This window comes from Bradyrhizobium hipponense (assembly GCF_008123965.1).
GTDB lineage: Bacteria > Pseudomonadota > Alphaproteobacteria > Rhizobiales > Xanthobacteraceae > Bradyrhizobium > Bradyrhizobium hipponense.
In genome coordinates this window covers 1-56,285 of sequence record NZ_VSTH01000106.1, presented here as the reverse complement: position 1 = coordinate 56,285, position 56,285 = coordinate 1, and the positions used below count along the sequence as shown (strand labels likewise).

The window sequence follows — 56,285 nt, the reverse complement described above, 5'->3', positions numbered from 1 at the left end:
TGACGTGGTGGTGGATCGGATGCTGTTTGCCAACTGGACGCAATCCGAAGCCGAGCAGGTGACGGCGAATTATCTGAGCTGGGCGTCGCGCAAGGGGATCCGGCCCGCCGGCATATGGGCCGGGAACGATCCGATGGCGCTGGGAGCACTCAAGGCCATCGCGGCCGCAGGCCTCGCGCCGGGCCAGGACATTCAGGTCGTCGGCCTCAACTGGTCGGAAGACGCGCTGCGCGAGATCAGGGCAGGCCGTCTGCTTTTGACCGACGGTGGGCACTTCCTGCTCGGCGGCTGGTCCATCGTGCTGTTGCGCGACTATGCCGATGGCTGCGATTTCGCGGCCAGTTCGTCTCACGTCGAGGTCAAGACGTCCGCAATCACGCGCGATAATCTCGTTTCGGTCGACGACCTCATCAAGACCCGCGCCTTCGATCGGATCGACTTCGCCCGTTTCAGGGCGAAGGCCGGCGCATGCGGCCGCTATGATTTCTCGGTTGATGCGCTCATCTCATCGCTATTGGTCCCGGATGGCGCCGGTGATTGATGTGGATGGTGACGGGATGACCGATCCGGATAGCACGGGGCAGGCGGCGCCTTCGCGCTCGCGCCCGGTCGTCCGCGCGATGATCTGGGCAACCGTGCCGGTATTGCTGCTGGTGCAGTTGCTGGCTTCGGCCGGTGTCGAGGTCTCGAGCTTCTGGTCACAGATCAGGCAGCTCGACGCCCGCATTGTCCGCATCGCCGACAGCCGCGCCGAACTCATCGCCGAGCCGCTCTGGAAGATGCGTTACGAGCAGGTCACCAGCGTGCTCAACGAGATCATGCACGACGAGACGATCGCCGCGGCGACCGTCTATGACGACACCGGCGTTGCGATTGCCCGCGTGGCGGCACGGCCGGCGGGGCAGGCCGTCACGGAGGTCTCGCGTCCGATCAACTACAGCAACGGCAATATGGCGGTTCAGGCCGGCCGCATCGCGATCGCCTACTCCCACGCGACGCTGTACGCGGACACGGGCAGCCGGCTGGTGCTGCTCCTCGTCGTCGGCCTGCTCGGAACGCTTGCGACCGTCGTTGCGATGCGGATCTCGGCCAACATCTTCATCGGCAGGCCGCTGGCCGTCATGATGTCGGCGATCCAGCGCAGCAAGCAGGACGGCCGCGCCTATCCGGCGGACATCAGATCGTCGAACGAGTTTGGCCAGCTCGCGCGCGCCTTCAACGCCATGCAGCACACGACTTCAGGCGCGCTCGACCGGCTCGGGCACATGGCCTCGCATGATCCGCTCACGGGGCTGCCCAATCGCCGGTCCCTGACCGAGCGGCTGGCAGTCGAGCGGCGGGACACGGGTTCATCCGACGCCCTGGTCGCGTTCTGCTTCATCGATCTCGACGACTTCAAGGGCATCAACGACACTTTCGGTCATGATGCCGGCGACAAGTTCCTGGTTTGCATTTCCGAACGGCTTCGCGGCGCAGTCGAAGCAGGAGATTGGGTCGCAAGGCTCGGCGGCGACGAATTCGTGGTCATTCGGCCCGAGGTCAGCGACGAGGATGCCGCGCAGGCCTTTGCAAAGCGATTACTGGATGCGATCTCTGAGCCGATCAGGCTGCACGACAAGCAGGTCGCGCCGCGCGCCAGCATCGGCGTTGCCGTGCGCCGCGCCGACGATCCCGAGCTTTCGCATTTGCCGGCGCTCGCCGACATCGCGCTCTACCATGTCAAGAGCAGGGCGCCCGGCACCGTCGCCGTGCTCGACGAAGTGCTCCAGCGCGACTACCGCCGTCGTCGGGATCTCGAGCTTGCCATTCCCACCGGCTTTTCCGAGCGGCAGTTCGAGGTCTGGTATCAGAGCCAGGTCGATCTCGACACCCAGGACGTCGTCGGCCTGGAGGCGCTGATCCGCTGGCGCCACCCCGAGCATGGTGTGATCGGTCCCGGCGAATTCCTGCCCCTGATCGAGCGCAGCGGCCACAATGCGCGGCTGACGCGCTACGTGCTGACCGACGCCTGCAGCGCGCTGCAACGGTTGGCCGCCGCGGGCAAGGCGGACATCAGAATCGCGATCAATCTGCCGCCGTCCGAGCTTGCGGACCATTCGCTCGCCGCCGAGCTGCGCGAGACCTGCGCGCGTTTCGGTGTCCCGGCCTCGTCGCTCGAACTCGAGATCACCGAGGGTTCGCTGATCAACAATATCGCCAGCGCGTCCGAGACGCTGCAACGCCTCCGGCGTCTTGGCGCCACGATCGCGCTCGACGATTTCGGCACCGGCTACAGCTCGCTTGCCCATCTTCGCCGCTTTCCGCTCGACAAGGTCAAGATCGACAAGGCCTTCATTCGCGAGATCCCGCAAAGCGCCGAGGACAAGGCGATCGTTGGCGTGATCGCATCGCTCGCGGACACGCTCGGGCTCACGCTGGTCGCCGAAGGCATCGAACAGGCTGAGCAGGCGCAGGCCATGCGCGAGATGGGCGTCAAGTTCGGGCAGGGCTTTCTCTATCACAGGCCGCAGCCGATCGACGCTGTGCTGCAACGGCTTGCGGGGCAAGCGGTGTCCGGGAAGACCGGGACGAGCCGCCTCGTCGCCGACAGCCGGTCGATCGCGCCCGAATTCGCTGCCTGAGTGCGGCTATGGCTGCGTCGCGTTCCAGAGCATCGAGAGTCCGGCCGTGATCATGATGGCGTCCATCACCCGGCGGAACATCTCCGGCTTCAGGTGCAGCACGAAGCGCTTTGCGATGAAAGCGCCCGCCATCAGCGAGGAGCCAGCGATCAGGCCCTTGATGAAGACATCCTGCGTCAGCGCGCCGAAACGTTCGAAGGTCACGGACTTTGCGAAATAGAGGCCGAGCGAGGCGGCAGCCTCGGTTGCGAGGAATGCGCCCTTGCTCAGGCCATAGAAAAGGAACAGCGGAACGCTGAGCGGGCCGGTCGAAACGACGATGCCGGTGAGATAGCCGATGATTGCGCCGCCGATTGCCAGATGCCAGAGATTGGCCTTGAGGTCGTGGCGCGCCAGCCAGTGCCGCACCGGCACCATCGCGATCAGGAAGATGCCGATGGCGAGATCGACCGCGTGGGAAGGCAGCGCCAGCAGCGTGCGCGCGCCGAGCACGGCGGCCGGAATTCCCGTCACCGAATAGGCCGCGCAGGCCCGCCAATCGACCTCGCGCCACCAGGCAAGAATGCGCGAGAAATTCGCCATGACGGAGGCCACGGCCATGATCGGCACGGCTTCCTTCGGCCCATAGGCATAGACCAGCACCGGCATCAGCATGATCGACGATCCGGTGCCGACAATGCCTGAGATAGTGCCGGCGACGAGGCCGACGGTGAGAACGAACAGGAAGGCCAAGGGAGTAGGGGGCAAGTGTTCGATGATAGTATCGTGGCGGTGTTTTGCCCGACAAGTCAAACCGCACTCGCGGACATGCGTAAGGCATTGATTCGACTACGGTCGTCTACTGTGCATGGGGTTGTTTTTCATATTTTGGATTGTCGGCTGGCCGGAGGCCGCAGCGCATTTGAGCGCGCAGGGCGGCGGCGCGCACTGCTGACAGCATGTTGGCAGCAGCCACCGGCTACGACCACCGCCTGACAAAAGTGGAGGGTGCGTGTCATGCCGATTGAGGCAAGTTGTCATTGCGGTGAGACGGTGTTCGAGGTGACGGAGGCGCCGGCGAGCGTGACGCGCTGTACCTGTTCGCTCTGCGCCAAGCGGGGCGCGCTGTGGGCCTATTACAAGCCGACGCAGTTCCGCCTGCTGTCGCCGCCAGAGAACGTCGCGACCTATCTCTGGGGCAGCCGCACCGTCAAACATCATTTCTGTGCACGCTGCGGCTGCGGCACCTATTCGGAGTCGCCGGACTGGTCGACCGGCAAGCCCGATTTTGACAATCCCAAAATCGGCGTCAACGCGCGCCTGTTCGACGATTTCGATCTGGATGCGGTGCCGGTGAATGTGATCGACGGCAAGAATTTGTGGTGAGCGCTGTCACCGCAGCACCACCCACGCCGGCGCGTGATCGCTGGCGCCGTCCTCGCCGCGGATCGTCTTGTCGACGCCGGCTTTGGCCAGGCGCGAGACGAGGGCAGGGCTGAGCAGGAGATGATCCAGCCGCAGGCCCGCATCGCGCGGCCAACGGTTTCGCTTGTAGTCCCAGAAGGTGTAGATTCGCTTGTCCGGATTGAGGTCACGGATCGCGTCGCACCAGCCTTGCGCGACGAGCGAGGCATAGGCTGCGCGGCTCTTTGGCTGGATCAGGGCATCTTTGTCCCACGACCGGGTTGGATAGATGTCGATCGCGGTCGGCGCGACGTTGTAGTCGCCGGCGAGCACCACGGGCAGATCCTGCTTGATGAAGGTTTTGGCGTGGCGCTTGAGACGCGCGAACCAGTCGAGCTTGTCGTCGAATTTCGGCCCCGGCTGCGGGTTGCCATTGGGCAGATAGATACTGGTGACGATGATGCCGCGCACCGCGGCCTCGATGTAACGTGCTTCCTGATCGCCAGGCTTTCCCGGCAACCGATCGCGCGTCAGCACGGGCTCGGCGTTACGCGCGAGGATGGCGACGCCGTTCCAGGTCTTTTGTCCACGCCACACTGCGCCGTAGCCGGCCTTCTCGATCGCCGCCGCCGGAAATTCGCCATCACTTGCCTTCAACTCTTGAAGCGCGACGACATCGGGCTTTGCTGCGCGCATCCATGCCAGCAGATTGGGCAGGCGGCGGTTGATGTTGTTGATGTTGAATGTCGCAATCTTCATGTAGAGCTGATCGCCTCGCACGTTCCGACACCGGAGAGACAATGTCCAAGTTGAACTATGCCGCTATTGCATTTGCCGTCGCATTCTCCGGAGCCGCTTTTGCACAATCGGCCGATCCGCGCGGCGCGTGCAAGACGGACTACGACAAATTCTGCGCCGGCCTCGCACCGGGCGGCGGCATCCTCGCCTGCCTCAACGGCAAGCGCGATCAGCTCAGCGCGACCTGCAAGGCGGCACTGGACAGCAGGAAAAAGAAGTAAGCGGTGAGCTCCTAGCTCGGCAGCGGCGGCGGGCTTGCCGGCTGCTCGACCGGCGGGGAAGATGACTGCTCGGCGGCCTGCGCGGCAACCGGCCGCTCTAACGGCTCCACCACATTGCCACCCTTGTAGATGCGGGCGTAGCGACGGCCGAGGCTGGTCAGCACCTCGTAGCCGATCGTGCCGAAGTGATGCGCTAGCTCGTCGACGGTGATGCCGTCGCCGAGCAGCGTCACCAAATGGCCGCGCCGTGCCGCGTTCGGCGGCAGATCCGTGATGTCGATCGCGATCAGGTCCATGGAAACGCGGCCCGCGACGGGGCAGCGCCTGCCCGCGACGATCACCTCGGCGCCGCGGGTGCCGTCATTGGAGCTGGCGGCGCGGAAATAGCCGTCGGCATAACCGACCGCGATGATCGCGAGCTTGGTCGGCCGCCGCGCCGTCCAGGTCCCACCATAGCCGACGCTCTCGCCGCGCTCGACATTGCGGATCTGCACGATCCGCGCCTTCAGGTCCACGACCGGCTGCATCGGATTGTCAGCCTCCGGCGTCGGGTTGACGCCGTAGAGCGCGGCGCCGGGCCGTACGAGATCGAACTGGAACGGCGCACCGAGGAAAATGCCGGAGGAATTGGCGAGGGTCGCCGGTACGCCGGAAAATTCGCTGACGATGCCGCGGAAGGCCGCGAGCTGCTTGGCGTTGACGGGGCTGTTGAGCTGCTCGGCCGAGACCAGATGGCTCATCACCAGGTTGATGCCGTGATCGCCGGCATTGATGCGGGGGATGATCGCCTGCGCTTCCGCAAGCGTCAGCCCGAGCCGGTTCATGCCGGTGTCGATGTGGATCGCAGCGCCCCCGGACCATCCGGTGCGGCGGCAGAACACGTCCCACTCGGCGAGCTCGTTGAGATCGCCGATCACCGGGCGGCAGTTGATTTTCGCGTAATGCTCGCCGGTGTTCTGGAAGTAGCCGCCGAGCACATAGATCGCGGCCTCCGGCGCTGCTGCGCGTGCCGTACGGGCCTCCTCGATGGTGGCGACAAAGAACGTCTTGCAGCCGGCCTTGTCCAGCGCGCGTGCGACCTGCTCGGTGCCGCAGCCATAGGCGTTGGCCTTGATCACCGCCGAGCATTCGGCAGGCACTGCCGTCTTCTCGAGCTTGCGCCAGTTGGCGATGATGGCGTCGAGATCGACGGTGAGCACGCCGCCATAGGCTGCGAGCCCGGCAGCCTGATTGGCCTCCGCGGAGAGAAGGCCGGTTTGCGGAATCATTTTCGGATCGGACGCCATTGTCATGGCGTCGTTTTACGCAAGAGGGCCGCGTGGTTCAACCCAGGGAACTGGCAAGAAACCTAATACAGAATCCTAGTACTCGTGACGATCCGGCAGTTGGCCGTCATGCGCGAGGTCGCCGAAGCGGGTGACCGAGGCGTCGAAGTGCAGCTCCACCGTGCCAGTCGGGCCGTGGCGCTGCTTGCCGATGATGACTTCGGCCCGGCCGACCGTGCGCTCCATGTCGGACTGCCATTTGGCGTGCTCCTCGGTGCCGGGACGCGGCTCCTTCATGGCGAGGTAATATTCCTCGCGGAACACGAACAGCACGACGTCGGCGTCCTGCTCGATCGAGCCGGATTCACGCAGGTCCGAGAGCTGCGGCCGCTTGTCCTCGCGGGATTCGACCTGACGCGAGAGCTGCGACAGCGCGATGATGGGGACGCTGAGCTCCTTCGCCAGCGCCTTCAGGCTGGTCGTGATCTCCGTGATTTCCTGAACGCGGCTGTCGTTGGAGCGCTTGCCCGAGCCGGACAACAGCTGGATGTAGTCGATGACGATAAGGTCGAGGCCCTTTTGCCGCTTCAGCCGGCGCGCGCGGGCCATGAGCTGCGCGATCGACAGGCCGCCCGTCTCGTCGACATAGAAGGGCAGCGATTGCAGCTCGATCGAAACCTGGCGGATCTTCTCGAAATCCGCCTCCGAGATGCCGCCGCGGCGGATGTGGGAGGAGGGAATGCCGGTGCGCTCCGCCACGATACGCGTAGCGAGCTGGTCGGCCGACATTTCGCAGGAGAAGAAGCCGATGACACCGCCATTGGCGGCTTTCATGGTGCCGTCGGCCTGGAGTTCCGGAACATAAGCCTGCGCGACATTGTAGGCGATATTGGTCGCAAGCGAGGTCTTGCCCATGCCGGGACGGCCCGCCACGATGATGAGGTCGGAGTGCTGCAAGCCGCCCATCTTGGTGTCGAGGTCGCGCAACCCCGTCGAGATGCCGGACAGCTTGCCGTCGCGCTGGAATGCTTTCGCCGCAAGATCGACCGCGACCGTCAGGGCCTGCGAGAACTTCTGGAAGCCGCCGTCATAGCGGCCGGACTCGGCAAGCTCGTAGAGGCGGCGCTCGGCGTCCTCGATCTGCGCCCGCGGCGCGAAGTCGACCGGCGCGTCATAGGCGACATTGACCATGTCCTCGCCGATGCCGATCAGGTCGCGCCGTAGCGCCAGGTCGTAGATGGTGCGGCCGTAGTCCTGGGCGTTGATGATCGTGGTCGCTTCGGCGGCGAGGCGCGCCAGATACTGCCCGATGGTCATGCCGCCGACGTCGGTATCGGCAGGCAGAAAGGTTTTCAGCGTGACGGGTGTCGCGATCTTGCCCATCCGGATCAGGCTGCTGGCGGTCTCGAAGATCGTCTGGTGCAGCGGCTCGAAATAGTGCTTCGGCTCCAGGAAGTCGGAGACGCGGTAGAAGGCGTCGTTGTTGACCAGGATCGCGCCCAAGAGGCTCTGTTCCGCCTCGATATTATGCGGCGCACTCCGGTAGGCCGGAGTTCCGGCATCGGGCGCGAGTTTGAGGACGTTCGAATCAGTCAGGGCCATGGTCAGACGTGCTTAACAATTTTTTGGGCGGATGCGGGGCGGCGATAAAGCGCCGACTGCGGCGGAAGCGGAAGCGAAAGCTCACCGCTATCAACCGCTCAGTTAAAATGGTGGATGACTAGTGGTCGCAGCATGCGCGGCGCTTGACGGATTTTCGTGGAATTCGCCGGGCTGCACTGGCCGCCGCGCCGCCACGGAAAAATCCTGATCAAGTGAACCTTACGTGTCGGCGCGTCGACCTACCAGAAGCGGGCGCAACTCGGGCGCGCTGGTGGCTTCCGGCTCGGGTTCAGACCAGCAGGAGATAGACCAGCGCAATCAGAGCCGCGCCGACGCCGGTGGCGATCAGCGCGTAATCGGTGCGGAGGTCGTCCTGCACGTCGAATGAGGTTTGGGTCTCTTTGCTCATGGCGTCGGTCTAAGCCAGGGCCGACCAGACTTATGTGAAACAGATCACATCTCTCCGGATTCTTTCGGGGTTTGCGACCGGAACAGCCAGGCGGGCAGAGGGTTGTTCCCGGACACCCGCCGTCAGGCGAGACGAGGTAAGGCGATGCGGCCAGAACGGCAGCGCCAGATTTGGCGTAGCGAGGCGGGCAGCCGGCTTTGGCTGTCGGGGCTGATCGCCGCCATGGAGCAGGCCGCGCGGCCCGAAATCCGGCGCGAGCCCGTCGGAACTGAAACCCTCGCGCGGCTGCAGGCGCATCTGGCCGTCCCCGCCGCCTCCAAGCTTTTTCCGGTCTCGCGTCTGCGTCATTAGGACCTATAGGACCTATTCACCCGCCAGTTTCAGCCTGGGCTTGGCGTCGCCCTCAATGGCGCGCAGCCGGGTCTCTTCACGCTCAATGTAGTCGCGCGTCATCGGGACCACGCCCTGGCGCCTCGTGAGCTGGATCTGGAAGTTCATCATGCCCTGTTTGCGAAACGTCATCTCGCTGGCCGCAAGATAGAACTCCCACATCAGCGCGAAACGCTCGTCGTAGAGCTGCACAGCCTCCTCGCGCCGCGCCATGAACCGATCCCGCCAGGCCTTCAACGTCTCGGCATAGTGCAGTCGCAGGATCTCGATGTCGCAGATCAGCAGCCCCGCACGCTCGATCGCCGGGAGCACCTCCGACAGCGCGGGGATGTAGCCGCCAGGGAAGATGTATTTTGCGATCCAGGGATTGGTCGAATCCGGCCCCTGTGAGCGGCCGATCGAGTGCAGCAGCATGACGCCGTCCTCGGCCAGGAGTTCGGCGCAGCGCTTGAAGAAGGCGTCGTAGAAGCTGGCGCCGACATGTTCGAACATCCCGACCGAGACGATGCGGTCGAACCGCCCGTCGACGTCGCGATAATCCTGGAGCAGGAATTTGGCCGATCCGGCCAGCCCCTTTTCGGCGGCTCGCGCGTTGGCGACCTGCAACTGCTCGGTCGACAGCGTGACGCCAGTGACGTCGCCGCCCGTAATCTCGGCGAGATAGAGGCCGAGGCCACCCCAGCCCGAGCCGATATCGAGCACACGGTGGCCGGGTCTGACGAGGAGCTTTGCGGCGATGTGGCGCTTCTTGGCGAGTTGTGCGTCGTCAAGCGAGGTCACCGGCGTCTCGAAATAGGCGCAGCTATATTGCTTGTCGGCGTCGAGGAAGAGCGAATAGAGCCGGCCGTCGAGGTCGTAGTGGTGCGCAACATTTCTGCGGGAGCGCGAGCGCGGATTGAATTGCTTCAGGTGCCGCGTCAGATAACGAAGGTGCCACCAGGGCTTTGCCCACTGCGGCAATAGGTCGGGTTGATCGAGCAGGATCGCGAGGGCATCAGCTATGGTGCCGCGCTGGATGACGAACTCGCCGTCCATGTAGGCTTCGCCAAGCCCCAGCTCGGGATTGACGAGGATCTTGCGTTGCGCATCCGCGGTAGCGAAGCGGACTTCCACCGGCTCTCCGGAACCGTCGCCAATGGTGAACTTCCAACCGCTCGCGCAGGTCACCGTCATCGATCCGCGGCGGATGAACTGAGACAGGCATTTAAGCAACAAACGGTCCATGGACTCCTTCCTCTCGAGCGAACCCGAAAGATGCGACTAATCCGGCCTCCACATCTGACGCCAAGGCGCCCGGTCGGTTCCTATGCGTTTGCATCTAAATCTATGCACTGTGCGTTTTCCCGCCACTGCGTTGTGTTCAAAGCCGATATTCGAAAATGGGTAATCACATCCTTGCGCGATGAGCCTGCTTCCATTCGCGGCTCAATCCGCTAAAAGGTGACCCGCCGCCGCACCCGATGCCGGCTGCACCCCTCGGATTTCATGGAGATAATGGGAATGTCGAGCCGAGCGCTCAGCCTCGCAACGGTAATGCTTCTGATTGGCTTCGGCGCGACCGATGCCGTTCTTGCGCAGGCGACGAACCTCGAGGCCGGCAAGGCTCCATCCCAGCTTTTCGCGCAGACCTGCAATGCTTGCCACAAGAGCCCCAGGGGGCTGTTGAAGACGGTAGCGCCGGGTTCGCTGCCCGGTTTCCTGCGTCAGCACTACACGACCAGCTCCGACATGGCCGGAGTGCTTGCCTCCTACCTCGTCTCCAACGGCGCCACCGACACGCGTTACCAGGCCAAGGACGGCAAAGACAAAAAGGACGCCGCCAAGGAGAAGGAAGCTGCAACCAATCCGGCACAGTCTCCTGAACATCAGAGCCGTCGCTCGCGGTCCCAGGAGGCTGCCAAGCCGGAGGGCGAGGGTGCAGCTCCGGCGCCCGAAGGTCGCCAGAAGCGCGTGGCGCGGCCGAGCGAGGAGGGCGCAAAGGATGGCGCCAAGCCAGAAGGCCAGGCCACCAACGAACAATCGCCAGAAGGCCGCAAGGCCAAACGGCTGAGCAAGCGCAGCAAGCCGGAGACCGAAGAAGCGCCGAAGACGGATACCGCTATCGCTGCGCCGTCGTTGGGCGAGCCCAAGCCTGAAACAGCGAAGGTCGATTCCGGCCATGACGAGTCGAAGCCGGACGGCGGCAAGGCGACCGAGAAACCGGCCGAGGTGAAGCCGGAAAGCGCCAGGCTCGAACCGAGCGGCAGCGAGGTTCCGGCGCTGCGGCCGGACCCGGTGCCGGCCGTGACGCCGGCTCCGGCAGCCGCTGCCGCGAAACCGGCCGAGCCGGATGCGCCCAAACCCACCGACGCGGCCGCTTCCAAACCGGCCGAGCCTGCCACCAACAGCAGCGCTGAACCGGCGGCCAAGCCGCCGGAGCCGCCATCGCCTGCAACCGCTGCAGCCCCGGCTTCGCCCGAGTCCTCCGGCCCCCCGACTCCCCCGATTTCGCGCTAGGTCCAATCTTCTGATCGGTTACGGAGGCCTCATCATTGCGGCCTCCGCATCGCCGTCAGGTTTCCGTGGTCGCAGCCGACGTGTTCTGCGTCAGCGACGGTATCGAGAAGCATACTGCAACGGCGCTCGCCTCGATCGCGATGCTGAACGAGGACGTTGCCGCCAAAACGAAAAGCCCGGCCGCTTGAAACGGCCGGGCTTCGCTTTGCGCCTGAAAGCGAGGCTTACTTCTCGGTCTCTTCCGCAGCGGGCGCCGACTCGACGCCCTCCTGCTGGGCTTCCGGATCGAAGAATTCGCCGGCGGCGGCGATCGCCTCGGCGGCAGCATCGCGATCTTCGTTGCGGGTCGAGATGTCTTCGCCGCGGTTGATGCGCTCGGCCTCGTCCTGGCTGCGCGCAACCGTCACGGTGACCTCAACCTCGACTTCGGGGTGAACGGCGACGATGATGGCGTGCTTGCCGATGGATTTGATCGGCGCGTCGAGTTGCACCTGCGGGCGTTCCAGCGCAACGCCGTCGGCTTCGAAGGCCGTGACCACGTCGCGCACCGTGACCGAACCGAACAGCTGGCCGGCTTCCGAGGCCTGACGGATCACGATGATGTTCTTGCCCTGGATCTTCTCGGCGACCTTGGACGCCTCGCCCTTGCTCTGGAGGTTGCGGGCCTCGAGCTCGGCTTTCATGCCGTCGTACTTGGCGCGGTTATCAGCGGTGGCGCGCAGCGCCTTGCCACGCTTGAGCAGGAAATTGCGGGCGTAGCCGTCGCGAACCTTCACGACCTCGCCCATGTGGCCGAGCTTGTTGACGCGTTCCAGCAAAATGACTTCCATATTCGTTCTCCTTTAAGTGCTCTGAGTTTCAGTTTTCGGGGTTGGACTTAAGAGGTTGGCAGCGGGGGCGGCTGCCGGTTGCGCAGAAAGCGTTCGCGGAAGCCAAACACGGCATCCGCCAGGCCCAGGATCACCATCGCGATGACCGGCCAGCCGAATACGACGACGACGGCGTAGGTCGAGCCGAGCCAGAAAGTGCGGCTCTTCAGCGCGAGAGTCAGCGTATGCAGCACGGCGAAGCCGGTCAGCGCGTAGGCCATCATCAGTGCCGCCGTCGCGATCTGCGCGATGATCGCGAGCAGCCCGCCGGTGAAGCAGAAGGCGAGCGCGACGCAGAGCGCTGCGAGCGTCATCGGCGGCAGTTCGGCCGTCATCATGTCCGGCCAGGGACGGCGCAGCCGGCCCGACGTTGCCGTGACCTTGGCCGAGAGCCAGAGATTGAGGGTGAGCGTCATCATGGCGACGATGGTGGCGCCAGCCGGCGCGATGCGGACCAACGCGTCGACGAACGGGCCGGCCTCGCTTGCGGCGTGCGGATCGGTGGTGCTTAGGACGCGCATCAGGCCGCGCCGCAGCGTGCCAAGGATGCTGTCGGCATCGGTGCCAAGCGTGAGCAACGCTGCGATCGTCGTCAGCGAGGCGAAGCCTGCGATCCACAGCAGGATGCGTCCGACCGGATACCACTCCATCTCGGGCGCGGCCGGCGGCTCGGTGGCGGGAGGTGTGGCGCTGGCCACGTGCCGGCCAAGCAACACCAGATGGCCGAGCCACCAGGCCGGCAGCGCGACGGTGACGGCGAAGGCAAAGCAGTAGGGCAGGCCAAACAAGGCGCCGAGGCCGAGCGCAGCCGCGATCCCGCCCAGGCTCGCGCAAAGCGGTCCCCAGCCGATCGAGGCCACCATCAGCGGCAGCGGTGCGAGATAGAACAGGACGAGCGAGATCAGCGCGCCCGAAACGATCGAGGCGAACATCAGGGCCGACGCTGCGCCGGCGATCAGGGCTATCAGTCCAAAGGCCATCATCAGCTGTCCCGCTCCTTCCGAGCGGTTAGAGGCGTCTCGCCCCAACCATCGGCGACCGGACGACCCGGAAGCCTTATGAGATCAGAAATTGACGATCGGCGGCGTATCGCCGCCGATCGGATTGGTCTTAGCGAATGACGTAGGGCAGCAGACCCAGGAATCGCGCGCGCTTGATGGCGCGGGCGAGCTCACGCTGCTTCTTCGCGGACACCGCGGTGATGCGGCTCGGCACGATCTTGCCGCGCTCGGAAACGTAACGCATCAACAGCTTGGAGTCCTTGTAGTCGATCTTCGGAGCATTCGCGCCCGTGAACGGGCAGCTCTTGCGGCGACGGAAAAACGGACGGCGTGCACCAGCTTCAGCCATTGATCTTACTCCGCATCCGTCGTGGTTTCAGCTTCGTCGCGCGGACGGCGCGGACCGCGGTCACCGCGGAAACCGCCTTCGCGGTCGCCACGGAAGCCGCCTTCACGCTCGCCGCGGAAGCCGCCGCCGCGATCGTCACGCTCGCGATCGCGGTCGGCCTTGCGCATCATCGCCGACGGGCCTTCCTCGAGCTCCTCCACGCGGACGCTGAGATAGCGGATCACGTCTTCGCTGATGCGCTCCTGGCGCTCGACCTCGGCGATCGCCGCGGACGGCGCGTCGATGTTGAGCAGCACGAAATGCGCCTTTCGGTTCTTGCTCATGCGGTAGGTGAGGGAGCGTACGCCCCAATTCTCGGTCTTGGTGATCTTGCCGCCGAGACCTTCGACAATGCCGGTCATCTGTGCGGTCAGCTCTTCGACCTGCTGCGTGCTCGCGTCCTGTCGCGCGAGAAAAACATGCTCATAAAGAGGCATGGACGTCCTTTCCTCATGTTGGCGCATCGCCCGGCGTCAAGCCCTTAAGAGACCTTCGGAAAGGACTCTGGGATTAAGCTCAGAAGGCGGAAACACGGGACGACGGGCCGACTGGCCCTGCCACATCAAAATCACGAATGATTTGCTGAGACCGTCCGTTCAGCTCCCGGCCGGGGTCTGCGGATGACGCGCTTTATACGGTTTTTGACCGGCTTGGCAAGGTTGCGGGACCAGGTTTCAGCCCGAATGGTCACGGTTGGGGGCGTCGTCGCCGGACCAGATGGCTTGATTTATTTGTTTGTATATCATACAAATAAATCAAGGGAGGACTAGGGTGGCAAAAAGGTCGGTCCAGGCGCCATTTGAGGCTACGGCAGGCGATCCCAAGCATGCGGCGCGGGCGACGCGCTCGGCAGGCCGCAAGATGCGTTCGTTGCTGCTGGACGCGGCGAGCCCTCTGTTCAAGGAACGGGGGGTGTCCGGCACCTCGATCGCCGACATCGCGGCTGCCGCCAACGCATTCCCGAGCCAGATCACCTATTATTTCCGCACCAAGGAGGCGCTGTTCGTCGAATGCGCCTGCCGCGATCTGCTGTACCTGGCACGCGCGACCGAGCAGGCGGCACTGAAGGCGCGTTCGCCGCAGGAGTATACGCACGCGCTCGCCGAGACTGTAACGGCGAGCGATTCGATCGCCTTCTTCGCCGAGGCGCTGACGCTGACACGGCGGCGCCAGGATCTGGCGCCACTGGTCGAGCGCACCATCGAACGCCTGCACGCCGAGGGCACGCGCGCCTATGCGAGCCAGGTCGCGCGCCACGGCTGGCGTTCGCTGCGTGCGCCCGATGAGAGTTCGCGTAGATTCTGGGCGATCGCCGTCGGCGTCATCCTCGAAGGCTACGCCATGGGCCGCTCGCCCGACGAACTCTGCGGCGAGATGCTGCGCGCGCTCGGCGAGCAGGCGAAATCCACCGGCGAGGCCGCGCGCCTGCGCCTCGTCGACGACCGCGATCCGTCAACCACTTCGGATGAGGAGAGTTAGGCCATGACCGCGCTTCGCATGCGTGCTCGCGACTTCCTGACGGAGGATCAACTCATCGACGTACGTCAGCGCGTCACGTGGAAAGGTCTTGCGCTGATCGCCCATGCCTGGGGCTTGATCATCGGCGCGATCGCGCTGGTCGCATGGTGGCCCAATCCGCTGACTTATCTGCTCGCGGTCGGGATCGTCGGCTCGCGTCAGCTCGGGCTCGCGATCCTCATGCACGACGGCGCGCATGGATGCCTGTCGGCGGACGAGAGGACCAACCTGACGCTGAGCCAGTGGTTCTGCGCCTATCCGATCTTCGCGGAGACACGCGCCTACCGCCGCTATCATTTGCAGCATCACGCGCGAACCCAGCAGGAGGACGATCCCGACCTCGTGCTGTCGGCGCCGTTCCCGATCACGAAGGCGAGCTACCGCCGCAAGTTCATCCGCGACATTACCGGGCAGACCGGCTACCAGCAGCGCAAGGCGCAACTGCTCAACGCACTTGGTCCGAAGGACTGGCCGTGGCGGCAGCGTGCCGCGCATTTTTGGGAGAAGCTCGGACCCCAATGCATCTTCAACGCCATCCTGTTCGCCGCGCTGACGGCGGCCGGTGTGTGGTGGGCCTATCCGCTGCTATGGCTGGTGCCGCTTCTGACCTGGATGATGGTCATCACCCGCATCCGCAACATCGCCGAACATGCCGTCGTCCCCGACAGCAGCGATCCCCTGCGCAATACCCGCACCACCCGCGCCAATTTTCTCGAGCGCCTGTTCATCGCGCCGTACTACGTGAACTATCACCTCGAGCATCATCTGCTGTTCTACGTACCCTGCTACAATCTGCCGAAAGTCCACCGGCTGCTGAGCGGGAGCCGGCACGCCGGCCGCATGGAGGTGCAGCCGGGTTACGCCGCGGTGCTGCGGCTCGCGACCGCAAAGCCGAACCGCGACGACCGGCCGGGACAATTGGCGAGCAGTGCGCGCCGTGCGCGGGCGGGTGCCGAGGTCGGTGCAGATCAGAAGGCGGGAGGGTTTTGAGGGCCGCGTCCCGGTTGAATGCTGGTCCAGGTTCCCCATCTTGGCTTGACATCGCCGCGCCGGACAGTGTCTACGGCCCCCTTTGAGGCACGATCCGGAACCATAGCCCAGGCCGCGCGTAGTCGGCTGCCGGTTCGCGCGGGGATCATGCTCGACAACCAGGGAGCGCCGATGACGGCAGCATTCACGTTTCCGGGGCAGGGTTCCCAGGCCACTGGCATGGGCAAGGCTCTGGCAGATGCCTTCCCAATGGCGCGCGCCGTGTTCGACGAGGTCGATTCGGCGCTGGGGGAGAAGCTGACGTCGACCATCTGGGATGGTCCGGCCGAAACCCTCCAGCTTACCGAAAACGCCCAGCCGGCGCTGATGGCGGTGTCCGTGGCGACCCTGCGCGTGCTGGAGGCGGAAGCCGGTTTTTCCGTGGGACGGGACGCAGCCTTCGTCGCAGGCCACTCGCTCGGTGAATATTCGGCGTTGGCTGCGGCTGGCAGCCTGACCATTTCCGACACCGCGCGCCTCCTTCGCACCCGCGGTCTCGCAATGCAGAAGGCCGTGCCCGTCGGTATTGGCGCGATGGCCGCGCTGCTCGGCCTCGACTACGAAGCGGCCGTGGAGGTCGCCAACGAGGCGGCACAGGGCCAGGTCTGCCAGGCCGCCAATGACAATGGCGGCGGGCAGGTGGTGGTCTCTGGCGACAAGGCGGCGGTCGATCGCGCCGTCGAGCTCGCCAAGGCCAAGGGCGCCAAGCGGGCGATGTTGCTGCCGGTGTCCGCGCCGTTCCATTGCAAACTGATGCAGCCCGCTGCGGACGCCATGGCGGAGGCGCTGTCCAAGGTCGCGATCAGGGCGCCGGCGGCGCCGCTGGTATCAAACGTGCTGGCGAGCGCCATCACCGATCCCGACGAGATCCGCCGCCGCCTGGTCGAGCAGGTCACCGGCACGGTGCGCTGGCGCGAGTCGGTTGCCTATATGGCAGGGCAGGGCGTCACCCGTTTCTTCGAGATCGGCGCGGGCAAGGTGCTGACCGGACTGGTCAAGCGCATCGCCGACGGAGCTGTCGGTGTCGCCGTCGGCGGGCCGAACGACATCGCCGCCGCCAAGGATGCATTGGCCGCTGCGAAGCTGGCCTAAGAGTTTGCGCACGATCTTTCCGGAAATCCGCTGCACACTTTTCCGGATCGTGCTTTGAAGGAGTTATCGATGTTCGATCTGACTGGCAGGAAGGCGCTCGTCACTGGCGCGACCGGCGGCATCGGCGGCGCGATTGCGCAGGCGCTGCACGCGCAGGGCGCTACGATTGCCGTTTCGGGAACGCGAAAAGAAGTGCTGGATGAGCTTGCAGGCAAGCTCGGCGAGCGCACCCACGTTTTGCCATGCAATCTCTCCAAGGCCGACGAGGTCGAGGCGCTGGTGCCTGCCGCCGAAGCTGCGATGGGGCAAGTCGACATCCTCGTGGCCAATGCCGGCATCACGCGCGATAATCTGTTCGTCCAGCTCCGCGACGAGGACTGGGAGGAGGTCATCAACGTCAACCTGACGTCGACCTTCCGCCTGGCACGCGCCGCCACCAAACTGATGATGCGCAAGCGCTTCGGCCGCATCATCGCCATTACCTCGGTGGTCGGTGTCACCGGCAATCCGGGGCAGGGCAACTACACTGCGTCGAAGGCTGGCTTGATCGGCATGATCAAGACGCTCGGCGCCGAATACGCCAAGCGCGGCGTCACCGCGAACTGCATCGCGCCCGGCTTCATCAAGACGCCGATGACGGATGCGCTCAACGACAAGCAGCGCGAAACTATACTGACCAAGGTTCCGGCGGCCCGACTCGGCACTCCCGAGGACATCGCGGCGGCTGCCGTTTACCTGAGTTCGAACGAAGCAGCCTACGTCACCGGCCAGACAATCCACGTCAATGGCGGCATGGCCATGATCTGAGGGCCTCGTTCGGCCCCGGAGAGCGGGCGGTGCGGAATGGCGTTTTCCGAAGGAAAATGAGGCTTGTAGTCAAGGCAATTGAAGTATGATAACCGGACCTTCAACGGATGGGCAAAGAACGCCATTGCAGGTTTTTGAAACCCTGTATATTGGCGATGCGGAGCCTTGGCCGTCGTTCGCCGGGCCCCGCGTCGGTTAGGATGGGGTCAATCAAGTTCGTAAGCGAAGGCAATAAACGACCACGACGGCTCGTATCGTCCCGGGGGGTCGGGTCTACAGGGAACAACACGAGGTTAAAGCAATGAGTGACATTGGCGAACGGGTTAAGAAGATCGTGGTCGAACACCTTGGTGTTGAACCCGAGAAGGTTGTCGACGCTGCGAGCTTCATCGACGACCTCGGCGCCGACAGTCTGGACACCGTCGAACTGGTGATGGCGTTCGAAGAGGAATTCGGTTGCGAGATTCCGGACGACGCCGCGGAAACGATTCTCACCGTCGGCGACGCCACGAAGTTTCTCGAGAAGAACGCAAAGAGCTAAGCTCTTTAATTTCGCGGGGACAACATTGAAACCGGACGGGCCGCCTACCGGCGGTCAGCCGGTTTCTTGTTATCGGCCGTGAATCTTTCGAAGCGGAGTTTTCGGATATGAGGCGGGTTGTCGTCACGGGCCTCGGCATGGTGTCGCCACTCGGCTGTGGCGTCGAGCCGACCTGGAAGCGCATCCTCAACGGTGAAAGCGGGGCACGCAAGATCGAGAGCTTCGACGTCTCCGATCTTCAGACCAGGATCGCCTGCACCGTGGTGCGCGGCGACGGTTCGAATGACAGCTTCAATCCCGATCTCTGGATGGAGGCGAAGGACCAGCGCAAGGTCGACGACTTCATCATTTTCGGCATGGCCGCTGCGGGCCAGGCGCTTGACGATGCCAACTGGCATCCCGAGACCGAAGAGGACAAATGCGCGACCGGTACCATGATCGGTTCCGGCATCGGCGGTCTCAACGGCATCGCCGACACTGCGGTCCTGTTGAAGGAACGCGGGCCGCGCCGGGTGTCGCCTTTCTTCATTCCGGGCCGCCTGATCAATCTCGCCTCCGGCTATGTCTCGATCAAACATGGGCTGAAAGGGCCGAACCATTCGGTGGTCACGGCCTGTTCGACCGGCGCGCATGCGATCGGCGACGCCGCCCGCCTGATTGCGCTGGGCGATGCCGACGTCATGGTCGCCGGCGGCGCGGAATCGCCAATCGGCCGCATCGGTATTGCCGGCTTCAACGCCGCGCGCGCGCTGTCGACCGGCTTCAACGAAACGCCCGAGAAGGCCTCGCGTCCCTACGACAAGGAGCGCGATGGCTTCGTGATGGGCGAGGGCGCCGGCGTCCTGGTCCTGGAAGAACTCGAGCATGCCCGGCGTCGTGGCGCGAAGATCTATGCCGAGGTGATCGGCTACGGCCTGTCCGGCGATGCCTATCACATTACCTCGCCTTCGCCCGACGGCGACGGCGGCTTCCGCAGCATGGTGGCCGCGCTGAAGCGCGCCGGCCTCTCGCCGTCCGATCTCGACTACATCAACGCGCATGGCACCTCGACGCAGCTCGGTGACGAGATCGAGCTCGGTGCGGTCGAGCGGCTGCTGGGCAATGCCGCCTCCAGGGTCGCGATGTCCTCGACCAAGTCCTCGACCGGTCATCTTCTTGGCGCGGCCGGTGCGATCGAGGCGATCTTCGCCATCCTCGCGATTCGCGATAATGTCGTCCCGCCGACTATCAATCTGGACAATCCCTCGGTCGAAACTGCGATCGATCTCGTACCGCACACGGCGAAGAAGCGTGAGGTCAATGTCGTATTGTCGAATTCTTTTGGTTTTGGCGGTACCAACGCGTCGGTGATCTTCCGCCGCTTGGCCAGTTAGCTTGCGTTTGAACCGAATCCACCGATTTGCCGCATTCGGCGATAGTCATACATGTGGGCGCGTGCATTTGGCTGGACAAACGATTGTCGGGCCGCATTTGAACCGGCAGGATTCAGGTTGCTTCGATGAGTGAAAGGCCGCCCATTTCGCCCCGGAGTCCGCGGGCAGCGCTCGAGCCCGAGCAGGTCCCGCCGCCGCCAAAGCGATCGGACCGGGCGCGCAATCCCTTCGTGATCGTCGGCAACGCGATCATCACACTGCTGCTGATCGCCATGATCGGTGCGGGCGGCGTGTATTATTACGGCCGGCAGGTGCTTGAGGCCGCAGGCCCGCTCAAGGAAGACAAGATCGTCAACATTCCCCAGCGCGCGGGCAAGCGCGACATCGCCGAAACCCTGAACCGGGAAGGCGTGACCGACGTCAATCCGTGGGTGTTCATCGCCAGCGTGGCGGCGCTGAAGGCGAGTTCGGACCTAAAGCCCGGCGAATATTCGTTCCAGAAGAACGCATCTCTACGCGACGTCATCGCCACAATCGTCGAGGGCAAGGTGGTGCAGCATGCCGTCACGATTCCGGAAGGCCTCACCTCCGAGCAGATCATGGTGCGCCTTTCCGACAACGACATCTTCACCGGCAGCGTGCGCGAGCTGCCGCGCGAGGGCACGCTGCTGCCGGAGACCTACAAGTTCCCGCGCGGGACCCCGCGCGAGCAGGTGGTCCTGCGCATGCAGCAGGCGCATAAGCGCGTGCTGGCCGAGATCTGGGAGCGTCGCAGCCAGGACATTCCGGTCAAGACTCCCGAGCAACTGGTGACGCTGGCCTCGATCGTCGAGAAGGAGACCGGCAAGCCGGATGAGCGCAGCCGTGTCGCCGCCGTGTTCGTCAATCGCCTGAAGCAGAGGATCAAGCTGCAGTCCGATCCCACGATCATCTACGGCATCGTCGGCGGTAAGGGCACGCTCAGCCGCCCGATCAAGCGGAGCGAGATCACGCAGCCCTCGCCCTACAACACCTATGTGATCGAAGGATTGCCGCCGGGTCCGATCTCCAATCCCGGCCGCGCCTCGCTGGAGGCGACCGCCAATCCGGCCCGCACCCGCGATCTCTATTTCGTCGCCGACGGTACCGGCGGGCACGCCTTCACCGAGACCTACGACGCGCACCAGAAGAACGTCGCCAAGCTGCGCGCGATGGAGAAGCAGATCCAGAACGACACGGTCGAGCCGGCCGACGATGCGCAGCCCCCCGCCGCAGCTGCGCCCGCCGCCGATACGCCGACCGCGACCACGCCGGCGCGGCCCAATCAGCAGAAAAAGCCGCCGGCGCCCCGTCCGGCTGGTCCGCCTCCTGCCCGGCAGGGCGCGGTGCAGCCTTCGCCGCCGGTGGTCCAACGCTAGCGGCCGCTCTGACACGCGGTCTCTAGCGGATTCCACTTTCCTGCAAAAAGTCTTAAGATTCGCGTGCCTGATGGCCTCGCGAATCTCATTTGTCCGGAGAAACTGACCCGATGGCGCTGTCGTCCATGACCGGCTTTGCCCGAAGCCACGGCGCTAGCGGGCCGTATACGTTCGAATGGGAATTGAAGTCGGTCAACGCCAAGGGCTTTGACCTGCGGGTGCGGCTGCCGCAGGGGTTCGACGAGCTCGAGGCCCTCGCCAAGAAGCGCGCCGGCGAGGTGCTGTCGCGCGGCACCGTCTATGCCAATCTTACCGTCAAGCGCACCAATGCGGCCGCCTCGGTCCGCGTCAACGAGGACGTGCTCAACGCCGTCCTGAAGGCCGCCTCGGCGATCGCCGGCAAGGTCGATGCGGTGGCGCCGAGCGTCGACGGCCTGCTCGCCATCAAGGGCGTGATCGAGGTGGCCGAGCCCGAGGGCGACGAGGAGGAGGACAAGGCCGCGCGCCTCGCCGCAGCGGAGGCCTTCGACAAGGCGCTCGCCGAACTCGTCGAGATGCGCAGGCGCGAGGGCACTTCGCTCGGGCAAATCCTGACCCAGCGGGTCGACGAGGTCGAGCAACTGGCGAAAAAGGCCGAGGCCGCGCCCGGGCGCAAGCCGGAGGTGATCAAGGCCAGGCTCGCCGAGCAGATCGCGACATTGCTCGATACGTCGGACCGTTTCGATTCCGATCGCCTGATGCAGGAAGCAATCCTGATCGCGACTAGGGCCGACATCCGCGAGGAACTCGATCGGATCGCCTCCCATATCGCCCAGGCGCGCGAGCTGATCGGCAAGGGCGGCCCGGTCGGGCGCAAGCTCGACTTCCTGGCGCAGGAATTTCACCGCGAGGTCAACACCTGCTGCTCGAAGTCGAACGACATCGAGCTGACCAATACGGGGCTCGCCATGAAGAACGTGGTGGAGCAGTTCCGCGAGCAGGTCCAGAACCTGGAGTGATCGATGACGACGGGGCATGGTACTGACGGTGTCGAGCGGCGCGGGCTGATGTTCGTGCTGTCCTCGCCGTCCGGCGCGGGCAAGACGACGCTGTCGCGTCTCCTCATCGAACGCATGCCCGGCTTGAGAATGTCGGTCTCGGCGACAACGCGGGCGATGCGGCCCGGCGAGGTCGATGGCAAGGACTATCTGTTCGTCGACAAGGCGCGGTTCGAGCAGATGATCACGGGCGACCAGCTGCTGGAATGGGCGACCGTGTTCGATAACCGTTACGGCACGCCGCGCGCTCCGGTCGAGGCCGCGCTGTCGGCGGGGCAGGACGTCCTGTTCGACATCGACTGGCAGGGCACGCAGCAGTTGCGCGAGAAGGCGCGCGCCGATGTCGTCAGCGTGTTCATCCTGCCGCCGTCAGCGAGCGATCTCGAGAAGCGTCTGCATTCGCGTGCGCAGGATTCCGATGAGGTGATCCGCAACCGCATGAGCCGCGCCAGCCATGAGATGAGTCACTGGGCCGAGTACGACTACATCGTCATCAACCATGACGTCGACGAAGCCTTCGCCGAGGTGCAGTCGATCCTGAAGGCCGAGCGCCTCAAGCGCGAGCGGCGGACTGGCCTCGTGGGCTTCGTGCGAAGTCTGCAAAGCCAGCTTCAGGCGTAGGCCGCGACAGCCGCGGCCCTTGCTTCGCCAGCCGTTCCAGCATCGTCGTGACGACGTCGATATCGACCGCATCCTCATCGCGCGAATTTTCAGCGTGATCGGCCGGCTCTTCGTCATGGGGATCGTTGGCCGCAAGCTGAGGCGCCGATGCCTCGATTTCGAACGCCCCGTCGAATGACTCGATCTCGGCCTCGTCTGGTTCTGCTGCTTTGGCAGGGGAGGAGGGACGGGCGGACGGTTGGTGCGCCGCCACGACCATACCGATCTCGTCGGCGAACGCTGCGAGTGTTGCAGCCTGGGGACGTGGTTGGGGACGCACGGCGTCGAAATCCACCGGACGCAGCTGCTGCGCGCGCGGTGTCGCATTGAGCCAGGGTGCGCGGCTGCCGCGCTGATCCTGCGGCTCCCAATCGTTCCAGTTCACGCGGCGGTCACCCGCCTGGACGCGGACGCGTCCGCCGGCGAAGCGGTAGACGACGCTGGCGAGCAGGCCTGCGAGCGCCAGCGCGCCGCCGACGACGAGCAGGAGCGTCTGGAGCGAGCCGGTCGGCTTGTCGGCGGACGCATCGCCCGCGGCGGGCGCCACCGGAGCAGCGGATTTTGCCGGCTTCGCGCTCGGCTGGGCAGCGGCCGTTGCGGGTGGGGCCACCGGTTGCGACGCGGGCGAGGCGGAGGCGTCCGGCCAACGCGCAGCGACGGCAGGCTGTTGCGCATTGCTGTCATTGGCGCTCGGAGCTGGAGGCGCAGCCGACGGTGCGATCACCGCGGCCTGAGCGGGCGCGCTCGGTGCGCTCTGCGGCGCCAAATATTCGGCGCGCGCGTTCTGCATTGCATGCGGCTGCGTCGCTGCTGAATTATTCGCGTCGGGTGTTTCCGTCGAGTTTTGCGCGATCTGTGCGGTGGCTTTATCGGTGTCCTTGCCGCTTTCGGCGCGCAGGTACCAGCATTGCCGCTTGGTGCTGCGATCGAGGCGATAGTGCCAATGCTGCCCCTGCGGCGCGGTGCCCTTCGGCGAAGCGAGGCAGTCGCTCGCGGCGTTTGCAGCGCTCGATGCGCTCGGCGCGTTCTGCGACACGGCGGCCAGCGGCGCGCCAGCAACGATGCTGGCGATAAGTGTCGATATGAACTTCGCGGTTCGGTTGCCCATCCTGGTCTCCCGGTGACGCATGACGCTACTCGTTACTTGCCCTTTCTCGTCAAAGAGTTGGGTGGCAATGAGCCGCAAATCCGGAGAGGATGTGGCCTGAATCGGGCCTGCAGCGCATTCGTTCCGCCGCGAAATAAGGCTTTTTGGGTTCCGCCATTGAAGCGCGCCAGGAAGGATGCGAGCGCCGTGACGTAGGGAATGACGGCGCTGAACTGGAAGGTGGCCTGATAGCCGCTGGCGTTGACCAGCAGGTCGCGGGAGAAGGCGCCAGAAAATTTGTCCAACGTTGCGGTGCAGAGAGCGATGTGGCGTCACTGCCACGCCGCGTCAGCGTCTTCGCGAGCGGGACGGTCCGCACTGGCCGACAGCAAGAGCTCGATATCTGCGGGCGATGTTCCGAGTTGCCTTGGCGTCCCAGGCAGTCACCATCCTCGACGGTCAAATTCGCAATACCGCTGACCAGTTGCCGGCAGGAGCTTGACTCCCGCCATCCGGACCTCTAATAGATTTCGGACCAACTGGTCCATAAAAATGGCGCGGCTAAGGGAATTCGACTACGAGCAGGTGCTGGACGGCGCGCTTGGGTTATTTTGGCGCGACGGCTATGAGGCAACTTCGTTGGACGGAATGCTTGGCGAGGTGGGGCTGAGCAAGAGCAGCTTTTACGGCGCGTTCGGCAGCAAGCATGACATGCTGCTGGCGGCGCTCGACCGCTACATCGAGACCGTGCTGCAGGCCAACATCGAAGATCTGCGGCGCGGATCTCCGCGCGCGGCGATCGTGCGGCACTTTGACAAGATTCTTGGCTTTCAGCCGGTCTCGAAGACTTGCTTCCTTCAGGTTTGCGCGGTTGAACTGGCGGCGCACGACCAACTCGTGAGGATGCGGGTTCGCCGCGGTGTCGAACTGCTCGAGGAGGCTTTTCGCGACGCCATTGCACGCGGGCAGGCGGCGGGCGAATTTGCCGCAGACGGCGATGCGCGCGCGCTCGCGACGTTTCTGGTGGCGAACGGTTACGGCCTGCAGATGCTCGCGCGAGCTAATCTCTCGGCGGATTGGCGAAAGAAAACCCTGCCCATCATCCTCAAGGCGCTGGAATAAAAATTTTTTGCTTCAATATGGACTAATTGGTCCGTAATAACGGGGAACGCCATGACGACCGATAGCTTCACTGCCAAGCAGCGCTGGGTGCTCGCGCTGACCGCGGGCGCATCATTCATCGCCGTCATGGACGGCATGGTGGTCACGACCGCGCTGGATGCGATCCGTCTCAGCCTGACGGCGCCATTGTCCACTCTGCATTGGACGATGACGGCCTACAGTTTAAGCTTCGCGGCGCTGCTGATGGCCGGCGCTGCGCTGGGCGACCGTTTCGGGCGCCGGTCCATGTTCGTTTGCGCGCTCGGACTGTTCGCCCTCGCGTCGGTCGGCTGCGCGGCAGCACCATCGATCGGCTGGCTGATCGCTGCGCGCACCTTGCAGGGCGCCGCGTCCGCGTTGCTCGTACCAGTAGCCATGACGCTGCTCGGGACGGCTGTGACACCGGCTCAGCGGCCGCGCGCGATGGGACTGTTCAGCAGTCTTACCGGCCTTGCCGTGCTGTCCGGGCCCGTGATCGGCGGCCTCCTGGTCGATAGCCTCGGTTGGCGCTGGGTGTTCTGGATCAATGTGCCGCTCTGCGCCGCGACCGCGCTTCTGGCGAGATGGCGCATCGATAACGCCGACCGCATCACCTCTCAGATCGATTGGCGCGGCGTCGGGCTGCTGACGGCGGCGATGACGGCGCTGGTCTGGGGCCTGTCGCATGGCAACGCGTCCGGCTGGTCGAGCCCGGCGGTGGTAGCGGCGTTCGCAATCGGAGCGACGGCGGGCCTTTCGTTCTTCGCCTCGCAGCGCAACGCTCCCCACGCGCTGGTGCCGAACCGGTTGCTTGGATCGGGCCAATTCCGGGCCGGCAATGCGGTGTGCCTGCTGATGTTCATGAGCATGATGGGCACTCTGATTTTCATGGCGCAGTATTTCGAGATCGCCGAACAGGCGAGTGCCTCGGGTGCCGGTTGGCGAATGATGCCCTGGACCGTATCGCTGTTTGCCGTCGCGCCGCTTGGCGGCATTGCGGCGGGCCGCCTCGGCGAAAGGGCCCCGGCGATGGCGGGCCTCATTCTGCAAAGCGCCGCGCTGGTGTGGATGTCGCTGCTCTCGAGCGGAGCTTATCCCTACAGCGCCTGGGTCGCGCCGCTCGTCCTGGCCGGGGTCGGAATCTCGATGGCGATGCCTGCGGTGCAGAGCGCAGTGCTCGGCGCCGCCAGTCCCGCTGACATGGGCAAGGCGTCGGGCGTCTACAACACGATGAGACAGTTGGGGTGGGCGTGCGGCGCGGCGGCCGCGGTCGCTGTGTTCAGCGGCTTCGGAAATCTCGCGACTGCAAAGGCCATGGGCGCCGGCTATTCCTCAGTCCTGCTATGGACCGCAGCGTTATCGGCGATAGCGGCAATCCTGTCGTGGAGCTTGCCGAGCGCCGCCCGGACCGACTCCAAAGCCCCAGCTGTGGTCGCCGCTTCTGCTGCGAGCGATCTGAAGCAGCCAATCGAAACCGCTTGATCCCACTTGAAGCGACAAAGATGCCGCGTTGGCATTCAGCAGGAGAAATCAAACATGGTGATCGATCGACGAACCATCGGAGCAACGCCGGCCGCTGCCGGCGCGGTGCCGGGCCAAGCTGCGGAGGACAGCCGCGAGAGCAATAAGCGAACGGTGCTGGCATTTTACGAAACCGCATTGAACCGGTCCGATTTCGATGAAGCGGTGGTACATTTCGGGCCGCAATACATTCAGCACAATCCCATGATCAAGGACGGCATCGATGGTTTCCGGTCGTTCCTGCAGGATCTCAAGGCGCAATTTCCTGAGCTTCGCGGCGAGATCAAGCGCGTCTTCGCCGATGGCGATTTTGTGATCCTCCACGTTCATGCCAGGCGCACGCCCGACGAACTGGGCTTGGCGATCGTCGATATTTTTCGTCTGGAGCACGGCAAGATCGTCGAGCACTGGGATGTCCGCCAGCCGCTCACCGAGACGTCCGCGAACACCAACGGCATGTTCTAACCCGGCTCTCACGGAGTTCGAGTGGCAGCAGGCGCCCGAAAGCAGATGATCAAAGGCGAGATACCATGGAACAATTGCTTGTTCGAACCAAAGCGGGCGGCGAACAGATCGAGGCGTCGCCGCTAGAGCACGCAACCGTCGACATAGAACCGGGCGTCAGCCTTCATTATGTCGTCGCCGGCAGCGGGCCTCGCACCGTTGTCCTGCTGCACGGCTTTCCCCAGACCTGGTGGGCCTGGCGCCACACGATGCCGCAACTTGTCGCTGCAGGCTTTCGGGTTGTAGCTCCCGACTATCGCGGCGCCGGCCATTCTTCGAAGCCGCTTTCCGGCTACGACAAGCGCACCATGGCGAGCGACATCCATAGGCTGCTCCATGAACATCTCCAGCTTGCGGAGCCGGTCGCGCTGGTAGGGCACGATTTCGGTCTCATGGTGGCGTATGCCTATACCCAGTCCTATCGCGACGACGTCACTCATCTGGTCGCCGTCGACGCGCCGCTGCCGGGAACGGCCATCTTCGATCAGTTACGTGCCAACCCGCGGAACTGGCAGTTCTCGTTTCACAACGTCCGGGATCTTCCCGAATTTCTGGTTTCGGGCAAAGAGCGCGAATACCTGCAGTGGTTTTTCAATTTCCGGATGTCCAATCCGGCCGCCATTACCGATGCCGACTTTCAGGCTTATCTCACGGCATACACGATGCCCGGCGCGATGCGCGCGGCGTTCGAACTTTATCGGGCGTTCGATCAGGATACCAAAGATAACCGCGGCTTCATTGCGGCCAACGGAAAGCTGGCGATTCCGGTTCTTACCGCGGTTGGAGAGACCAGTCCCACCGCGCCGTTGGTGCGAGGGATGATCGAGGAAGTCGCCAGCGCGACAACGGTGCTTGCGGTCGCCGGCGCCGGGCACTGGATCGCCGAGGAGAACCCGCACGCCTTTGCCGCCGGACTGATCGAGTTTCTTGGGCAAGACCAATAACGAGTGCACCACGTGGCGAGCCACGAGGACATTCTTGAGGATTCACAGCTTTCAACAGCGCCGGCACGTACGCGTTCAGCGATCTCCGGCGTAACTGAGGCCGCCTTAGGCGAGAGGCTTTCCATCCCGATGCCGATGGAGGCGATCGACCAAATGTAGCAAGGCCCTCCGCCAGGCCTGTCTTGATTTTCCTGCTCCTCAGTTCTTCAGCACGATGCGGCCGACCACCTTGCCGGCGCGCAGCTCGTCGATCCATTTCTGGACGTCGCCCATCGGCTCTTCGCGCATCGGCGTCGGCTTGATCTTGCCGGCGCGGGCGAGTGCCATCAGCTCTTGAGCCTCGGTGAGCGTGCCGACCATGAAGCCTTCGATGGTCATGCGCTTGTAGACCCATTGCACCATCGGCAGCGTGAACTGGCCGCCCATCAGGCCGGACACCACGATCTTGCCGCCGCGCGCGGCGACCGCGACCGCAAACGCCATCGACTTCTCGTTACCGGCGAAATCGACGATCTCGTCAAAACCGCCGTCGGTCTCCTTGAGAATGCGCTTGATCACGTCGGGCTCGGCCGGGTCGTAGGCACTGGCTGCGCCGTTCTTCAGGGCGGTGTCGCGCGCGGCCGGGCTCAGATCGGCGACCGCGATCGGCTGCTTGAACATGGCTTGTGCGAACGACAGGCCCATCATGCCGACGCCGCCGAGGCCGATCAGTAGCAGGTTGCGCTGGCGCGGACGATCGACCAGACGCTTGAGCGCGCCGTAAGCCGTCACGCCGGAGCACATCAAGGTCGCGGCCTGGTTGACGGGCAAGGGATTGTAGTCGAGCAGATATTTCGCATCGGGCACCAGCACGTGGCTGGCGAAACCGCCGTCGATGGAAACGCCGAGGAAACGCTGCTTGGCGCAGAGATTCTCGTCGCCATTCTTGCAGTCACGGCACTGACCGCAGCCGATCCAGGGAAACACCGCTTTCTTGGCGCCGACGAGGCTATGTGGCACATCGGGGCCGACTTCGTCGACGACGCCCGCGATCTCGTGGCCGAGCGTGAAGGGCAGCATCATGCCGCGCGTGGTGTCGAGCTTCTTGCCGCCGCCGAGATCGGCATAGCCGTCCTGGATATGCAGGTCGGAATGGCAGAGGCCGCAGCGCTCGATGCGCACCAGTACTTCCGCACCCTGCGGCTTGGGCGTGTCGATGATGGTCTCGCACAGCGGCGCATCGAACTTGACCAGGGACTGGCGACGCATCAACGCCATATTTCTTCCTCCGAAAGTTCCTCTAAAGCGCTATGCGCTTTAGCTCATTGTTTGAGCATGATCTCTTTCGGAAAACCGCTTCACACTTTTCCGGATCATGCTTCTTCGCTTCGTATATCCGCCAATTCACGCGCCATGGCAACAAAGCCGGAGATGGGGATGGTCTCCGCGCGCCGCGTCGCATCGACGCCGGCCGCCGCCGCAAGTCGCGCCGGATCCGCTTGAAGCGATTTCAGGCTCTGCCGCAGCATCTTGCGGCGTTGGCCGAAGGCGGCGGCCGCGACCTGTTCGAGCAGCCGGCGATCGCAGGCAAGCGGGTTTGCACGCGGCACCAGGCGCACCACGGAGGAGGTGACTTTCGGCGGCGGCACGAAGGCGGACGGCGCGATGTCGAACAGGATTTTCGTCTCGGCGCGCCAGTTGGCGAGCACGCCGAGACGGCCGTAGGCCTCGTCGGTCTCGCGCGCCACGATGCGCTCGGCGACCTCGCGCTGAAACATCAAGACCATCATCTCGTACCAGGGCGGCCAGGGCTCGGCCGTGAGCCAGCCGATCAGGAGCTGGGTCGCGATGTTGTAGGGCAGGTTGGCGACGATCTTGGCCTTGCCGCCATCGAGCAGCGGGCGCGGGTCGAAGGTCATGGCATCGCCATGCACGATTTCGAGCCGGCCGGGATAGCGTGCGGAAATATCCTGCAAGGGGGGGATCGCGCGTTCGTCATGCTCGATCGCGATGACGCGCCTGGCGCCGAGCGCGAGCAGGGCGCGCGTCAGCCCGCCCGGGCCGGGGCCGATCTCGACGATGGTGGACTCGTCCAGGGGCGCCGCCGCGCGCGCGATGCGCGCGGTAAGATTGAGATCGAGCAGGAAGTTCTGGCCCAGCGATTTGCGGGCCGACAACGCGTGCTGGCGAATGACCTCGCGAAGCGGCGGGAGGTCGTCGATCGCGCTCATCAGCTTGTAGTCGCCGCCATGCGGCTCGCAAGCTGGAGCGCCGCGATCAGGCTGGCGGGGCTCGCCTTGCCGCTGCCTGCGATGTCGAACGCGGTGCCGTGGTCGGGCGAGGTGCGGATGAAGGGCAGGCCGAGCGTGACGTTGACCGCGTCGTCGAAGGCGACCGTCTTGATCGGGATCAGGGCCTGATCGTGATACATGCAGACCGCGCAGTCATAGGTGTTTCGCGCGGCTTCGTGGAACATCGTATCGGCCGGCAAAGGTCCCCTGGCCTCGATGCCGTCGTTGCGCAGTGCCTTGAGCGCTGGCGCGATTATGGTCAGCTCCTCGTGTCCGAGCGAGCCGTCTTCGCCGGCATGCGGATTGAGGCCGGAGATCGCGATCCGCGGCCGGGCGATGCCGAAGCGGGATTTCAGCTCGGTGGCGACGATGCGCACGGTCGAGACGATCAGATCGGTCGTGAGCTGGCTCAGCGCCTCACGCAACGAGACGTGGATGGTCACCGGCACCACGGCGAGTCGCGGCGACCACAGCATCATCACCGGCTGAGGCGCACGGCCGTCTTGCGCGGCAAGCTCGGCGAGGAATTCGGTGTGGCCGGGATGGCGGAAGCCTGCGCGATAGAGCACGCTCTTGGCGATCGGATTGGTGACGACGGCGCCCGCGCGCCCGTCACGGACATCGGCGACCGCCTGGCGGATCGAGGCGAGCGCGGCCGGCGCGCTCGAGGCGTCGGGCTTGCCGGGTTCGGCCGTCGCGGTCTCGCCGGTCGCAACCACGGGCAGGGCGTCGGCGAAGGCGGCCGCAGCCTCGTGCGCGCTCACCTCGGCAATGCTGATGCCGGCGCCGAGCGCCTTGGCGCGCCGCGCGATCGTGCGCTTATCGCCGAGCAGATAGAAGGCGGGCAGGTTCAATTCGCGGCGCCTGAGCCAGGCTGCGATCGTGATGTCCGGGCCGATGCCGGCGGGCTCTCCCAGGGTCAGGGCGAGGGGCTTTGCGGAAGGCTCTACGGAAGACTCTGCGAAGGGCTTGGCCATCAGCGGTTGCGATATTCGATCATCGCCGCCTTGCGGATCTCGTCGAGATAGGCCTTTTGCGTCTTCTCGTATTTCTCGGTGTACATCTTCTCGCGCACCTCGCGCTTCTTCGGCGTGTCGATCATGGTCGGCTTGCGCGAACAGAGCACGACCATTTCGATACCCGCCTTGGTCACCTCGGGCGCGGTCAGATGGCCGATCGGGGTGTCGTCCAGCACCTTACGCAGGGCGTCGGGCAGCTCCGCGCTGGTCTTGGTGACGGCTTCGCGGATGGTGGCGTTCGGCGTCGAGCGGAACAGCGAATTGGCTTCCTCGCAGCTGGCAATGCGCGAGCGATAGGTCTCGGCCTCCTTCTGGCGCGTCTCCAGGAAGGCCGGGGACGATCCGCGCGGCATGATCAGCACGATCGGCTGCATCCTGTATTCGGTGCCTTCGACTTGGAGCTTCTGTCCGGTCTCGGCCTCCACAGCCGCGGCGACGTCACGCTCGCCGACCTGGAGGCGTTCCTTGTAGCGGCCGCGCACGAGGCTGGTCCAAACCATCTCGGACTTCATGCGGCTTTTCAGGGTATCGGGGCGGAGGCCCTTGCTCTCGAGTGACTTGGTGAGCTGCTCCGGCGTCAGGCGCAGGCGCTGCGCCATTCCGGCGTAGGATTGGTCGATATCGGCGACACCAGGATCGACGCCGTATTTCTTGCCTTCCTTGATCTTGATCTTGTCGTTGATCAGCTCGTTGATGACGTCCTGCCGGCTCGGAGTCTTCTGCGTCGTCAACTGGTCGAGCTTAGAGCGCTGATCGATGTCGAAATCGGTGATGGGATCGCCGTTGACCATGACGACGATGTTCTGCGCCCGCGCCGGCGCGCCGATCAGAATCAAGGCAGCGAAGACGAGGAGGAGGCGCAGGACAGGTAATGGATTCGTCATGGTTGTCGCTCGCATGTCAGCCGCGATGAACCTGCGATCGGGAACACGCGGCCGTCACTTCAAACCGTTCACTGGATACCGCTGGCGGAACTGCTGCTCGCCGACGTCGTCGCCAGCGTTCGTAGCCCGATCTGGAACATGAACGCGTGGCTCAAGACGGGCGGTGTCGCGCCCGCGGAATAGGTATACGAAGTTACATAGTTCGCCGCCAGCACGAAGCAATCGTCGACATAGCCGGCGCCGAGCACATATTGGTTGATCTTGTTGGCCTCGAGGTCCCAGCGCGCTGACCCCGTGACCACCCAATTGGTCGCGACCTTCAGCGACCCGCTGGTCAGGATGCCCGCACGGCGTGTCAGATAGCCGAGCTCCGGCTGCGCCGCGTAATTGCCGTACATCATACTGACCGACCAGCGATTGAAGTTGGCGCGGCCTTCCGCCTCGAAGCGCTGAACGTTCAAGGTCTGCTCGTCCATGCGGGAGCGGACGCTGAACGTATAGGTGCTGTTGGGCGAATAGCTGGCGCCCGCGACGTAGTCGGAACGCGGCTTGTCCAGGCCGGTATCAAGACCGGTATTGATGGAGTCCTGGACCGCATAGGAGTTCATGCCGAACAGCTGGTAGGACTGGCCGAACAGCACCTTGACGGCGCCGCCCCTGTCGAACTGCGTGGTGGCCTGCACGCCGACATTGGCGCGGCCGCCGCCCTCGACCCGGTCGTAACCGGAGAACTTGTCGACGCTGAACAGGTTCGAGGTGTCGAACACCATGCTCTGCGCATCCTCGTTCGGAAGCTTGCCGGCATAGGTCTCGTTCGGCCGGATGATGATCTGCGCGATCGGCTCGATGGTAGTCGAGCCCCAGGGCTGAACGTTGATGAAGGGATAGCGGTATTCGAGACCAACGGTCGGCATCAGGCGGAACGCCTGGGTGTCGCCGACGGGCAGGTAGTTCGACACGCCCGGCTGGTTGGAGACCGAGGAGTTGATGGCGTCGGCGCGCAGAATCGCGAACGGCGTCCATATCTCGCCGAACGGATCGGTGAAGGACTTGCGCCACTGCGCTTCCGCGCTCAGGCGGGTGTAGGTGCCGGGGAAGCCGCGCAGCAGGCACTGCGAGGGCGTGCGCGCAAGCGGGTCGGCCGACGCCGTCGTGCAAAGGCTGTTGGTGTTGGCGAGCGTCGTGGTCGGATCGAACGCCGCGCTGTCACGCGACAGGTTCACGAAATTGGTCTTGTAGCTGAACTCGCCGCCGAACACCGGATAGTTGAGGACGTTCGAATAGTCGATCATGGGGTAGACGACCGGCACCTGGCTCTGGTTGCCCGAGAAGCTCAGCCAATACATCGTGCGCGCGTCGAAGAAGCTGCGATTGCCGACGCCGGTCAGATAAAGCTGCGACAACGCATCCGTCGGCAGGCTCAGGAACGATCCGAGCGGATCGCGGTAGGCCGACAAGCGGTAGTCCGACATGAAATAATAGTCGGAGAGCAGGACGCCGTCCCAGCCCCAGACCCATTTGTCGTTGAGTGCGAACTGGCCCTTGGTTTCGACACCGCCCCGGAACTGGCGGTCGCCCGGCAGGCCGGCGAACTTGCTGGGGTCAAGCTGGTCGATGCCGTAGAGGCGGATCTGATAGGCGCCGTCCATCAGGCGCTGGCGGAACTCGGCCTGCAGCAGCACACCCTGCTTGGTTGTGACACGCGGGCTGAAGGTCGCGTCCATATCGGGCGCGATCGCCCAGTAGAACGGGACTTCGAGGCCGTAACCGAACGCCGAGTACGAGCTGAAGCCCGGCATCAGGAAACCGGTCTTGCGCTTCACGGTCGGGTCGGGCGTCGAGAAGTAGGGCATATAGGCCAGCGGCACGCCGAAGAATTCGAGCTGGGCGGTCTCGAAGTACAGCATCTTTTCCTGCTGGTCGTGGATGATGCGCGCACCCTTGACCTGCCACAGCGGCGGCTTCTTCGGATCGTCCCTGCACGGCGCGCAGGCCGTGTAGACGCCATTCTCGAACACCGTGTAGTTGCCGCTGGAACGGTCGGCGCGGCTCGCGGCCATGCGGGTCTGGTCGGCGGTGTCCACGCGCAGCGAATCGACGAAACCGTCGCGGTAGTCGTCGGAGAGATCCATGATCTCGGCATAGGTGATCTTGCCGTCGGCATCCGTCATGCGGATGTTGCCTTCGGCATGCAGGCGCTTGGTCTTTTGGTCGTAGATGACCCTGTCGGCCTCGACGCTGGTGCCGTTGTAGAACAGCTGGACGTTACCGACCGCGGAGACGCGCGAGTTGTTGTAGTCGTAGTCGACCTCGGTCGCCTGCACCAGCATCTGGTTGTCGTTGGCGACCTTCGGCGGCTTCGGACGCGGCGGCAGCGGATTGTAGGTGAAGCTCTGCGCGCCGGCCGGCGTCACGGCGGCAACGCCGACCAGACCGCCGAGCGATGCCGCGGCGGCGAGAGCAAGCAGGAGCCTGCGGATGGACAAGCCGCACCCGTTCGCGCGCACCACGATGCGCCGCGTCAAACGAGACACGGATCCTTGGCGGACGGCCGTCACTATCCGTCCTCCTGATACAGCAAGGCCAAAAAGCCGGTGAGGCCGCCCACCACCGCGGGCAACCACGCCGCAGCGATCGGATGCATCAACTCAGCCTTGCTCAAGTCTTCAGTCACTTTCGACAGAACGTAGAGCAGAAAGCCTGCGCCCACGCCACTCAAAACCATCTTCTGTACGCCGCCCATCCGGAAGAAGCGCAACGACACGGATGCCGCCAGCATCACCATCGCTGCGAGCAAAAACGGCTGCGCCAGAAGCTTGTGATACTGGAGTCGATATCCGGCTGTCGCGAAGCCCGAGCTCTCGGAGGAGCGGATGTAGTTCGGTAGTTGCCAAAAGGACACAGTTTCGGGTGTGGAAAAGCTGTTGCGGACCTGTGCCTCGGTCAACGTCGTCGGAATCTCCAGCCGCGCCTGGTCGACCGGCGGCGAGTCCAGTGTGAAGCGCCGCACGGTCCTGAACAGCCAATGGCCGTCCTCCAGCGCCGCCTCGCGTGCCTCGATCCGCTCCTTGAAATGCCAATCCGTATCGAATCGGAACAAGGTCAGCCCGGTCAGCCGGACGCCCTGCTGCTCGCTGCGCGCGGCGTTGATGATGACTTGGCCGTCATCGGTGACCTGATTGAGCCAGAAGCCCGAGGCGTCCTGAATGCCGCCGCCGGGAGCCGAGCCGAACAGCTCGGCCTCCATGCGCTTGGACAGCTCGCGCAAATTCGCCGACATCGGATTGTAGGCGATGGTGGCGATCACCCCGATCAGGAGCGCGCTGCCGAGCGCGGGCGAGATGAACTGCCACGCGGAGATGCCGGCGGCACGCGCGACCACGAGCTCGAGCCGGCGGGAGAGGGCGAGATAGCAGGTCATGGCGCCGATCAGCATGCAGAACGGCGTCAGCTTCTCCAGCAGTTGTGGCACGCGGAACAGCGAGGTCTCGGCCACCATGATCGCGGAGGCCGACGCGAGGCCGGACGTTTTGCGCACCATCTCGATGTAATCGACCAGCACCAGCAGCAGGAAAATGCTGGCGAAAACGCCGAGCGCGGCGACGACGAAGCGGCCGGCGAAATAGCGCCCGAGTGTGTTGGTGAGCATGCTCATGCAGTGGCCGGCCGTCCGAACAGCCGCGCGATGCGCGCGTTCGACCTGTTGATGGCCTCCATGAGACGGGCGGGTGGTTCGACCACGATGCCGCCGACGATCAGCCAGATGCCGGCGCCGATCGCGGTCGCCAGCATCGCGTATTGGACGAGTGCCGCGAACGGCGATTTCACGGCCATTACCGAGCAGGCGAAGCCCGCCATGCGCAGGCCGAACACCGCGATCACCGAGCCGCCGATCGAGAAATTGCGGCTCTGGCGCGTGGTGCGCGGCGCGCCGAGGAAGGCGAAGGTCAGCGCCGCAAAGGCGAACGGATAGAGCGGCGCCATGATGCGATCATGCAATTCGGAACGGAACTGGCCGGGGACCGCTTTGTAGACCGGGTCGTCCTCGGGCGGTGCGAACAGTTCCCAGAGATAGCGCTCGCGGATGCCGAGGGTGACATCGTGGCCCTGGCCCGAGAATTTCGACATGTCGAAGCCGTAGCGGCCGAACGCAACCAGCGCAGGATCGCGCTTGCCGACCTCGAATCGCTGGAGATTGCCGTCCTTCAGTACCAGGAACGATCCGTTGTCGTTCTTCACGACCTCGCCATGCTCGGCGACAATGGAGACGCGCTCGTTCGGATCGCGGCGATCGTCGATGAATATGCCGGCGAGGATGCCACCGGGCTGGCGCTCGCGGATCCGGATCGTCAGGTTCTTGTCGAGCTGGGCGAAGCGGCCCGGCTGCAGGATGTTGGTGAGAACGTCGGCGGTGATCTCGGCGTCCCACTGCTTGATCCGCCGCATGCCGTCGGGGGCGAGATAGGCGGCGATGAAGGCGACCAGCAGCGCCACCACGCAGGTGGCGTAGAAGAACGGATAGAACAGCCGGAACGGCGAAAAGCCGGCGGCATTCATCACGATGATCTCGGAATCGGTCGCCAGCTTGTTCAGCGTGTGCGAGATCGCGATCATCAGCGCGATCGGCGAGATGATCAGGACCAGCGCCGGGATGACGAGGCTGGTGATGCCGAGGAACGTGAGGATGGTCTGACCCTGGCTCGTCATCAGGTCAATGCCGCGCAACGCCTGCGTAATCCAGATCACGCCGGTGAGGCTGACCAGGACCAGCGCAAACGACGCCAGCGTGGTGCGGAAGATATACCTGTCAATCGACCCCATGCGCTACAGCACGATCCCCACCAAAACCCCAATGCAGTCACGGGAATTTCCGGCTGCCCGACCCATCCCGAAAGGGATCCCCAGGGTCGCGCAGCCATCTCGTCCGCCGGCTTACTTTCTCACTACCATCCCTTTGATCCGTCAACAAAATGGCTGGCCCATGGCACCCTCAATATATGGTTAATATTTCGCTCGCTGTTGCCTGGCGGCCACGGGGGGTGCTTGGCATCTGCCAGCCCGCTGGCCCATAGTGCGCAAAGTCTGCTGAATCGCCGTTGAGGTCCCGGCCCTTGGGCTGACCTGCCGAACGGTAAAAGCCCCATGTTTTTGAGGAGTTACCCCATGTCCGATGCCATTAAGGTCGGCTTTGTCCCGTTGTCTGCCGCCCCCCGTGGCATCATGGTCGTGTTCTGCGACGACAATCTGAAGGTCGGCCCTGCGACGGCCAAGGCGCTCGGCGGTGCCAACGAACTCGTGAAGCGGGCAGCCACCGCCGCCGCCTTCAAAGGCAAAAGCGGCGCCGTCCTGGACATCCTGGCGCCGGAAGGGGTGAAGGCCACCCGTCTGATCGTGATTGGCGCCAGCAAGGCCGCAAGCCTGAAGGCGAACGACTTCCTCAAATTCGGTGGCGTGGCGGCGGGCAAGCTTGGCGCCGGGTCCGCTGTCATGACGATCATGGCGGAACTGCCCGATGGCGCTTTGGCAAGCGAGCAGGCGGTCGCGATCGCCTCGGGCCTGCGGCTGCGCGCCTACAAGTTCGACCGCTACAAGACCAAGAAGAAGGACGGCGAGGAGGAGGGCTCTCGCGCCGACGTCTCGTTTGCGGTCGGCGACGTCGCCGCGGCGAAGAAGGCGTTTGCCTCGGCCGGTGCGGTCGTGGACGGCGTGATCATTGCGCGTGACCTCGTCAACGAGCCGCCGAACGTGCTGTACCCCGAAGAATTCGCGCGCCGCGCCAGCCAGCTCCGCAAGCTCGGCGTCAAGGTCGAGGTGCTCGACGTCAAGGCGATGGACAAGCTCGGCATGGGCGCGCTACTCGGCGTCGGCCAGGGCTCGGCGCGGCCGAGCCGCACCGTGATCATGCGCTGGGACGGGGCTAAGAAGGGCGAGGCGCCGGTTGCCTTCGTCGGCAAGGGCGTCTGTTTCGACACCGGCGGCATTTCGATCAAGCCGGCCGGCAGCATGGAGGACATGAAGGGCGACATGGGGGGAGCTGCCTGTGTCGTCGGCCTGATGCACGCGCTCGCGGCGCGCAAGGCCAAGGTCAACGTCGTCGGCGCCATCGGCCTGGTCGAGAACATGCCCGACGGCAAAGCGCAGCGTCCGGGTGACATCGTCACCTCGATGTCGGGCCAGACCATCGAGATAATCAACACCGACGCGGAAGGCCGCCTGGTGCTTGCCGATGTGCTCTGGTACGTCGCCAAGAAAACCAAGCCGAAATTCATGGTGGACCTGGCGACGTTGACCGGCGCGATCCTGGTGGCGCTCGGCACCGACTATGCCGGCATGTTCTCCAACAATGACGAGCTTGCCGAACGCCTGCTGACAGCCGGACTCGAGAGCGGCGAGAAGGTCTGGCGCATGCCGCTCGGCCCCGAATACGACAAGCTGATCGATTCACAATTCGCCGACATGAAGAACACCGGCGGCCGCCATGGCGGCTCGATCACCGCGGCGCAGTTCCTCCAGCGTTTCGTCGACGGCACGCCCTGGGCGCATCTCGACATCGCCGGCACCGCGATGGGCGCGCCGAAGACCGACATCAACCAGAGCTGGGGAAGCGGCTATGGCGTGCGGCTCTTGGACCGTCTGGTGGCAGATCATTACGAGCGCAAATGACCCAAAATGACTGAAGTGCTGTTCTATCATCTGCAAAACATGACGGTGGAGAACGTCTTGCCGCCGCTTCTGGAGAAATCGCTGGAGCGCGGCTGGCGCGTCGTGGTGCAGTCGACCTCGCCCGAGCGTGCCGACGCGCTCGATGCGCATCTATGGACCTACCGCGACGATTCCTTCCTGCCGCACGCGACATGGCGCGTGAACGATGCCGCCGAGCAGCCGATCGTGCTGGCGGTCGAGGAGGACAATCCGAACGGCGCCGAGGTGCGCTTCCTGATCGACAACGCCACAATGCCGCAGGACTGCCAGAGCTACGAGCGCATGGTGCTGCTGTTCAACGGCGACGATCCGGACGCGCTGGCTTTGGCCCGAAGCGCCTGGACGGATTGCAAGGCGCGAGGATTTGATGTCACCTATTGGCAGGCCGACGAGCGCGGTCGGTGGCAGCGGCGAAATTAGCCGTCGTTCGCAATTAATGATAATTTGCACTTTTCGGGTCAGGTTGGCTTCGGTCACCTTGATGCCGCAAAGTGATGTTGGGACAATTGCTTAGGGCTGGTCCTTCACGCGGGGAATTTGGTTTATCGTGCGACATCAAAAGCTTCCCAGGTCGCTCATATTTGCGTTGGCTGCCGTAGCACCGCTGATCGCGGGCTGCTCGAGCGCCCCCGACCTGTTGTCCAAGGATGCCGAATGGTTTCAGAAGCCCGGCCGCCTGTTCATCAAGAACATCTCGATCGAATCGCCGCCGCTGACCCCCGACACGCCGGTAAAGGCCGATGATCTGGTCAGCGCCGATGGCGCCTGTCCCGGCATGGCGCCTCCCGGGCCGGCTGATGCCAACGCGTCGACGACTCCGCCGGCTCCGTCCGGCGGCACGGTCGCGCTCGGCCATACCGAATGCGACGTGGTGCGCGGCATTGGTGCGCCCTCGAACGTCAACCTCTCCAACGATGCTGCCGGCCGGCGCGTCGCTGTGGTGACGTGGACGACCGGTCCGCGTGCAGGCATCTACACCTTCACCGCCGGGCGTCTGTCCTCGATCGAGGGCACGCCGGAGCCGCCCGTGATGCCGAAGGCCGCCAAGCCGAAGGCGAAGAAGAAAGCTGCAACTTAGGGCTCCGAGCGGCGCCGGTCTGGATCGGCGCGATTGATGCGGCCGGCAATGAGATCGCTCAACAGCGCCGTGCTGTCGCGTACGGCACATGCAGAATCTTGATGCCCGCCAAGGTTTGAAATAACTCGCCCGCCAAACGGGTGAAGGTGCCCACTCCCGCCGAAGCGAAGGTGAGGCGAGGCAAATGCCTGTCCGTTTGTTAACCAGCCGCCTCATCAAACTGTGCACTTGCCTCGAGCCATTGCTCCTCCGCGCGCGCCAGCGCGTCGGCCGCATTCGCGCGTGCTTTCGATAGTTGCGCGGCCTGCTTGGGGTCCCGCGTAAAAATGTCAGGGAGGGCCAGCGCGGTGTCGATCTTGGCTATGATTTCGCCGACGCGGGCGATCTCGGCTTCGGCTTCCGCGATGCGCTTCTTCAATGAGCCGCGGTTATCTGATCTCGGGCGCTGCGGCTTTTCGCTCGAGATGCTGCGCTCGCGCGGGGAGGCTTCCGCGTTGCGCGACGACAGCACCAGGCGGCGGTATTCGTCGAGGTCGCCGTCGTAGTTCGTCACGGTGCGATCGGCGACGATCCAGAGCCGGTCGGCGCAGGCCTCGATCAGATAGCGGTCGTGCGAGACCATGATGACCGCGCCGGGGAATTCGTTGATGGCTTCCGCAAGCGCGGCACGGCTGTCGATGTCGAGATGGTTGGTCGGCTCGTCCAGGATGATCATGTTGGGGCCGAAGAAGGTCGCAAGTCCCAGCAGGAGCCGCGCCTTCTCGCCGCCCGACAGTTTGCCCACCTTGGTGTCGGCCGCCTTGCCGGAAAAACCGATCGCGCCGGCGCGGGCCCGCACCTTGGCCTCAGGCGCATCGCCCATCAGCTTGCGCACATGGTCATAGGCAGAGGCGTCCTCGTTCAACTCGTCGAGCTGGTGCTGCGCGAAATAGGCAATCGACAGTTTGTCTGCGCGTGTCACTCTGCCGGAGAACGGCGCAAGGCGCCCGGCAAGCAGCTTGACCAGCGTCGACTTGCCGTTGCCGTTGGCGCCGAGAAGTGCGATGCGGTCATCATTGTCGATGCGCAAGGTGACGCGGCCCAGCACTGGCGTATTGGGATCGTAGCCGACCGAGGCGTTGTCGACGGCGATGATCGGCGGCGACAGGATCTTCTCGGGAGCGGGAAAGCTGATCTCGCGCACATCCTCGGTGACCAGCGCCGTGATCGGCTTCAGCCGCTCCAGCATCTTCACGCGGGACTGCGCCTGGCGCGCCTTCGACGCCTTGGCCTTGAACCGATCAACGAAGGCTTGCAGGCGCGCGCGTTCCGCCTCCTGGCGCTTGACCTGCTTGGCATCGAGCAGTTCGCGCGCGGCGCGCTGCTCCTCGAAGGAGGAGTAAGACCCGCGGTAGAGCGTGAGCTTGCCACGCTCCAGGTGGAGGATCTGGTCAACCGAGCTCTCCAGCAGGTCGCGGTCGTGGCTGATCACGATCACCGTGCGCGGGTAATGCGCCAGATGATCCTCGAGCCACAGCGTGCCTTCGAGGTCGAGATAGTTGGTGGGCTCGTCGAGCAGCAGCAGATCGGGGGCTGCAAACAGCGTCGCAGCGAGTGCCACGCGCATCCGCCAGCCGCCGGAGAATTCGGCACAGGGGCGAACCTGATCGGCCGCGGAAAAACCGAGGCCTGAGAGAATCGCTGCGGCGCGGCTCGGCGCCGAATGGGCGTCGATGTCGACGAGCCGGGTCTGGATCTCCGCGATCCGGTGCGGATCGATCGCGCCTTCGGCTTCGTGCAGCAGCGCGTCGCGTTCGAGGTCGGCCTTGAGCACGACCGAGATCAGGCTTTCGGGGCCGTTCGGCGCTTCCTGGGCGAGGCTGCCGACACGCCAGCGCGGCGGCAGCGTGACGGAGCCGTGTTCGGCCGCAAGCTCGCCGCGGATGATCTTGAACAGCGTCGACTTGCCGGTGCCGTTGCGCCCGACCATGCCGACCCGCGAACCGGGCGTGATCTGCACGGAACTCTGGTCAATCAGGAGACGTCCGGCGAGGCGGACCGAAAGGTCGGTGATGGAAAGCATGCGGCCTTGTCACCGCAAGGCGCCGCGAACGCAACCCGTTTTTGCGTCTGCCCGTTAGTGCGAGTCGTCCTCGGGGTCGCGCTTCTTCAGTTCGCTCATCAGCTGTTCGAGATGCGTCGGGAGCCGGGACTCGGGGCGAAGGCATTGCTGGAGCCGCTCGCCCACGGCATCGCGAATCCAGCGGCTGGTGCGCCGGTCGATCTGTTCGCTGTCATCGGCGAAGAGGCCAGTCATCAGCGGGGTTCCATTGCTTCACAATAACGACACAGTACCAAGTCTCTGACCGTAAAATTGTTTCGCCCGCGGCGGGCTGTCGGACATTCTAGTAAAAATTGTATTAATTTCGTCGTGCAGGCCAAGGGCCGCCCCAACGCAAAGCCCCGGCGGGGGCACGCCGGGGCTTCTCTTGTAAGGTACCTGGGGGACGGTAGGTACCCTTTGGAAGGTGCTGTCGCTCTCAGTAGCAGCGGTTGATCAGCCGCCAGCGGGGTCCCCAGGGGGTCGGGACCAGCCGGCGCACGTAGCAGCCGCCATAGCCGTAGGAGACGGGGCCGCCGGCGTAGAAGCGCGGTCCACCCCAACCGTAGCCGTGATGCCAGCCGCCGCCGTGCCAGCCCCAGCCGCCATGCCAGTGAGCGGAGGCGGAGGTCGGCGCCAGCGCGGCACCCAGCGCGACCGCGGCAACTGCGGCAAGCGAAAGTTTCCTCAACATGGTGATCTCCTCAGAACTGTCGGCGCGGGCCTGCGCGTCGATGGAAAGGCCGCCGAAACGGTTTGCCTCATGATCAGGCTTTCGCTTCGATAGCCGACACCCTATGCCGGCTCGGCTGAACCAAACCCTGATAGCGGGTTCAGACTGGGTTCATCTGGGTGAAATTGCTGTAATCCCGGGTGGAATTTTGGACCTTGGCCCTGCGGCGAAGCGCCCGTGAGGGCGTTCCGGCGGTCGCTTGCTGTTCGGCAACGGCGCCGATATAAGCCCGGCAACTCCGAACCACCGCTTTCTCCTCAAGGACAAGATCATGGCCATCGAACGCACTTTCTCGATTATCAAGCCCGATGCGACCGCGCGTAACCTGACCGGCGCGGTGAACGCCGTGATCGAAAAAGCGGGCCTGCGCATCGTCGCGCAGAAGCGCATCCGCATGACCAAGGAGCAGGCCGAGACCTTCTATGCCGTCCACAAGGAACGCCCGTTCTTCGGCGAGCTGGTCGAATTCATGACCTCGGGTCCGGTCGTCGTCCAGGTGCTGGAAGGCGAGAACGCCGTCGCCCGGTATCGCGAAGCAATGGGTGCGACCGATCCGTCCAAGGCGGCCGACGGCACCATCCGCAAGCTCTACGCAAAGTCGATCGGCGAGAACTCCGCGCATGGCTCGGACGCGCCGGAGACGGCCGCGATCGAGATCGCGCAGTTCTTCTCGGGCAACGAGATCGTCGGCTGAGTCATCAGCCGATAAGTTGAGGCGCCGGAGCGAAAGGACGCATTGTGAACTGGCTTTGGCAGATCTTCGATCCCGCTACGATCGGGGCATTCTTCACCCAGTTTCGCAATGAGATGGCCGAACCGACCTTCTGGATCGCGGTCGGCAAGATCATCTGGATCAACGTCCTGCTCTCCGGCGACAATGCGCTGGTGATCGCGCTCGCCTGTCGCGGCCTCAAGCCGCGACACCGGCTGTGGGGCATGGTGCTCGGCGCCGGCGCCGCAGTGCTGCTGCGGATCATCTTCACCGGCATCGTCGCCAGCCTGATGGGACTGCCCTACCTCAAGCTGGTCGGCGGTCTTGCGCTGATCGTGATCGCTGCAAAGCTGCTCGTGCCCGAAGAGGAGGGCGAGGACGACGTCGAGTCGGCCTCGCATCTGTGGCACGCCGTGCAGATCGTCGTCGTCGCCGACATCATCATGAGCCTCGACAACGTCATTGCGGTGGCCGCCGCCGCCAATGGCAGCGTGCCGCTGCTGATCCTCGGACTTGCCATCAGCGTTCCGCTGATCGTCGCCGGCGCGGCGCTGATCATGGCGTTGCTCTCGAAGTTGCCGGTCCTGGTATGGGCCGGTGCGGCGCTGCTCGGCTGGATCTCGGGCGAAGTGATCGCGACCGATCCCGGCATCGCGCCGAAGCTGCACACGCTGTTCGACGGCCCGCTCGGCGCATCGCTGGATTCGATACTCGCCGCCTTGCGCATTCCGCCGCAATTCACCCATGGCGGCGGAGGCGGCGAATATCTCTGCGCGGCACTCGGTGTCGTCGTCGTGCTAGTGGTCGGCACCATCTGGCGCCGCCGGAGCCTGGGCCAGGCGGCGCTCGATTCCTCCGAGCGGCACGCCAAGGTCTCGGCGGAGTAATCTCCGAGGCATGACCAGTTTCGCCGGCCTCTTCCCGGCGGGACGTCCAGTGTCATTCCCACAAGGTTGCGGTAGCGGCCGTCTCCAACTGAACCGGTCATCATCTACGAAAGCACGCCGCCTTGATGAGCGGCAATCGCTGCAGCGTGGGTCGGCACGTCGTGCCGTGACCCACAGCGTTCGCAACCTCCACGCGATTTAGAGTTTGTCTTATTATAAACTACTGAAAATAAAAGTGTTTTTGTTGACTGGGCGGTTCTTTCCGCGACAGGTCGCTCCGGTAATTATTCCTGCAAACCGGAAGCTGTTAAGAGATGCCATCGCGAGCCAATTGCCGTCCTGTTGCTGTTGCTGCTGCCACCCTAAAATCGCGTCTGAGGTTCGCCAGACCGACAGCTTTCGCGGCCTCCGTGGCGTCCATTGCCTTGTTCAGCGACGGCCATGTTTACCGCGCCAGCGCGCAAAGTGCTGTGCCTGCGTCGGAGCGGGGAACAACGTTGCCGGCGGTGACCGTCACCGCAGACGTGCCGAAGCAGCGCGCACGCCCGCGTTCCAATCCAGGCCGAAGGGCGGGCCGTGAAAGTTTGCCCGCAAGCGAGCGGGCCAAGTTGCAGGCGGAGGCGGTCCCCGCTGCTCCGAAGCCGGGTGCTCTGCCGCCATCCTACTCGGGCGGGCAGATGGCTCGCGGAGGACAGATTGGCTTGCTGGGCAACAAGGACTTCATGAACACGCCGTTCAACATCACGAGTTACACGGCAAAGAAGATTGAGGATCAACAAGCCACCACGGTCGCCGACGTCGTCAGCAACGATCCTTCGGTCCGTTTCACGGGTCAGACCGGCGGCATTCTTGACTCCTTCTTCATCCGCGGGTTTCCGATCGGCGAGGGGAATGTCGGAGAAATTGCCTTCAACGGCGTCTATGGTGTTGCGCCGAACTACCGCGTGTTCACCGATTACGTCGAACGCATCGAAATCATCAAAGGTCCGACCGCGCTGCTTTACGGCATGGCACCAAACAGCAGCGTCGGTGGCACGATCAACATCGTTCCAAAACGTGCTGGGGATGTCGATCTCACACGGGTTACGACCGACTACGCGACCAGCTCCCAGTTCGGTACGCATCTCGACGTGAGCCGACGGTTCGGCGCGAACCGTGAGTTTGGAATCCGCGTCAATGGCAGCTATCACAATGGCGATACACCGCAGGACAACCAGAGCCGGGAGGCGCATGTCGGCGCCGCGGCGTTCGATTATCGCGGCGAGAAATTCAGGGCCTCGCTCGACTTCATCGATCAGGAGGAAAAGTTCGACGCGCCCGCGAGGCCGTTTCTGGTCGCAACGGGAGTAGCTGTCCCGACCGCTCCGGTCGGGCGGCGCAACGTTACGCAGGCCTGGGAATGGTCCAAGGTTCACGACAATTCGCTGCTGGCGCGCGCCGAATACGATGTGACGGATACCGTGACTGTGTTCGCCGATGCGGGTGGGGGCAGGACCCAGGTCGATCGTTTATTTGGTACGCCGACGATCCTGAACTCGGCCGGCAATACCACCTCGACACCGGGACATTTCAAATTCGATATCGACAGGAACGTGGCCGATGCCGGCGTGCGCGCCCGGTTTGAAACCGCCGCAATCAGTCACGCCGTGACTTTCCAGGGGAGCTACTACACCGATCAGCTATATCGAGGCTCTGTTTCCGGCACACCGGTCCTGTCCAACATCTATGCTCCGATCGGCCGTCCCGAGCAGCTCGTTCCGGCTCCCGCGACCGTTCCGAAGCTGTCGGATACCGAACTGACCGGCCTTGCGCTGGCCGACACCTTGTCAATTCTGCAAGAACGCGTGCAACTGACCGTTGGGGTGCGGCAGCAAGGGGTCAAATCGAATAATTTCAACACGACCACAGGTGCCGTCACCGCCTCCTATGACCAAACGGCGCTGACGCCGATGGTCGGCCTCGTCGTCAAGCCCTGGAGCAACGTTTCGTTGTACGCGAACTACATCGAAGGACTCAGCAAGGGCGACGTCGCGCCGACGACCGCGAGCAATTCCGGAGAAGTCCTCGCGCCCTATATCAGCAAACAGCAGGAAGCAGGCGTCAAGGTTGACTTCGGTCTGCTGGCCACCACGATCAGCGTGTTCGAGATCACCAAGCCGTCGGGTCAGCTGGGTGCCGACAAGGTCTTCCGGGCGGACGCCGAGCAACGTAATCGCGGCCTGGAATTCACCGTGTTTGGCGAGGTGCAGCCGGGCCTTCGCGTGCTTGGCGGTGTGACGCTGATCGATCCTGAGCTGACAAAGACGAGCACGCCATCCACTCTCGGCAAGACGCCGATCGGTGTGCCCCAGGTGCAAGCCAACTTGTCCGCGGAATGGGACGCTCCGTTCGCGCCCGGACTGACGCTGGTCGCAAACACCGTCTATACGGGACATCAATATCTGGACGCAGCAAACACGCAGATTATTCCGGCCTGGACGAGGCTCGACCTTGGTGCCCGCTACAACACACGGATCTACAACCGGCCGGTCACGCTCCGTGCCCTGGTCCAGAATGTGTTCGATAAAAATTACTGGGCGGGCGTGGCGAGCTTCTCCGGATTGTCGCAAGGTGCGCCGCGAACCCTGCTATTGTCGATGTCGACGGATTTCTGAGTCAGGTCGGCTTTGACGCGCAATGACGAGGTTGCACGCTCCGATCGTCACCGAGGTCAGCCGCGGGGTACGACGAGGCGCGGACTATGGGTGCCCTGCATGGACGAAACGATCAGGGCGCCACAACAAGCCGGCTCGGCCCGTTCCAAAATGCTGCCCGGACGCGTGCGGCGCGCGCTCCTGTGGGCCCACCGGTGGCTCGGATTGTTGAGCGGCATCGTCGTGGTGCTGATAGGCCTCACGGGGAGCTTCATCGTCTTCTACCGGGAAATCGACGCCGCCTTGAATCCGGCGCTTTACGCGCCCGCCGGGCCGGAACAAAGAGTTACATTGACCGAGGTGATGCGCGCCGCCGCGGCAGCGGATAGCGCGCCGATTTCCACGGTTCTGGCGCCGGATCGGATCTGGCCGGTCTGGGTCGTGATACATGCGCACCAAACCGCAACAGGCCGCTACCCCAATCGTTGGACGACCATGGTCGATCCCTCGAACGGGAAGGTGCTCGGGCGGCGTGACTACATCAACGCGTTCGCGCTCAAGGTCTATCGTCTCCACTACACGCTGCTGCTCTACGAGTGGTGGGGCAAAGAGCTGGTAGGCATGGTCGGGTTCATGCTGCTCGGCTTGGCCATGTCGGGCCTGTTCCTGTGGTGGCCGAGGCCGGGTCGATTCTGGCGATCGGTATCGGTGCGCAGCAACGTTTCGCTTCTTCGATTTGTTTTCGACGTTCATGGCGCGGCCGGCTTTTGGGCGCTCTGCGCTCTCTTGGTGATCTCAATCACCGGCGTCGGAATCATTTTTCCCGGCATGATACGGCCTGTCGTTGGCCTTCTCTCGCAACCGACGCCTGATCCCTCGCCGCGGATCGAACTGCCGTCTCCGATCGGGACGCCGCTGCTCCCGGCCGATGCGATCGTGCGAATCGCACAAGCGGCCAAGCCTGGCGTGGCCATCGCTATGTTCAATCCGCCAACCGCAACGCGCAACACCTGGCGCGTGCAGTTCCGTCCCGACGACGCTGATCCCGCGGTACGGGCACGGGGGGCGATCTGGCTTGATCCATGGAGTGGCGCAGTGGTGCATGACCGCACTCCAGGCACCATGTCGATAGGCGACCGCTATTTGGCCAAACAGCTCTGGCTCCATAACGGCGCGGCGTTCGGACTCGTGGGACGCCTGGTGGTTTTCATAGCCGGCTTCGCGCCTCTCGTCCTGTTCATCAGCGGCGTGATCATGTGGCTTAAGAGACGTCCGGGGAGGATTAGGACCGGGTAGTTGTTTTTAGCGCCGCACGATCGAGCCGGCGCGGCCGATCAGGCGGGCGAGCTGGCGGAAGCGGCTGCCGACGCGGTCGGCGACGAGATCGCCGAGGCGGTGCTCGAACACCAGCATCAGCTTGCGGCTCCCGCTGCGGAAATGCGTGGCAGGCAAGACGCCCGGCCGCGCCGCCGAGATCAGATGCGCGACGCGGAAGGCCGCCCCCAGCAGACGGGCGCGTTCGAGCTGCGCCGGCGTCAGCAGCTCTTGCATCGCCACCGGCGGCTGGTTTTCCTCGCTCAGCCCCGCATAGCGATAGAACACCGACAGGCCGACAAAAGCGCGCTCGGTATGGGTGATCGCGCCGAAATTGCCGTTGACGACCAAGCTCAGCGTCTGCTCGCCGCGATGGTCGGGATGCACGCGCCAGCCGATGTCGGAGAGCAGGCAGGCGGCGTGGCGCAGCCTCCGGTCCTCCTCGGTCTCGCGCAGCTTCACCACGCGCGCGAGACGGTCGGTCCAGGCGATCAGCTCGCGGGCGTGGCGTGCCGAGCGCGACAGCAGCTGGTTGAGCTCTTCCGCCGCGCAGACCAATCCGTCCTTGCTGCGCTCGGTCTCCGACAACTTCTCGTGAAGCAGACCTTCGCGCACGCCGAAGGTCGAGAATACGATCGTCTTCGGTTTTGCCACGCGGATGATGTGCTCGAGCACCAACGCGGCATAGGTGAGGAGAGGGCGGCGCGCGTCGGCGACGATCTCGATGTCGGCCAGCATGTCGGCGGCCGCGAGACGGCGCAGACGACGCGAAAAGTCGAGCGCCTCGGCGGCCGAAATCGAATAGCCGTGCATCACTTGGAGCGGATAGCCGCTCTGGATGATGTGGATGCGGGCAAGCGCGCGCCAGGTGCCGCCGACCGCATAGAAGGCGCGGCCGCTGCCGGCCTTGAGCTGCGGCACCCCGTCCAGCGCCTCGCGGACGATGCCGTCGGCCCGCTTGAGCGATTTGTGGGCGAGGTCCTGCAGCGCCAGGCCCCCAAGCGGCAGCGTCACGCCGCTGCGTACGCTGTTCCTGCGCACGTCGACCAGTTCGAGCGAGCCGCCGCCGAGATCGCCGACGATGCCGTCGGGATAGTGAATCCCCGAGATCACGCCGAGCGCCGACAGCCGCGCCTCGCGCGGCCCGGACAAGATCTCGATCTGGACGGCGCAAATGCGTTCGGCCTTCGCGATGAAGTCGGGGCCGTTGGAGGCGTCACGGCACGCCGCAGTGGCGATTGCAAACACGCGCCCCACCTGCATCACCCGGCACAGCGCGCGGAATCGCTTCAGCGAGGTCAGCGCCTTGTCGACGGCATCCGGCGCAAGCAGGCCCGTGCTCTGCACCTCGCGGCCGAGGCCGCACAGCGTCTTCTCGTTGAAGATCGGAATCAGGCTCCGCGCCAGCGCCTCGTAGACGACGAGACGCACCGAGTTGGAGCCGATATCGATGACAGCGACGCTCGAGCCGCGCTTGCGCGGCCGCGTCACGTCAGAAATCCCCGATCAGGGCTGATGACGTTCGTTCCGGCGCGTGAGACGGCGCGGCGAGGATTCCTTGAGCGACTTTCCACGGCCAGACAGACTCGGATTTGTCATGAAGTAGTTGTGGACGTTGAAAGGCTCCTCGCCTTTCGCGGTCTTCATACGCGTTGAGGACCCGTCCGGCAACAATTGCCAGCTCTGCTCATTGTCCTTCAGGTTCGCGACCATGATCTGTTCGAGAACCTGCTGATGCACCGTGGGATTTTGCAGCGGACACAGCACCTCGACGCGACGGTCGAGGTTGCGCGGCATCATGTCGGCGGACGAGATATACACAGCCGCTTTCGCGCTCGGCAGGCCTTGGCCCATGCCGAAGCAGTAGATTCGGCCGTGTTCCAGGAAGCGTCCGATGATCGACTTGACGCGGATGTTCTCCGACAGGCCGGGAATGCCGGGCCGCAGGCAGCAGATGCCGCGCACCACGAGCTCGACCTGGACGCCGGCCTGTGACGCTTCGTAGAGCGCGTCGATGATGTCGGGGTCGACTAGCGCATTCATCTTCATCCAGACCGCGCCCGGCTTGCCGTGCCGGGCATGCTCGGTCTCGCCCTGGATATGCTGGATGATGCGCTTGCGCAGGGTCAGCGGCGACACCGCCATCTTTTCGAGATCGCTCGGCGCCGCATAGCCGGTGATGAAGTTGAACACGCGCGCGGCGTCGCGGCCGATGGTCGGCTCCGAGGTGAAGTAGGAAAGGTCGGTGTAGATGCGCGCGGTCACCGGGTGATAGTTGCCCGTGCCGGTATGGACATAGGTGGTGAGGCCGCCGCCTTCGCGACGCACCACCATCGACAGCTTGGCGTGGGTCTTGAGCTCGAGGAAGCCATAGACCACCTGGACACCGGCGCGTTCGAGGTCGCGCGCCCAGCGGATGTTGGCCTCTTCGTCGAAACGTGCCTTCAGCTCGATCAGCGCGGTGACCGACTTGCCGGCTTCTGCGGCTTCCGCAAGCGCACGCACGATCGGCGAGTTGTTGGAGGTGCGGTAGAGCGTTTGCTTGATCGCGACGACGTCCGGATCGCGCGTGGCCTGCTGGAGGAACTGCACCACCACATCGAAGGATTCGTAGGGGTGATGGACGACCAGGTCCTTCTGCCGGATCGCGGCAAAAATGTCGCCGCCGTGCTCGCGCACGCGCTCGGGATGGCGTGGCACGTAAGGCGTGAATTCGAGGTCGGGCCGGTCGAGGCGGGTGAGCTGGGACAGCTCGTTCATGGCGAGCACGCCGTCGACCAGAAACACCTCGTCGTCAGCGGCCGACAGCGCGTGCTGCACGAAGCTGCGCAGCTGCTCCGGCATCTTGGCGTCGATCTCCAGCCGGATCACCGAGCCGCGGCGGCGGCGCTTCAGCGCAGTCTCGAACAGGCGGACGAGGTCTTCGGCTTCTTCCTCGATTTCCAGCTCGGAGTCGCGGATGATGCGGAAGGCGCCCTGACCGTGCAGGTTGTAGCCGGGGAAAAGGCGATTGATGAACAGGGAGGTCGCCTGTTCCAGCGTGATCAGCCGCACCGTACCGTCGGCCGGCAGTCGGATGAAGCGGTCGATCTTGCCGGGCATGCGGATCAGCGCGTTCATCTGCTTGCCATCGGCGGCGCGCGTGAGCTGGAGCGCGATGGTGAAACCGAGGCTGGGAATGAACGGGAAGGGATGGGCCGGGTCGATCGCGAGCGGCGTCAGCAGCGGGAACACGTTGGCGAGGAAGTAGTCCTCGATCCAGGTCCGCTCCGCCTTGGTGACCTCCTTGCCGTCGACCAGCACGATGCCGACGTTGGCCAGTGAGCCGCGCAGGTCGCGCCAGATCGCCTGCTGGTCGGAGGCCAGCTTGGAAACCGTCTGGTTGATCAGGGCGAGCTGCTCGGACGGGGTCAGGCCGTCCGGGCTGCGCTCGGCAATGCCCTCGCGCACCTGAGCCTTGATGCCGGCGACGCGGACCATGAAGAATTCGTCGAGGTTATTCGCCGAAATCGACAGGAATCGCACCCGCTCCAGCACGGGGTGGCTGGGATTGACCGATTCCTCCAGGACGCGCCGGTTGAAATGCAGCCACGATAGCTCGCGGTTGATGAACCGCTCGGGGCTCGAAGCGATCGCCGGCTGGCCTTCGAATTCTGGAGCTTTTTCTTTAATTTCAACGATTTGCGCAGAGTCCATCAGAAGCCGATCCATCCTGTTTCGCCTCACTTTGCGACTTTTGCGCAAAACCGGCGAGAGCATGTGTGAGTGCGATGACGTTTCGATGACATTGACGTTCCGCCGGCGCGCCGCGTCAAGCGCTGTGGATGGGGAGCCGACTCAGGCGTCGCGCAGCAACTCGGCGGCGAGCGCCCGGGTGACGGGGCGGCCGAGCCGCAGCGCCTCACTATCGAGCAGTTCCACGGCTCGGCGGGCAGCGGCCGAGGACCGCTCCAGGCGGGTGGCGAGGTAGCTGACCACGGTCTCGTCAACGGCGAGCTGGCGGTCGGCGCAGAACTTGATGATCAGGCCGCGGAACAGCTGGTCGTCCGGCGGCAAGAGCGAGACCACGGGAACAGCCCGCAACCGGGAGCGCAGGTCGCGCAGTTCGATGTCGAGGGCAGCAGGCACCTCGCGTCCGGTGAAGAGGACGTAGGCGCCGTCTTCACGCGCGAGGTTCATCAGATGGAAGACGGCGCGCTCGTCGAATTCCTTTGCCTTGAGATCCTCGACCACCAAGGCGCCGGTCGCGAGCGCGCCGGGCACGCTCGCGGGGATCAGCGCATTCGCCGTGGTCGAGCGGGCGCCGGCGTCCTCGGCCCAGATCGCTGCGAGATGGCTCTTGCCGCTTCCTTCGGGGCCGGCCAGCCACATGATCCGGTTCGGCCATTCCGGCCAACTGTCGATCAGGCCGAGACCGGCCGCATTGGCGGGACCTTCGAGGAAATTGTCCCGGCTCAGGCTTTCCGCATGCGGAAGCGAAAACGCCAATTGTCGGGGATGAACGCGGCCTGCCACGCTTGCTTTGCTCCATGCCGGACGGCCGGCTTCAGTTGAAAGAGTAGACGTATCGAGCGCGAGTTGGCCTTTTGCGGGGGCTTATCCCGGCTCATTTGCCTTCGATGGTGCTCATGTGCCGCAGCCACTCGACGAGATAGAGCGACACGGAGGAGAGCGTGAAGACGGTGACGAGACCCATCAGGATTATATCATAGGGCTGCGCCTTGAAGCCGAAGGCAAGCGCGGCCAATACCAGCGCCGCGAACGCCACCTGGGCCACAGTGTTGAGCTTGGACACCTTCGACGGCTTCATCTCGACCGGCTTGTCGAACAGCCAGGAGACGATCACGGCCGCCACGATCATGATGTCCCGCGACACCACCAGGATCACGATCCAGCGCGGGATCGCGCCCCAGATGCCGAGCGCCATGTAGATCGAGACCAACAGCGCCTTGTCCGCAAGCGGGTCGAGCAGGGCGCCGAGCTCGCTCGTCATGTTGAAGCGCTTGGCGAGGAAGCCGTCGACGGCATCGCTGATGCCGGCGATCAAGAAGACGGCGAACGCCACCTCCATTTGGCTCGACACGATGGCCCAGACAATGATCGGGACCAGCATGATGCGGCCCAGGGTAATGATGTTCGGAATACTCACGCGGCGCTTCCCGGCACCCGGCCTGACCTCGAATCCGGCCCGTTTGAAGGCCGAACCGGTTGATATCTACATAGTATAGGGCAGCGCGCCATGCGAGCCATTGCGTGTCCCCGGAATTCGACGTAACCAGCCGCAAACCCACTGGAAATCGGGCATGACCGACCGCAAAAACGGCCTCACTTACGCCGATTCAGGCGTCGATATCGATGCGGGCAACCGCCTGGTCGACCTGATCAAGCCGATGGTGCGCGCCACCGCACGCGCGGGTGCCGACGCCGAGATCGGCGGCTTTGGCGGCCTGTTCGACCTCAAAGCGGCCGGTTTCAAGGATCCCATCCTGGTCGCCGCCACCGATGGCGTGGGCACCAAGGTCAAGATCGCGATCGAGACCGGCCTTCATGGCGGCATCGGCATCGACCTCGTCGCCATGAGCGTCAACGATCTCGTGGTGCAGGGCGCCGAGCCGCTGTTCTTCCTGGATTATTTTGCCTGCGGCAAGCTCGATCCGGAGGCGACCGCGGCGATCGTTGCGGGCGTTGCCGAGGGATGTCGGGAATCGGGCTGTGCCCTGATCGGCGGCGAGACTGCCGAAATGCCCGGCCTCTACAAGGATGGCGACTATGACCTCGGCGGCTTTGCCGTCGGCGCCGCCGAGCGGGGCACGCTGCTGCCGCGCAAGGACATCGCCGCGGGCGACACCGTGATCGGGCTGGCCTCGTCGGGCGTGCATTCCAACGGCTTCTCGCTGGTGCGCAAGATCGTCGAGCGGTCCGGCCTCGGCTTCGCCGCACAGGCCCCGTTTGCGCCGGTCATGACGCTCGGCGGTGCGCTGCTGACGCCGACGCGGCTCTACGTCAGATCCTGCCTGCGCGCCATCCGCGAGACCGGTGCGGTCAAGGGCCTCGCCCACATCACCGGCGGCGGCTTCACCGACAACATCCCGCGTGTGCTGCCAAAGCACCTCGGCGTCGGCATCGATCTGTCGCGCCTGCCGGTGCTTCCGGTGTTCAAATGGCTGGCCGCACAGGCCGGCATCGCCGAGCTGGAAATGCTGCGGACCTTCAATTGCGGTATCGGCATGATCGCAATCGTCGAGCCGGATAAGGTCGACCAGGTGGTGCAGGTCTTTGCCGACGCGGGCGAGACGGTCGCCGTGCTTGGCCAGGTGGTCCCGGCCGAGGGCGACCATCGCGTCGTCTATAACGGCAACCTCGATCTGGCCCTGTAGCGTCATGAAGCGCCGCGTCGCCATCCTGATTTCGGGCCGGGGCTCCAACATGGCTGCCCTGATCAAGGGCGCGGCCGCCCCGGATTTCCCGGCGGAGATTGCGCTCGTGATCTCGAACAAGGCTGACGCGCCGGGACTGGAGAGAGCCAGGGCGAGCGGGGTGAAGACCCTGGTGATCGAGAGCAAGCCGTTCGGCAAGGACCGCGCCGGTTTCGAGGCGATGCTGCAAGCTGCACTCGATCAGCACGGCATCGAGCTGATTTGCCTGGGCGGCTTCATGCGCCTGTTTACGGCCGAATTTACCAAATCCTGGTACGGCCGGATGCTCAACATCCATCCATCGCTATTGCCATCTTTTCCAGGCCTCGACCCGCACGGCCAGGCCTTGCGCGCCGGCGTCAAGCTGTCTGGCGCGACGGTTCACTTCGTCATCCCCGAGACCGATGCCGGCCCGATCGTGATGCAGGGGGCGGTGCCGGTCAGCGATAACGACACGGCCGATACGCTCTCGGAGCGCATCCTCGAAGTCGAGCACCGCATCTATCCCGAAGCGCTGCGGCTGCTCGCGACCGGCAAGGTCCGGATCGAGGGCGACGTCTGCAAGACCGCGGGAAGCGGGCCGTCGGAGAACTTTTTGATTTCGCCTGTGGTGAGCTGAGGCGCCCTAGCTAGTGCGTCTCGCAGGATCGCACAAACAAAACCCCCGGCAGAGCCGGGGGCAACGTCATGATCTCTCGCGTGTAAGGTGAGAGAAATCAGGAGACCTTGAGGTTCTCCGCGGACGCTTTGCCGCGGTTCTCCACGAGGTCGTATTCAACCACCTGGTTTTCATTGAGGGTGGAGAGTCCGGCGCGCTCGACGGCAGAGATGTGGACGAACACGTCCTTGTCGCTGCCGTTCGGCTTGATGAACCCATAGCCCTTGGTCGGGTTGAACCATTTGACGGTGCCCTTTTGCGGCATCCTCAGTCTCCTCCGCTAGATATAAAAAAGACGCGGCCGCTTTTCGCGTGCCACGCCACAAACGGGCTTCCGGAAGTCTGTTCGAGTCTTGAGTCTTAATGTCGCGAAACGCACAGCCGAGCGCCAATTACGATTGTGTCTGATATTGCAACATGAAAATCGCGCGTTAGCAAGCCGTACGCGAATTTCAAGACCCGGTAGGCCGCATCGAGCTGCAATTTGCGACCTGTGGCAGCGGAACCACAATCGAGGGCAATCGCCGTTACCTGGGGGCTTCAACCGATTGACGCTCCCTGCCGGTTCAGCACAAATCGCCGCACGCGCCGCTAGCGCGTGTTGCATTTTTGCGCACCGCTTTTTGCTTCAGGATTTGTCGTCATGTGCTGCCCATCGCAGCCCTCCGGGACACGGCCAACGATCAGGCTGGACCGCGTCCGCCGGATCACGACGGCGGTCGCGATGGCCTTTGCGTTGCTCGTGACGATGTCGGCAGCGACGCCGGGCTTCGCGCAAAGTCCGTTACCGTCCCCCACCCCCACGC

55 protein-coding genes and 1 pseudogene (1 of these 56 running past the window's edge) are annotated in these 56,285 nt (G+C 64.3%); 29 read left to right on the top strand and 27 right to left on the bottom strand.

The genetic code is table 11. The annotated features are described in order from the left end of the window. Window positions 1-541, top strand: the 3' portion of a protein-coding gene (locus tag FXV83_RS29245; RefSeq protein ID WP_148743061.1) for an ABC transporter substrate-binding protein. 617 nt of this gene lie to the left of the window's left edge; 541 of the gene's 1,158 nt are visible here — the last part of the coding sequence; the start codon falls outside the window, past its left edge; the stop codon is at window positions 539-541. Between the two features lie 16 nt (window positions 542-557). Then, on the top strand, window positions 558-2,621 hold the full coding sequence (locus FXV83_RS29240) for a putative bifunctional diguanylate cyclase/phosphodiesterase (protein ID WP_187436240.1): 2,064 nt from the start codon (window positions 558-560) through the stop codon (window positions 2,619-2,621). Between the two features lie 6 nt (window positions 2,622-2,627). Here the strand turns inward: FXV83_RS29240 and FXV83_RS29235 are convergent, their stop codons facing one another. Beyond that, window positions 2,628-3,353, bottom strand: a complete 726-nt coding sequence (locus FXV83_RS29235) for a sulfite exporter TauE/SafE family protein (RefSeq protein WP_148743069.1) — start codon at window positions 3,351-3,353, stop codon at window positions 2,628-2,630. A gap of 264 nt (window positions 3,354-3,617) precedes the next feature. On the opposite strand from FXV83_RS29235, the gene FXV83_RS29230 reads away from it, so the two are divergent. Then, the gene (locus FXV83_RS29230) at window positions 3,618-3,986 is read left to right on the top strand and encodes a GFA family protein (protein ID WP_148743060.1); all 369 of its coding nucleotides are present in this window, start codon (window positions 3,618-3,620) and stop codon (window positions 3,984-3,986) included. Window positions 3,987-3,992: 6 nt separating this feature from the next. Here FXV83_RS29230 and FXV83_RS29225 read toward each other — a convergent pair whose 3' ends face one another. Further along, a complete protein-coding gene (locus tag FXV83_RS29225; protein ID WP_148743059.1) occupies window positions 3,993-4,763 on the bottom strand; it encodes an exodeoxyribonuclease III in 771 nt (256 codons plus the stop codon). A 41-nt stretch (window positions 4,764-4,804) separates the two neighbouring features. Between FXV83_RS29225 and FXV83_RS29220 the strand changes: the two genes are divergently transcribed. Next, window positions 4,805-5,023, top strand: a complete 219-nt coding sequence (locus FXV83_RS29220; protein ID WP_148743058.1) for a hypothetical protein — start codon at window positions 4,805-4,807, stop codon at window positions 5,021-5,023. Between the two features lie 11 nt (window positions 5,024-5,034). On the opposite strand, the gene alr is transcribed toward FXV83_RS29220, so the two are convergent. Together alr and FXV83_RS29210 are read right to left on the bottom strand one after the other, a co-directional pair. Then, complete coding sequence (alr, locus tag FXV83_RS29215) at window positions 5,035-6,309, bottom strand: alanine racemase (RefSeq protein ID WP_187436241.1); 1,275 nt, start codon at window positions 6,307-6,309, stop codon at window positions 5,035-5,037. A 75-nt stretch (window positions 6,310-6,384) separates the two neighbouring features. Beyond that, window positions 6,385-7,890 (bottom strand): replicative DNA helicase, encoded by a 1,506-nt coding sequence (locus FXV83_RS29210; RefSeq protein WP_148743056.1) that lies wholly within the window; start codon window positions 7,888-7,890, stop codon window positions 6,385-6,387. 553 nt (window positions 7,891-8,443) lie between these two features. Between FXV83_RS29210 and FXV83_RS29205 the strand changes: the two genes are divergently transcribed. Continuing rightward, window positions 8,444-8,650, top strand: coding sequence for a transcriptional regulator (locus FXV83_RS29205; RefSeq protein WP_148743055.1), 207 nt, complete (start codon window positions 8,444-8,446; stop codon window positions 8,648-8,650). Between the two features lie 12 nt (window positions 8,651-8,662). Here the strand turns inward: FXV83_RS29205 and FXV83_RS29200 are convergent, their stop codons facing one another. After that, a complete protein-coding gene (locus FXV83_RS29200) occupies window positions 8,663-9,913 on the bottom strand; it encodes a cyclopropane fatty acid synthase (protein ID WP_148743054.1) in 1,251 nt (416 codons plus the stop codon). Window positions 9,914-10,189: 276 nt separating this feature from the next. Between FXV83_RS29200 and FXV83_RS29195 the strand changes: the two genes are divergently transcribed. After that, window positions 10,190-11,185, top strand: coding sequence for a hypothetical protein (locus FXV83_RS29195; protein ID WP_187436239.1), 996 nt, complete (start codon window positions 10,190-10,192; stop codon window positions 11,183-11,185). Window positions 11,186-11,238: 53 nt separating this feature from the next. Then, a pseudogene (locus FXV83_RS43125) lies at window positions 11,239-11,373 on the top strand (PaaI family thioesterase); the annotation flags it as partial. A 36-nt stretch (window positions 11,374-11,409) separates the two neighbouring features. Here FXV83_RS43125 and rplI read toward each other — a convergent pair. The 4 genes from rplI to rpsF form a co-directional block, all read right to left on the bottom strand. Next, entirely contained in the window at window positions 11,410-12,015 is a 606-nt protein-coding gene (gene rplI / locus FXV83_RS29190) for a 50S ribosomal protein L9 (RefSeq protein WP_148743053.1), read from the bottom strand. 47 nt (window positions 12,016-12,062) lie between these two features. After that, entirely contained in the window at window positions 12,063-13,037 is a 975-nt protein-coding gene (locus FXV83_RS29185; protein ID WP_148743052.1) for a YybS family protein, read from the bottom strand. Between the two features lie 127 nt (window positions 13,038-13,164). After that, complete coding sequence (gene rpsR, locus FXV83_RS29180; RefSeq protein ID WP_007592020.1) at window positions 13,165-13,404, bottom strand: 30S ribosomal protein S18; 240 nt, start codon at window positions 13,402-13,404, stop codon at window positions 13,165-13,167. Between the two features lie 5 nt (window positions 13,405-13,409). Beyond that, window positions 13,410-13,880 (bottom strand): 30S ribosomal protein S6, encoded by a 471-nt coding sequence (gene rpsF, locus FXV83_RS29175; RefSeq protein WP_148743051.1) that lies wholly within the window; start codon window positions 13,878-13,880, stop codon window positions 13,410-13,412. A 334-nt stretch (window positions 13,881-14,214) separates the two neighbouring features. Here rpsF and FXV83_RS29170 point away from each other — a divergent pair, with 334 nt between their 5' ends. From FXV83_RS29170 to gmk, 9 genes are all read left to right on the top strand, one after another. Then, window positions 14,215-14,922 (top strand): TetR/AcrR family transcriptional regulator C-terminal domain-containing protein, encoded by a 708-nt coding sequence (locus tag FXV83_RS29170; protein WP_148743050.1) that lies wholly within the window; start codon window positions 14,215-14,217, stop codon window positions 14,920-14,922. Window positions 14,923-14,925: 3 nt separating this feature from the next. Then, complete coding sequence (locus FXV83_RS29165) at window positions 14,926-15,951, top strand: fatty acid desaturase family protein (RefSeq protein ID WP_148743049.1); 1,026 nt, start codon at window positions 14,926-14,928, stop codon at window positions 15,949-15,951. A 171-nt stretch (window positions 15,952-16,122) separates the two neighbouring features. Further along, window positions 16,123-17,082, top strand: coding sequence for an ACP S-malonyltransferase (gene fabD / locus FXV83_RS29160; RefSeq protein WP_148743048.1), 960 nt, complete (start codon window positions 16,123-16,125; stop codon window positions 17,080-17,082). Window positions 17,083-17,151: 69 nt separating this feature from the next. Further along, a complete protein-coding gene (fabG, locus tag FXV83_RS29155) occupies window positions 17,152-17,889 on the top strand; it encodes a 3-oxoacyl-[acyl-carrier-protein] reductase (RefSeq protein WP_148743047.1) in 738 nt (245 codons plus the stop codon). Between the two features lie 301 nt (window positions 17,890-18,190). Then, a complete protein-coding gene (locus FXV83_RS29150; RefSeq protein WP_008130699.1) occupies window positions 18,191-18,430 on the top strand; it encodes an acyl carrier protein in 240 nt (79 codons plus the stop codon). 107 nt (window positions 18,431-18,537) lie between these two features. Next, window positions 18,538-19,803 (top strand): beta-ketoacyl-ACP synthase II, encoded by a 1,266-nt coding sequence (fabF, locus tag FXV83_RS29145; RefSeq protein ID WP_148743046.1) that lies wholly within the window; start codon window positions 18,538-18,540, stop codon window positions 19,801-19,803. A 125-nt stretch (window positions 19,804-19,928) separates the two neighbouring features. Then, on the top strand, window positions 19,929-21,200 hold the full coding sequence (gene mltG, locus FXV83_RS29140; RefSeq protein ID WP_148743045.1) for an endolytic transglycosylase MltG: 1,272 nt from the start codon (window positions 19,929-19,931) through the stop codon (window positions 21,198-21,200). A 110-nt stretch (window positions 21,201-21,310) separates the two neighbouring features. Next, window positions 21,311-22,198: a YicC/YloC family endoribonuclease gene (locus FXV83_RS29135; RefSeq protein WP_148743044.1), complete on the top strand. Its 888-nt coding sequence runs from the start codon at window positions 21,311-21,313 to the stop codon at window positions 22,196-22,198. 3 nt (window positions 22,199-22,201) lie between these two features. Then, window positions 22,202-22,858: a guanylate kinase gene (gmk, locus tag FXV83_RS29130; RefSeq protein ID WP_148743043.1), complete on the top strand. Its 657-nt coding sequence runs from the start codon at window positions 22,202-22,204 to the stop codon at window positions 22,856-22,858. On the opposite strand, the gene FXV83_RS29125 is transcribed toward gmk, so the two are convergent. Further along, entirely contained in the window at window positions 22,791-24,005 is a 1,215-nt protein-coding gene (locus FXV83_RS29125) for a hypothetical protein (RefSeq protein WP_187436238.1), read from the bottom strand. The genes gmk and FXV83_RS29125 overlap by 68 nt on opposite strands. Window positions 24,006-24,037: 32 nt before the next feature. Beyond that, a complete protein-coding gene (locus FXV83_RS29120; protein ID WP_148743041.1) occupies window positions 24,038-24,289 on the bottom strand; it encodes a hypothetical protein in 252 nt (83 codons plus the stop codon). 193 nt (window positions 24,290-24,482) lie between these two features. Between FXV83_RS29120 and FXV83_RS29115 the strand changes: the two genes are divergently transcribed. The 4 genes from FXV83_RS29115 to FXV83_RS29100 all read left to right on the top strand — a co-directional run bounded on the left by FXV83_RS29115 (window position 24,483) and on the right by FXV83_RS29100 (window position 28,093). Then, window positions 24,483-25,106, top strand: coding sequence for a TetR/AcrR family transcriptional regulator (locus FXV83_RS29115; RefSeq protein ID WP_148743040.1), 624 nt, complete (start codon window positions 24,483-24,485; stop codon window positions 25,104-25,106). 51 nt (window positions 25,107-25,157) lie between these two features. Further along, window positions 25,158-26,606 carry an MFS transporter gene (locus FXV83_RS29110; protein ID WP_148743039.1) on the top strand — a complete coding sequence of 483 codons (1,449 nt, stop codon included), beginning with the start codon at window positions 25,158-25,160 and terminating at the stop codon, window positions 26,604-26,606. A 54-nt stretch (window positions 26,607-26,660) separates the two neighbouring features. After that, a complete protein-coding gene (locus FXV83_RS29105) occupies window positions 26,661-27,110 on the top strand; it encodes a nuclear transport factor 2 family protein (RefSeq protein WP_148743038.1) in 450 nt (149 codons plus the stop codon). A gap of 65 nt (window positions 27,111-27,175) precedes the next feature. Continuing rightward, window positions 27,176-28,093: an alpha/beta fold hydrolase gene (locus tag FXV83_RS29100; RefSeq protein ID WP_148743037.1), complete on the top strand. Its 918-nt coding sequence runs from the start codon at window positions 27,176-27,178 to the stop codon at window positions 28,091-28,093. A 198-nt stretch (window positions 28,094-28,291) separates the two neighbouring features. Here the strand turns inward: FXV83_RS29100 and FXV83_RS29095 are convergent, their stop codons facing one another. From FXV83_RS29095 to lptF, 7 genes are all read right to left on the bottom strand, one after another. Beyond that, a complete protein-coding gene (locus tag FXV83_RS29095) occupies window positions 28,292-29,350 on the bottom strand; it encodes an alcohol dehydrogenase (protein WP_148743036.1) in 1,059 nt (352 codons plus the stop codon). A 95-nt stretch (window positions 29,351-29,445) separates the two neighbouring features. Then, window positions 29,446-30,303 (bottom strand): 16S rRNA (adenine(1518)-N(6)/adenine(1519)-N(6))-dimethyltransferase RsmA, encoded by an 858-nt coding sequence (gene rsmA, locus FXV83_RS29090; RefSeq protein ID WP_148743035.1) that lies wholly within the window; start codon window positions 30,301-30,303, stop codon window positions 29,446-29,448. Then, complete coding sequence (pdxA, locus tag FXV83_RS29085; protein ID WP_148743034.1) at window positions 30,303-31,340, bottom strand: 4-hydroxythreonine-4-phosphate dehydrogenase PdxA; 1,038 nt, start codon at window positions 31,338-31,340, stop codon at window positions 30,303-30,305. The genes rsmA and pdxA overlap by 1 nt, the downstream gene beginning before the upstream one ends. Continuing rightward, window positions 31,340-32,266, bottom strand: coding sequence for a peptidylprolyl isomerase family protein (locus tag FXV83_RS29080; protein WP_187436237.1), 927 nt, complete (start codon window positions 32,264-32,266; stop codon window positions 31,340-31,342). Before FXV83_RS29080 ends, pdxA begins: the two co-directional genes overlap by 1 nt. Window positions 32,267-32,334: 68 nt before the next feature. Further along, on the bottom strand, window positions 32,335-34,824 hold the full coding sequence (locus tag FXV83_RS29075) for an LPS-assembly protein LptD (protein WP_187436236.1): 2,490 nt from the start codon (window positions 34,822-34,824) through the stop codon (window positions 32,335-32,337). Next, the gene (lptG, locus tag FXV83_RS29070; RefSeq protein WP_148743031.1) at window positions 34,824-35,921 is read right to left on the bottom strand and encodes an LPS export ABC transporter permease LptG; all 1,098 of its coding nucleotides are present in this window, start codon (window positions 35,919-35,921) and stop codon (window positions 34,824-34,826) included. The genes FXV83_RS29075 and lptG overlap by 1 nt, the downstream gene beginning before the upstream one ends. Beyond that, window positions 35,918-37,087 (bottom strand): LPS export ABC transporter permease LptF, encoded by a 1,170-nt coding sequence (gene lptF / locus FXV83_RS29065; protein WP_148743030.1) that lies wholly within the window; start codon window positions 37,085-37,087, stop codon window positions 35,918-35,920. The genes lptG and lptF overlap by 4 nt, the downstream gene beginning before the upstream one ends. Before the next feature lie 342 nt (window positions 37,088-37,429). Here lptF and FXV83_RS29060 point away from each other — a divergent pair, with 342 nt between their 5' ends. The 3 genes from FXV83_RS29060 to FXV83_RS29050 all read left to right on the top strand — a co-directional run bounded on the left by FXV83_RS29060 (window position 37,430) and on the right by FXV83_RS29050 (window position 40,046). Then, window positions 37,430-38,929, top strand: coding sequence for a leucyl aminopeptidase (locus FXV83_RS29060; protein WP_148743029.1), 1,500 nt, complete (start codon window positions 37,430-37,432; stop codon window positions 38,927-38,929). A gap of 6 nt (window positions 38,930-38,935) precedes the next feature. Further along, the gene (locus FXV83_RS29055) at window positions 38,936-39,388 is read left to right on the top strand and encodes a DNA polymerase III subunit chi (protein ID WP_148743028.1); all 453 of its coding nucleotides are present in this window, start codon (window positions 38,936-38,938) and stop codon (window positions 39,386-39,388) included. Between the two features lie 166 nt (window positions 39,389-39,554). Further along, the gene (locus tag FXV83_RS29050; RefSeq protein ID WP_187436235.1) at window positions 39,555-40,046 is read left to right on the top strand and encodes a hypothetical protein; all 492 of its coding nucleotides are present in this window, start codon (window positions 39,555-39,557) and stop codon (window positions 40,044-40,046) included. Window positions 40,047-40,245: 199 nt separating this feature from the next. Here FXV83_RS29050 and FXV83_RS29040 read toward each other — a convergent pair whose 3' ends face one another. From FXV83_RS29040 to FXV83_RS29030, 3 genes are all read right to left on the bottom strand, one after another. After that, window positions 40,246-42,108: an ABC-F family ATP-binding cassette domain-containing protein gene (locus tag FXV83_RS29040; protein WP_148743025.1), complete on the bottom strand. Its 1,863-nt coding sequence runs from the start codon at window positions 42,106-42,108 to the stop codon at window positions 40,246-40,248. A 54-nt stretch (window positions 42,109-42,162) separates the two neighbouring features. After that, the gene (locus FXV83_RS29035; protein WP_148743024.1) at window positions 42,163-42,342 is read right to left on the bottom strand and encodes a hypothetical protein; all 180 of its coding nucleotides are present in this window, start codon (window positions 42,340-42,342) and stop codon (window positions 42,163-42,165) included. Between the two features lie 223 nt (window positions 42,343-42,565). Then, window positions 42,566-42,820, bottom strand: a complete 255-nt coding sequence (locus tag FXV83_RS29030; protein ID WP_148743023.1) for a sulfur globule protein precursor — start codon at window positions 42,818-42,820, stop codon at window positions 42,566-42,568. A 310-nt stretch (window positions 42,821-43,130) separates the two neighbouring features. On the opposite strand from FXV83_RS29030, the gene ndk reads away from it, so the two are divergent. The 4 genes from ndk to FXV83_RS29010 all read left to right on the top strand — a co-directional run bounded on the left by ndk (window position 43,131) and on the right by FXV83_RS29010 (window position 48,387). Next, window positions 43,131-43,553 carry a nucleoside-diphosphate kinase gene (ndk, locus tag FXV83_RS29025; protein WP_148743022.1) on the top strand — a complete coding sequence of 141 codons (423 nt, stop codon included), beginning with the start codon at window positions 43,131-43,133 and terminating at the stop codon, window positions 43,551-43,553. A gap of 44 nt (window positions 43,554-43,597) precedes the next feature. After that, window positions 43,598-44,458: a TerC family protein gene (locus FXV83_RS29020; RefSeq protein WP_148743021.1), complete on the top strand. Its 861-nt coding sequence runs from the start codon at window positions 43,598-43,600 to the stop codon at window positions 44,456-44,458. A gap of 677 nt (window positions 44,459-45,135) precedes the next feature. After that, entirely contained in the window at window positions 45,136-47,112 is a 1,977-nt protein-coding gene (locus FXV83_RS29015; protein WP_148743067.1) for a TonB-dependent receptor, read from the top strand. A 99-nt stretch (window positions 47,113-47,211) separates the two neighbouring features. After that, window positions 47,212-48,387 (top strand): PepSY-associated TM helix domain-containing protein, encoded by a 1,176-nt coding sequence (locus FXV83_RS29010; RefSeq protein WP_235940269.1) that lies wholly within the window; start codon window positions 47,212-47,214, stop codon window positions 48,385-48,387. A gap of 6 nt (window positions 48,388-48,393) precedes the next feature. On the opposite strand, the gene ppx is transcribed toward FXV83_RS29010, so the two are convergent. From ppx to FXV83_RS28990, 4 genes are all read right to left on the bottom strand, one after another. Then, window positions 48,394-49,896 carry an exopolyphosphatase gene (gene ppx / locus FXV83_RS29005; protein WP_148743020.1) on the bottom strand — a complete coding sequence of 501 codons (1,503 nt, stop codon included), beginning with the start codon at window positions 49,894-49,896 and terminating at the stop codon, window positions 48,394-48,396. Between the two features lie 15 nt (window positions 49,897-49,911). Beyond that, window positions 49,912-52,101, bottom strand: a complete 2,190-nt coding sequence (locus tag FXV83_RS29000) for an RNA degradosome polyphosphate kinase (protein WP_187436234.1) — start codon at window positions 52,099-52,101, stop codon at window positions 49,912-49,914. Between the two features lie 141 nt (window positions 52,102-52,242). After that, window positions 52,243-52,920, bottom strand: a complete 678-nt coding sequence (locus tag FXV83_RS28995; RefSeq protein WP_148743019.1) for a P-loop NTPase family protein — start codon at window positions 52,918-52,920, stop codon at window positions 52,243-52,245. Window positions 52,921-53,011: 91 nt separating this feature from the next. After that, a complete protein-coding gene (locus FXV83_RS28990; RefSeq protein WP_148743018.1) occupies window positions 53,012-53,554 on the bottom strand; it encodes a CDP-alcohol phosphatidyltransferase family protein in 543 nt (180 codons plus the stop codon). Between the two features lie 154 nt (window positions 53,555-53,708). Between FXV83_RS28990 and purM the strand changes: the two genes are divergently transcribed. Together purM and purN are read left to right on the top strand one after the other, a co-directional pair. Further along, entirely contained in the window at window positions 53,709-54,782 is a 1,074-nt protein-coding gene (purM, locus tag FXV83_RS28985) for a phosphoribosylformylglycinamidine cyclo-ligase (RefSeq protein ID WP_148743017.1), read from the top strand. A 4-nt stretch (window positions 54,783-54,786) separates the two neighbouring features. After that, window positions 54,787-55,440, top strand: coding sequence for a phosphoribosylglycinamide formyltransferase (gene purN, locus FXV83_RS28980; protein ID WP_148743016.1), 654 nt, complete (start codon window positions 54,787-54,789; stop codon window positions 55,438-55,440). 97 nt (window positions 55,441-55,537) lie between these two features. Here purN and FXV83_RS28975 read toward each other — a convergent pair whose 3' ends face one another. After that, complete coding sequence (locus FXV83_RS28975) at window positions 55,538-55,744, bottom strand: cold-shock protein (RefSeq protein ID WP_007591938.1); 207 nt, start codon at window positions 55,742-55,744, stop codon at window positions 55,538-55,540. Window positions 55,745-56,070: 326 nt separating this feature from the next. Next, window positions 56,071-56,285 (bottom strand): hypothetical protein (locus FXV83_RS44975; RefSeq protein WP_210250770.1); only part of this gene is annotated, 215 nt, incomplete at its 5' end.

Excerpts from the sequence above, each read along its gene's own strand:
- FXV83_RS29240 (WP_187436240.1), top strand. The coding sequence starts at position 558 with ATGACCGATCCGGATAGCACGGGGCAGGCGGCGCCTTCGCGCTCGCGC.
- FXV83_RS29230 (WP_148743060.1), top strand. The coding sequence starts at position 3,618 with ATGCCGATTGAGGCAAGTTGTCATTGCGGTGAGACGGTGTTCGAGGTG.
- FXV83_RS29225 (WP_148743059.1), bottom strand. The coding sequence starts at position 4,763 with ATGAAGATTGCGACATTCAACATCAACAACATCAACCGCCGCCTGCCC.
- FXV83_RS29220 (WP_148743058.1), top strand. The coding sequence starts at position 4,805 with ATGTCCAAGTTGAACTATGCCGCTATTGCATTTGCCGTCGCATTCTCC.
- alr (WP_187436241.1), bottom strand. The coding sequence starts at position 6,309 with ATGGCGTCCGATCCGAAAATGATTCCGCAAACCGGCCTTCTCTCCGCG.
- FXV83_RS29210 (WP_148743056.1), bottom strand. The coding sequence starts at position 7,890 with ATGGCCCTGACTGATTCGAACGTCCTCAAACTCGCGCCCGATGCCGGA.
- FXV83_RS29205 (WP_148743055.1), top strand. The coding sequence starts at position 8,444 with ATGCGGCCAGAACGGCAGCGCCAGATTTGGCGTAGCGAGGCGGGCAGC.
- FXV83_RS29200 (WP_148743054.1), bottom strand. The coding sequence starts at position 9,913 with ATGGACCGTTTGTTGCTTAAATGCCTGTCTCAGTTCATCCGCCGCGGA.
- FXV83_RS29195 (WP_187436239.1), top strand. The coding sequence starts at position 10,190 with ATGTCGAGCCGAGCGCTCAGCCTCGCAACGGTAATGCTTCTGATTGGC.
- rplI (WP_148743053.1), bottom strand. The coding sequence starts at position 12,015 with ATGGAAGTCATTTTGCTGGAACGCGTCAACAAGCTCGGCCACATGGGC.
- FXV83_RS29185 (WP_148743052.1), bottom strand. The coding sequence starts at position 13,037 with ATGATGGCCTTTGGACTGATAGCCCTGATCGCCGGCGCAGCGTCGGCC.
- rpsR (WP_007592020.1), bottom strand. The coding sequence starts at position 13,404 with ATGGCTGAAGCTGGTGCACGCCGTCCGTTTTTCCGTCGCCGCAAGAGC.
- rpsF (WP_148743051.1), bottom strand. The coding sequence starts at position 13,880 with ATGCCTCTTTATGAGCATGTTTTTCTCGCGCGACAGGACGCGAGCACG.
- FXV83_RS29165 (WP_148743049.1), top strand. The coding sequence starts at position 14,926 with ATGACCGCGCTTCGCATGCGTGCTCGCGACTTCCTGACGGAGGATCAA.
- fabD (WP_148743048.1), top strand. The coding sequence starts at position 16,123 with ATGACGGCAGCATTCACGTTTCCGGGGCAGGGTTCCCAGGCCACTGGC.
- fabG (WP_148743047.1), top strand. The coding sequence starts at position 17,152 with ATGTTCGATCTGACTGGCAGGAAGGCGCTCGTCACTGGCGCGACCGGC.
- FXV83_RS29150 (WP_008130699.1), top strand. The coding sequence starts at position 18,191 with ATGAGTGACATTGGCGAACGGGTTAAGAAGATCGTGGTCGAACACCTT.
- fabF (WP_148743046.1), top strand. The coding sequence starts at position 18,538 with ATGAGGCGGGTTGTCGTCACGGGCCTCGGCATGGTGTCGCCACTCGGC.
- mltG (WP_148743045.1), top strand. The coding sequence starts at position 19,929 with ATGAGTGAAAGGCCGCCCATTTCGCCCCGGAGTCCGCGGGCAGCGCTC.
- FXV83_RS29135 (WP_148743044.1), top strand. The coding sequence starts at position 21,311 with ATGGCGCTGTCGTCCATGACCGGCTTTGCCCGAAGCCACGGCGCTAGC.
- gmk (WP_148743043.1), top strand. The coding sequence starts at position 22,202 with ATGACGACGGGGCATGGTACTGACGGTGTCGAGCGGCGCGGGCTGATG.
- FXV83_RS29125 (WP_187436238.1), bottom strand. The coding sequence starts at position 24,005 with ATGGGCAACCGAACCGCGAAGTTCATATCGACACTTATCGCCAGCATC.
- FXV83_RS29110 (WP_148743039.1), top strand. The coding sequence starts at position 25,158 with ATGACGACCGATAGCTTCACTGCCAAGCAGCGCTGGGTGCTCGCGCTG.
- FXV83_RS29105 (WP_148743038.1), top strand. The coding sequence starts at position 26,661 with ATGGTGATCGATCGACGAACCATCGGAGCAACGCCGGCCGCTGCCGGC.
- FXV83_RS29100 (WP_148743037.1), top strand. The coding sequence starts at position 27,176 with ATGGAACAATTGCTTGTTCGAACCAAAGCGGGCGGCGAACAGATCGAG.
- FXV83_RS29095 (WP_148743036.1), bottom strand. The coding sequence starts at position 29,350 with ATGGCGTTGATGCGTCGCCAGTCCCTGGTCAAGTTCGATGCGCCGCTG.
- rsmA (WP_148743035.1), bottom strand. The coding sequence starts at position 30,303 with ATGAGCGCGATCGACGACCTCCCGCCGCTTCGCGAGGTCATTCGCCAG.
- pdxA (WP_148743034.1), bottom strand. The coding sequence starts at position 31,340 with ATGGCCAAGCCCTTCGCAGAGTCTTCCGTAGAGCCTTCCGCAAAGCCC.
- FXV83_RS29080 (WP_187436237.1), bottom strand. The coding sequence starts at position 32,266 with ATGACGAATCCATTACCTGTCCTGCGCCTCCTCCTCGTCTTCGCTGCC.
- lptG (WP_148743031.1), bottom strand. The coding sequence starts at position 35,921 with ATGAGCATGCTCACCAACACACTCGGGCGCTATTTCGCCGGCCGCTTC.
- lptF (WP_148743030.1), bottom strand. The coding sequence starts at position 37,087 with ATGGGGTCGATTGACAGGTATATCTTCCGCACCACGCTGGCGTCGTTT.
- FXV83_RS29060 (WP_148743029.1), top strand. The coding sequence starts at position 37,430 with ATGTCCGATGCCATTAAGGTCGGCTTTGTCCCGTTGTCTGCCGCCCCC.
- FXV83_RS29055 (WP_148743028.1), top strand. The coding sequence starts at position 38,936 with ATGACTGAAGTGCTGTTCTATCATCTGCAAAACATGACGGTGGAGAAC.
- FXV83_RS29040 (WP_148743025.1), bottom strand. The coding sequence starts at position 42,108 with ATGCTTTCCATCACCGACCTTTCGGTCCGCCTCGCCGGACGTCTCCTG.
- FXV83_RS29035 (WP_148743024.1), bottom strand. The coding sequence starts at position 42,342 with ATGACTGGCCTCTTCGCCGATGACAGCGAACAGATCGACCGGCGCACC.
- FXV83_RS29030 (WP_148743023.1), bottom strand. The coding sequence starts at position 42,820 with ATGTTGAGGAAACTTTCGCTTGCCGCAGTTGCCGCGGTCGCGCTGGGT.
- ndk (WP_148743022.1), top strand. The coding sequence starts at position 43,131 with ATGGCCATCGAACGCACTTTCTCGATTATCAAGCCCGATGCGACCGCG.
- FXV83_RS29015 (WP_148743067.1), top strand. The coding sequence starts at position 45,136 with ATGGCTCGCGGAGGACAGATTGGCTTGCTGGGCAACAAGGACTTCATG.
- FXV83_RS29010 (WP_235940269.1), top strand. The coding sequence starts at position 47,212 with ATGGACGAAACGATCAGGGCGCCACAACAAGCCGGCTCGGCCCGTTCC.
- FXV83_RS29000 (WP_187436234.1), bottom strand. The coding sequence starts at position 52,101 with ATGGACTCTGCGCAAATCGTTGAAATTAAAGAAAAAGCTCCAGAATTC.
- purM (WP_148743017.1), top strand. The coding sequence starts at position 53,709 with ATGACCGACCGCAAAAACGGCCTCACTTACGCCGATTCAGGCGTCGAT.
- purN (WP_148743016.1), top strand. The coding sequence starts at position 54,787 with ATGAAGCGCCGCGTCGCCATCCTGATTTCGGGCCGGGGCTCCAACATG.
- FXV83_RS28975 (WP_007591938.1), bottom strand. The coding sequence starts at position 55,744 with ATGCCGCAAAAGGGCACCGTCAAATGGTTCAACCCGACCAAGGGCTAT.